55 protein-coding genes and 2 pseudogenes (2 of these 57 cut by a window edge) are annotated in these 57671 nt (G+C 41.5%); 31 read left to right on the forward strand and 26 right to left on the reverse strand.

What is annotated here, in order from left to right; genetic code table 11:
• The 9 genes and pseudogenes from PSI22_RS01590 to trmL all read left to right on the forward strand — a co-directional run.
• Positions 1-792, forward strand: partial view of a glycosyltransferase gene (locus PSI22_RS01590; protein ID WP_273578106.1) — the 3' portion only. 30 nt of this gene lie to the left of the window's left edge; only the last 792 of its 822 coding nucleotides appear in the window; the start codon falls outside the window, past its left edge; it ends in the stop codon at positions 790-792.
• A gap of 40 nt (positions 793-832) precedes the next feature.
• Positions 833-1987 carry a glucosamine inositolphosphorylceramide transferase family protein gene (locus tag PSI22_RS01595; protein WP_273578108.1) on the forward strand — a complete coding sequence of 385 codons (1155 nt, stop codon included), beginning with the start codon at positions 833-835 and terminating at the stop codon, positions 1985-1987.
• Positions 1988-1992: 5 nt separating this feature from the next.
• Complete coding sequence (locus tag PSI22_RS01600) at positions 1993-3444, forward strand: oligosaccharide flippase family protein (RefSeq protein WP_273578110.1); 1452 nt, start codon at positions 1993-1995, stop codon at positions 3442-3444.
• Positions 3445-3609: 165 nt separating this feature from the next.
• The gene (locus PSI22_RS01605; RefSeq protein ID WP_273578112.1) at positions 3610-4563 is read left to right on the forward strand and encodes an NAD-dependent epimerase/dehydratase family protein; all 954 of its coding nucleotides are present in this window, start codon (positions 3610-3612) and stop codon (positions 4561-4563) included.
• Between the two features lie 768 nt (positions 4564-5331).
• Entirely contained in the window at positions 5332-6285 is a 954-nt protein-coding gene (locus PSI22_RS01610; RefSeq protein WP_273578114.1) for a DMT family transporter, read from the forward strand.
• Positions 6282-6521: an NTP transferase domain-containing protein gene (locus tag PSI22_RS01615; protein WP_273578116.1), complete on the forward strand. Its 240-nt coding sequence runs from the start codon at positions 6282-6284 to the stop codon at positions 6519-6521. Before PSI22_RS01610 ends, PSI22_RS01615 begins: the two co-directional genes overlap by 4 nt.
• A 42-nt stretch (positions 6522-6563) precedes the next feature.
• Positions 6564-7381: pseudogene (locus tag PSI22_RS01620) on the forward strand (IS5 family transposase).
• A 193-nt stretch (positions 7382-7574) separates the two neighbouring features.
• Complete coding sequence (locus PSI22_RS01625) at positions 7575-7871, forward strand: glycosyltransferase family protein (RefSeq protein ID WP_273578118.1); 297 nt, start codon at positions 7575-7577, stop codon at positions 7869-7871.
• A complete protein-coding gene (gene trmL / locus PSI22_RS01630) occupies positions 7865-8368 on the forward strand; it encodes a tRNA (uridine(34)/cytosine(34)/5-carboxymethylaminomethyluridine(34)-2'-O)-methyltransferase TrmL (RefSeq protein WP_046337739.1) in 504 nt (167 codons plus the stop codon). The genes PSI22_RS01625 and trmL overlap by 7 nt, the downstream gene beginning before the upstream one ends.
• 69 nt (positions 8369-8437) lie before the next feature.
• Here the strand turns inward: trmL and cysE are convergent, their stop codons facing one another.
• The 4 genes from cysE to PSI22_RS01650 all read right to left on the reverse strand — a co-directional run bounded on the left by cysE (position 8438) and on the right by PSI22_RS01650 (position 11363).
• Positions 8438-9259 carry a serine O-acetyltransferase gene (gene cysE, locus PSI22_RS01635; protein WP_273578120.1) on the reverse strand — a complete coding sequence of 274 codons (822 nt, stop codon included), beginning with the start codon at positions 9257-9259 and terminating at the stop codon, positions 8438-8440.
• 100 nt (positions 9260-9359) lie between these two features.
• Entirely contained in the window at positions 9360-10379 is a 1020-nt protein-coding gene (gene gpsA / locus PSI22_RS01640) for an NAD(P)H-dependent glycerol-3-phosphate dehydrogenase (RefSeq protein WP_273578122.1), read from the reverse strand.
• Entirely contained in the window at positions 10379-10852 is a 474-nt protein-coding gene (secB, locus tag PSI22_RS01645; RefSeq protein ID WP_273578124.1) for a protein-export chaperone SecB, read from the reverse strand. The genes gpsA and secB overlap by 1 nt, the downstream gene beginning before the upstream one ends.
• Positions 10853-10925: 73 nt before the next feature.
• Positions 10926-11363, reverse strand: a complete 438-nt coding sequence (locus tag PSI22_RS01650; protein ID WP_038197805.1) for a rhodanese-like domain-containing protein — start codon at positions 11361-11363, stop codon at positions 10926-10928.
• A 335-nt stretch (positions 11364-11698) separates the two neighbouring features.
• Between PSI22_RS01650 and envC the strand changes: the two genes are divergently transcribed.
• Together envC and PSI22_RS01660 are read left to right on the forward strand one after the other, a co-directional pair.
• Positions 11699-13006 (forward strand): murein hydrolase activator EnvC, encoded by a 1308-nt coding sequence (envC, locus tag PSI22_RS01655; RefSeq protein ID WP_273578126.1) that lies wholly within the window; start codon positions 11699-11701, stop codon positions 13004-13006.
• A gap of 14 nt (positions 13007-13020) precedes the next feature.
• Positions 13021-14067 carry a divergent polysaccharide deacetylase family protein gene (locus PSI22_RS01660; RefSeq protein WP_370688972.1) on the forward strand — a complete coding sequence of 349 codons (1047 nt, stop codon included), beginning with the start codon at positions 13021-13023 and terminating at the stop codon, positions 14065-14067.
• Positions 14068-14087: 20 nt separating this feature from the next.
• Here PSI22_RS01660 and tdh read toward each other — a convergent pair whose 3' ends face one another.
• A complete protein-coding gene (gene tdh, locus PSI22_RS01665; RefSeq protein ID WP_273578128.1) occupies positions 14088-15113 on the reverse strand; it encodes an L-threonine 3-dehydrogenase in 1026 nt (341 codons plus the stop codon).
• Positions 15114-15122: 9 nt separating this feature from the next.
• On the reverse strand, positions 15123-16319 hold the full coding sequence (gene kbl / locus PSI22_RS01670; protein ID WP_273578130.1) for a glycine C-acetyltransferase: 1197 nt from the start codon (positions 16317-16319) through the stop codon (positions 15123-15125).
• 237 nt (positions 16320-16556) lie between these two features.
• Here kbl and rfaD point away from each other — a divergent pair, with 237 nt between their 5' ends.
• Genes rfaD through rfaC form a run of 3 tightly spaced genes read left to right on the forward strand, consistent with a single transcriptional unit; the run spans position 16557 to position 19522 of the window.
• Entirely contained in the window at positions 16557-17495 is a 939-nt protein-coding gene (gene rfaD, locus PSI22_RS01675) for an ADP-glyceromanno-heptose 6-epimerase (RefSeq protein WP_273578132.1), read from the forward strand.
• A gap of 9 nt (positions 17496-17504) precedes the next feature.
• Positions 17505-18557, forward strand: a complete 1053-nt coding sequence (rfaF, locus tag PSI22_RS01680; RefSeq protein ID WP_273578134.1) for an ADP-heptose--LPS heptosyltransferase RfaF — start codon at positions 17505-17507, stop codon at positions 18555-18557.
• Positions 18557-19522, forward strand: a complete 966-nt coding sequence (gene rfaC / locus PSI22_RS01685; protein ID WP_273578136.1) for a lipopolysaccharide heptosyltransferase RfaC — start codon at positions 18557-18559, stop codon at positions 19520-19522. Before rfaF ends, rfaC begins: the two co-directional genes overlap by 1 nt.
• Here the strand turns inward: rfaC and PSI22_RS01690 are convergent.
• From PSI22_RS01690 to PSI22_RS01705, 4 genes are all read right to left on the reverse strand, one after another.
• Positions 19514-20401, reverse strand: coding sequence for a GNAT family N-acetyltransferase (locus PSI22_RS01690; protein WP_273578138.1), 888 nt, complete (start codon positions 20399-20401; stop codon positions 19514-19516). The two genes, rfaC and PSI22_RS01690, sit on opposite strands and share 9 nt — an antisense overlap.
• Positions 20402-20891: 490 nt before the next feature.
• The gene (locus tag PSI22_RS01695; RefSeq protein WP_273578140.1) at positions 20892-21869 is read right to left on the reverse strand and encodes a glycosyltransferase family 2 protein; all 978 of its coding nucleotides are present in this window, start codon (positions 21867-21869) and stop codon (positions 20892-20894) included.
• A 462-nt stretch (positions 21870-22331) separates the two neighbouring features.
• Positions 22332-23594 carry a phosphoethanolamine transferase gene (locus tag PSI22_RS01700; protein ID WP_273578142.1) on the reverse strand — a complete coding sequence of 421 codons (1263 nt, stop codon included), beginning with the start codon at positions 23592-23594 and terminating at the stop codon, positions 22332-22334.
• Positions 23595-23994: 400 nt separating this feature from the next.
• On the reverse strand, positions 23995-24957 hold the full coding sequence (locus PSI22_RS01705) for a polysaccharide deacetylase family protein (protein WP_273578144.1): 963 nt from the start codon (positions 24955-24957) through the stop codon (positions 23995-23997).
• A 203-nt stretch (positions 24958-25160) separates the two neighbouring features.
• On the opposite strand from PSI22_RS01705, the gene rfaQ reads away from it, so the two are divergent.
• The 6 genes from rfaQ (at position 25161) to coaD (ending at position 31091) form a co-directional block, all read left to right on the forward strand.
• Positions 25161-26228, forward strand: coding sequence for a putative lipopolysaccharide heptosyltransferase III (rfaQ, locus tag PSI22_RS01710; RefSeq protein WP_273578146.1), 1068 nt, complete (start codon positions 25161-25163; stop codon positions 26226-26228).
• Positions 26225-27355 carry a glycosyltransferase family 4 protein gene (locus tag PSI22_RS01715; RefSeq protein WP_273578148.1) on the forward strand — a complete coding sequence of 377 codons (1131 nt, stop codon included), beginning with the start codon at positions 26225-26227 and terminating at the stop codon, positions 27353-27355. The genes rfaQ and PSI22_RS01715 overlap by 4 nt, the downstream gene beginning before the upstream one ends.
• Positions 27352-28455 (forward strand): glycosyltransferase, encoded by a 1104-nt coding sequence (locus PSI22_RS01720; RefSeq protein WP_273578150.1) that lies wholly within the window; start codon positions 27352-27354, stop codon positions 28453-28455. The genes PSI22_RS01715 and PSI22_RS01720 overlap by 4 nt, the downstream gene beginning before the upstream one ends.
• 103 nt (positions 28456-28558) lie before the next feature.
• Positions 28559-29836, forward strand: a complete 1278-nt coding sequence (gene waaA / locus PSI22_RS01725) for a lipid IV(A) 3-deoxy-D-manno-octulosonic acid transferase (RefSeq protein WP_273578151.1) — start codon at positions 28559-28561, stop codon at positions 29834-29836.
• Positions 29836-30612 (forward strand): glycosyltransferase family 2 protein, encoded by a 777-nt coding sequence (locus PSI22_RS01730; RefSeq protein WP_273578153.1) that lies wholly within the window; start codon positions 29836-29838, stop codon positions 30610-30612. Before waaA ends, PSI22_RS01730 begins: the two co-directional genes overlap by 1 nt.
• A complete protein-coding gene (coaD, locus tag PSI22_RS01735; protein WP_038197825.1) occupies positions 30609-31091 on the forward strand; it encodes a pantetheine-phosphate adenylyltransferase in 483 nt (160 codons plus the stop codon). The genes PSI22_RS01730 and coaD overlap by 4 nt, the downstream gene beginning before the upstream one ends.
• A gap of 46 nt (positions 31092-31137) precedes the next feature.
• Here the strand turns inward: coaD and mutM are convergent, their stop codons facing one another.
• On the reverse strand, positions 31138-31947 hold the full coding sequence (gene mutM / locus PSI22_RS01740) for a bifunctional DNA-formamidopyrimidine glycosylase/DNA-(apurinic or apyrimidinic site) lyase (protein ID WP_038247835.1): 810 nt from the start codon (positions 31945-31947) through the stop codon (positions 31138-31140).
• A 117-nt stretch (positions 31948-32064) separates the two neighbouring features.
• On the opposite strand from mutM, the gene rfaL reads away from it, so the two are divergent.
• The gene (gene rfaL / locus PSI22_RS01745; RefSeq protein WP_273578156.1) at positions 32065-33300 is read left to right on the forward strand and encodes an O-antigen ligase RfaL; all 1236 of its coding nucleotides are present in this window, start codon (positions 32065-32067) and stop codon (positions 33298-33300) included.
• Positions 33301-33381: 81 nt separating this feature from the next.
• Here rfaL and PSI22_RS01750 read toward each other — a convergent pair whose 3' ends face one another.
• The 7 genes from PSI22_RS01750 to radC all read right to left on the reverse strand — a co-directional run bounded on the left by PSI22_RS01750 (position 33382) and on the right by radC (position 39505).
• Positions 33382-34560, reverse strand: a complete 1179-nt coding sequence (locus PSI22_RS01750; protein WP_273578158.1) for a glycosyltransferase family 4 protein — start codon at positions 34558-34560, stop codon at positions 33382-33384.
• Positions 34560-35663: a glycosyltransferase family 4 protein gene (locus PSI22_RS01755; protein WP_273578160.1), complete on the reverse strand. Its 1104-nt coding sequence runs from the start codon at positions 35661-35663 to the stop codon at positions 34560-34562. The genes PSI22_RS01750 and PSI22_RS01755 overlap by 1 nt, the downstream gene beginning before the upstream one ends.
• A gap of 14 nt (positions 35664-35677) precedes the next feature.
• Entirely contained in the window at positions 35678-36667 is a 990-nt protein-coding gene (locus tag PSI22_RS01760; protein ID WP_273578162.1) for a glycosyltransferase family 9 protein, read from the reverse strand.
• A gap of 204 nt (positions 36668-36871) precedes the next feature.
• Positions 36872-37987, reverse strand: a complete 1116-nt coding sequence (locus PSI22_RS01765) for a glycosyltransferase family 4 protein (RefSeq protein WP_273578164.1) — start codon at positions 37985-37987, stop codon at positions 36872-36874.
• A 162-nt stretch (positions 37988-38149) separates the two neighbouring features.
• Complete coding sequence (gene rpmG / locus PSI22_RS01770) at positions 38150-38317, reverse strand: 50S ribosomal protein L33 (protein WP_012990594.1); 168 nt, start codon at positions 38315-38317, stop codon at positions 38150-38152.
• Between the two features lie 11 nt (positions 38318-38328).
• Positions 38329-38565 (reverse strand): 50S ribosomal protein L28, encoded by a 237-nt coding sequence (gene rpmB / locus PSI22_RS01775; RefSeq protein WP_012990595.1) that lies wholly within the window; start codon positions 38563-38565, stop codon positions 38329-38331.
• A 247-nt stretch (positions 38566-38812) separates the two neighbouring features.
• Positions 38813-39505 (reverse strand): RadC family protein, encoded by a 693-nt coding sequence (gene radC, locus PSI22_RS01780; RefSeq protein ID WP_038197833.1) that lies wholly within the window; start codon positions 39503-39505, stop codon positions 38813-38815.
• A 205-nt stretch (positions 39506-39710) separates the two neighbouring features.
• Here radC and coaBC point away from each other — a divergent pair, with 205 nt between their 5' ends.
• The 3 genes from coaBC to slmA all read left to right on the forward strand — a co-directional run bounded on the left by coaBC (position 39711) and on the right by slmA (position 42088).
• Positions 39711-40940 carry a bifunctional phosphopantothenoylcysteine decarboxylase/phosphopantothenate--cysteine ligase CoaBC gene (gene coaBC / locus PSI22_RS01785; protein WP_273578168.1) on the forward strand — a complete coding sequence of 410 codons (1230 nt, stop codon included), beginning with the start codon at positions 39711-39713 and terminating at the stop codon, positions 40938-40940.
• Positions 40918-41376 carry a dUTP diphosphatase gene (gene dut, locus PSI22_RS01790; RefSeq protein ID WP_273578170.1) on the forward strand — a complete coding sequence of 153 codons (459 nt, stop codon included), beginning with the start codon at positions 40918-40920 and terminating at the stop codon, positions 41374-41376. Before coaBC ends, dut begins: the two co-directional genes overlap by 23 nt.
• 112 nt (positions 41377-41488) lie before the next feature.
• Entirely contained in the window at positions 41489-42088 is a 600-nt protein-coding gene (gene slmA, locus PSI22_RS01795; RefSeq protein WP_038258776.1) for a nucleoid occlusion factor SlmA, read from the forward strand.
• Positions 42089-42312: 224 nt separating this feature from the next.
• Here slmA and pyrE read toward each other — a convergent pair whose 3' ends face one another.
• Positions 42313-42954 (reverse strand): orotate phosphoribosyltransferase, encoded by a 642-nt coding sequence (pyrE, locus tag PSI22_RS01800; protein ID WP_273578292.1) that lies wholly within the window; start codon positions 42952-42954, stop codon positions 42313-42315.
• A gap of 89 nt (positions 42955-43043) precedes the next feature.
• Positions 43044-43772, reverse strand: coding sequence for a ribonuclease PH (rph, locus tag PSI22_RS01805; protein ID WP_273578172.1), 729 nt, complete (start codon positions 43770-43772; stop codon positions 43044-43046).
• A 125-nt stretch (positions 43773-43897) separates the two neighbouring features.
• Between rph and PSI22_RS01810 the strand changes: the two genes are divergently transcribed.
• The 5 genes and pseudogenes from PSI22_RS01810 (at position 43898) to PSI22_RS01830 (ending at position 47594) form a co-directional block, all read left to right on the forward strand.
• Complete coding sequence (locus tag PSI22_RS01810) at positions 43898-44761, forward strand: YicC/YloC family endoribonuclease (RefSeq protein WP_273578174.1); 864 nt, start codon at positions 43898-43900, stop codon at positions 44759-44761.
• A gap of 189 nt (positions 44762-44950) precedes the next feature.
• A pseudogene (locus PSI22_RS01815) lies at positions 44951-45037 on the forward strand (recombinase); the annotation flags it as partial.
• Between the two features lie 198 nt (positions 45038-45235).
• A complete protein-coding gene (locus tag PSI22_RS01820) occupies positions 45236-46585 on the forward strand; it encodes a Fic family protein (RefSeq protein ID WP_273578176.1) in 1350 nt (449 codons plus the stop codon).
• A gap of 398 nt (positions 46586-46983) precedes the next feature.
• A complete protein-coding gene (locus tag PSI22_RS01825; protein ID WP_038197247.1) occupies positions 46984-47205 on the forward strand; it encodes a type II toxin-antitoxin system Phd/YefM family antitoxin in 222 nt (73 codons plus the stop codon).
• Positions 47202-47594: a type II toxin-antitoxin system death-on-curing family toxin gene (locus PSI22_RS01830; RefSeq protein WP_273578178.1), complete on the forward strand. Its 393-nt coding sequence runs from the start codon at positions 47202-47204 to the stop codon at positions 47592-47594. The genes PSI22_RS01825 and PSI22_RS01830 overlap by 4 nt, the downstream gene beginning before the upstream one ends.
• Positions 47595-47692: 98 nt before the next feature.
• On the opposite strand, the gene PSI22_RS01835 is transcribed toward PSI22_RS01830, so the two are convergent.
• Complete coding sequence (locus tag PSI22_RS01835; protein WP_273578180.1) at positions 47693-49105, reverse strand: MFS transporter; 1413 nt, start codon at positions 49103-49105, stop codon at positions 47693-47695.
• Between the two features lie 94 nt (positions 49106-49199).
• Here PSI22_RS01835 and PSI22_RS01840 point away from each other — a divergent pair, with 94 nt between their 5' ends.
• A complete protein-coding gene (locus PSI22_RS01840) occupies positions 49200-49856 on the forward strand; it encodes a helix-turn-helix transcriptional regulator (protein ID WP_273578182.1) in 657 nt (218 codons plus the stop codon).
• 62 nt (positions 49857-49918) lie between these two features.
• On the opposite strand, the gene PSI22_RS01845 is transcribed toward PSI22_RS01840, so the two are convergent.
• Positions 49919-50842 (reverse strand): PfkB family carbohydrate kinase, encoded by a 924-nt coding sequence (locus tag PSI22_RS01845; RefSeq protein WP_273578184.1) that lies wholly within the window; start codon positions 50840-50842, stop codon positions 49919-49921.
• Complete coding sequence (locus PSI22_RS01850; protein WP_273578295.1) at positions 50839-52239, reverse strand: purine-cytosine permease family protein; 1401 nt, start codon at positions 52237-52239, stop codon at positions 50839-50841. The genes PSI22_RS01845 and PSI22_RS01850 overlap by 4 nt, the downstream gene beginning before the upstream one ends.
• A 586-nt stretch (positions 52240-52825) precedes the next feature.
• On the opposite strand from PSI22_RS01850, the gene PSI22_RS01855 reads away from it, so the two are divergent.
• Positions 52826-53608, forward strand: a complete 783-nt coding sequence (locus PSI22_RS01855) for a GntR family transcriptional regulator (protein ID WP_273578186.1) — start codon at positions 52826-52828, stop codon at positions 53606-53608.
• Between the two features lie 107 nt (positions 53609-53715).
• Here PSI22_RS01855 and PSI22_RS01860 read toward each other — a convergent pair whose 3' ends face one another.
• From PSI22_RS01860 to selA, 3 genes are all read right to left on the reverse strand, one after another.
• Positions 53716-55365 (reverse strand): LTA synthase family protein, encoded by a 1650-nt coding sequence (locus PSI22_RS01860; protein ID WP_273578188.1) that lies wholly within the window; start codon positions 55363-55365, stop codon positions 53716-53718.
• Between the two features lie 167 nt (positions 55366-55532).
• Complete coding sequence (gene selB / locus PSI22_RS01865; RefSeq protein ID WP_273578297.1) at positions 55533-57407, reverse strand: selenocysteine-specific translation elongation factor; 1875 nt, start codon at positions 57405-57407, stop codon at positions 55533-55535.
• 45 nt (positions 57408-57452) lie between these two features.
• Positions 57453-57671: the 3' end of an L-seryl-tRNA(Sec) selenium transferase gene (gene selA, locus PSI22_RS01870; protein ID WP_273578190.1), read on the reverse strand. It continues 1173 nt past the right edge of the window; the window shows 219 of its 1392 coding nt (coding positions 1174-1392); its start codon lies beyond the right edge, outside the window; the stop codon is at positions 57453-57455.

The raw sequence follows: 57671 nt of genomic DNA on the forward strand, positions 1-57671 counted from the left end.
TATAATAAAGAACAACCATCATTCTTTGATCACGCACTTCACAGTGTTTACGAACAAACTTATAAATCAAATGAAGTCGTAATTGTACAAGATGGTAAATTAAATCAAGAATTATATCAAATAATTGAAAAGTGGAGAAAAAAATTACCAATAAAAGATGTTATCTTAGAAAAAAACCAAGGTTTAGGTATAGCATTAAATGCAGGTTTAAATTCATGCACCAACGACTTAATTATAAGAGTTGATACTGACGATATAAATAAACCTGATAGATTTGAAATCCAATATACATATATGAAAAACAACCCTAACATAACTGTTTGCGGGTGTCATATTGCCGAATTTGATAAAGATCCTTCAGATATCAAAGGGTACAGATGTGTACCAATCGGCGATGAAATCAATTCAACCATAAACAAACGTAATCCTATAAATCACATGACAAGTTGTTTTAGGAAAGAACACATCCTTAGTGTTGGTGGGTATCAGCATTTAACCTACATGGAAGATTATTATCTTTGGGTTCGGTTATATGTAAAAGGTTTTAAATTAGAAAATTTAGACAAAGTACTTGTATTAGCACGCACAGGGAAAAATATGCTCAAAAGAAGAAGAGGACTAATTTATTTTAGATCAGAAATTAAAATGCTAATAAAATTATTGAAATTAAATATAGAAAATAAGTACAGTACAATAATATATTTTTCTATTAGAGCTTTTATACGGTTGATACCCTCATCAATACTTTCGAAGATATATTCTCTCTTAAGAAAAAAACAAATTCGTCTTTAAATTTATTTAAGAATAAAGCAAAATTTATTAGGGGGATATTTTGATTAGTGTAAAAATTGGTAGTGGTAAATCTATTGATTATGAGGTTGTAAATTCATGTCTATTTTATGACAAGTTGACATTAACGTTTTTATTTTCTGATGGCCGAGTCATTGAATCATCCTTACTACCCAATAGAGTTTCATTTTCAAAAAATAAAAAAATTATTAACGAAAAAATATCTTTATTCGAAAAAAGATTCAACCAAGAAGTTCATATTATTAATTCTAAAAGAACACTATTCATAGAATTTATTCTATACTTTTTATTTTTGATAGTAAAAAACGTAATCATAAAATTATTTATGCCAAATCAATGGATCATTGCATATCGCAGAAACGGTGATGAACATTGGACTCGTATCAAATACAAAAAAAATGAGTTAATGGCAGATCCTTTTATTTATTATAATAATAATAAATATTATGTTTTTTATGAAGCATTAAATTATGACATCAATCGTGGATATATCTCTGTTGGTGAGTTAGATACGAAAGAAAACAAGTTGATAAATGTTAAGACAATTATTGATAAGAATTACCATTTATCATTTCCATATATATTTAAAATCAATGATGAATTATATATGATCCCTGAATCATCAGAAAATAATACGATTGATCTTTATAAGTGTATTGAATTTCCATATCAATGGAATAAAGTCAGAACTCTTATTAATAACATTCAAGCCGTTGATACAATTTTGATTGAGAAAGAAGGTATCTGGTACCTATTTACTAGCGAAAAAGTTTGTGGAGCCCCCTATGGAGATGAGTTAACTATATTTACAAGCGAAGATCCATTAACATTACCATTTCAGCGCATTTCCAATATTCCTTCTGTACATGATATTTCATTAGCGCGTAATGCTGGTTCTATTTATAAAGACAGCACAGGTACTCTGTATAGAGTATCACAAGATTGTTCTCGTCGATATGGATATAAAGTTAATATAATGAGGATAAATCAATTATCTAAAGACGGATATCATGAAGAACTAATATCCAAATTCAACTTACCAAAAAATACAATAGCAATGCACACATATAATATTGCTAATGATATAGAAATTACAGATCTAAAAATAATCAATAAAGATATTTATTCATTAGGAAAAAATTCTCTTCGTATTTTAAAAAAAATCATCAATAAATAATTAACATGTCAAAATCAATCACTATCAATGGTATATATAAGTTGGCATTAAATCTATTCAGATTTACTCTGCCAGCACTAGTTATACCTTACGTATATCGTACATTATCACCAGATAACATTGGTGCTGTTAATTATGCCGAAAGCATCTACGCATATATAAATTCTATAGCTGTATTAGGCCTTTCTTATTATTCTATAAGAGAGCTAGGAAAAATAAGAATAGATAAAAAAAAAGCATCTGAATTATTTTCCAATATATATTTAATAAATATATTTACTGTTTTATTTTCTTTAGTAATTTATTTATTTATAATTTTCTTCTTTATATCAGATCAAAAAATCCATGTCATATCTATTATCCTTGTATTTAAACTATTACTTTTAGCTTTTGATATAGAGTGGGTTAATGAAGCTTATGAAGAATATAAATTCATATCATTAAAAACGATGTTATGTAGAGCAATATCTTTAATTTTAATGTATTTGTTAGTAAATGCTAAAGAAGACTATATAATATATGTTTGGTTAAATATATTATTTGATGCAACTAACGCTTTTATATCATTTTTTTATATTTTATTATATAAAAAAAATATTTCCTTCTCTATAAGTCTTATTAAGACTAGCTTACTGAAAAAACACTTTAAAAAGGTACTCTCGACATTATTTATTATTGACATTGGGTTTTTCTTCTTCAGTTTTGATAAAATAATGCTAGGAGCATATTCATCAATAGAAGAAGTAGCATTTTATAGTCTTGTTGAGAAAATAATATTAATAATCGTTGTATTATCTTCAACTTTGACTCAAGTAACTTTACCCAGATTATCTATACTCGCAAATTCTGATCCAAAAGAGTTTCGTAATTTGATACAACGTATTTTTACCGCGTTAATGATGATAATAATACCATTATTATTCGGGGGATTATCTTTATCCAAGGAAATTCTTTATATATTTGGGGCATCCGAATATATAAATGCCGCACCTGTAATGAAAATATTTATTTTATATATAATAATATTTTCATTATTAAAAATATTAGGCAGCCAAGTTTTATTTGCTTTAAATAAAGAAAAGGTCTTCATTAAACTATTAGTAATATTTAGCCTTATAAACATATTTATAAAGATATATAATAGAAATCATCTAACAGCTGAAAATAGTATACTCATTACAATATCGATATTATCTGTTCTGTGTTTACTTCTCTATGCATATATATATTATAAAGAAGGTATTAAAATTAAGATTTTTAACAAAAGTATCTGTATTTATACTTTCGCCTCTCTACCAATAATTAGCATTAATTTTTTCCGAAATTACATTGATGGGGTTTATATTTTTACACTAATAAGTATAGTGTATACATCTATAATCTATATAATTATTTTATATATTACAAAAGAACAAATATCACAAGATCTAATAAAGAAAGTATTTAGAAGAAAATAACATTTTCACTGAAAAATCCTCCTCTATAAGGTCTTCAGTAACCATATCATTTTTATATATTTAAAATATCACTATCCATAATATAAGCACTTTTTATTATACTTATATCATCATATTATGAAAATCTGTAAATAAATTAGCTTTCCCTCTAAGTAAGGATGTAAAATGATCAAAATAATAGGTGGTTCAGGATTCATCGGAACTCGTCTCTCCATGCAATTGAAAAAAGAGAATATTCCATTTAAAATTATAGACAAAAATAAAAGTGAAGTTTTTCCTGATAATTGGGAGTATGGTGATGTCACTAAACCAGAAACTCTATTAAAATCTTTAGAAAATACCTCTATTATAATTAATCTGGCAGCAGAACATAAAGATAATGTTAGTCCAATAAAACTGTACTATGATGTAAATGTTGAAGGTGCAAAAAACGTCTGTAAAGCAGCCGAAAAATTAAATATAAAATACATTATTTTTACCTCTTCTGTCGCAGTTTATGGCTTTGTAGAAAAAGAAACTGATGAAAATGGTGATTTCAATGCCTTCAATGATTACGGCAAGTCAAAACTAGAAGCTGAACATACATATAATTCTTGGCAAGGAAAGAAATCAGATAGAACATTAGTGACTATTCGACCAACAGTTGTTTTTGGTGAAAATAATAGAGGTAATGTTTATAATTTATTTAAACAGATAGCCTCTGGACGTTTCTTAATGATAGGTTCAGGGAATAATGAAAAATCAATGGCATATGTTGAAAATGTTGCTGCTTTCTTAAAATTTGCAACAACATTCCCGCCAGGACACCACGTTTTCAATTATGTCGACAAACCAGATTTTACTATGAACGAACTAACAGGTGTTATTTGTAAAGCTCTTGGAAAAAATAAATCCAATATTAGCATACCATATCCAGTTGGAATTTTAGGTGGTTATTTTTTCGATGTGCTATCTAAAATCATAGGAAAAGAATTTCCAATAAGTAGCATTCGAGTGAAAAAATTCTGTGCACGTACTCAATTTAAGTCTGATACTATAGCTCAGACAGGATTTGTGCCGCCAGTAACACTTGAGCAAGGTATAGCCAATACCGTTCAAACAGAATTTAACCATTTATAAATACATATTCTTAGTTTATTTCTACCAGGACAGTGCTCAACACTTTTCAATGAATCACATTATGTACTCTAAGTCATATGCACTGTCCGTAATCAAAAAAATTCCCAACAAATATATCCGAAATATATACTATATTTATCTATACCTCATTATAAAAATCCATATATTACTCTTAATTAAATTAAGAGATATATGCACTAACATTATCATCATAGACATGAAAAATGATTATAAATAAAATCAAAAAAAATATTTAAAAAATAATTAGTTGTATTTATACTATTCTATCTATTTTTCAATTCTCAGAAAGAAATCAAAGATACCATAAATATGACCTTTCCGTACTATATACATTCCAATAATACATTAACAGCATTAGAGAAAATTTCCGTCTTGATTGGAAAAAATTCCTTGCTACTATAAGAGATAAAATTTTTTTCTACACGATAAACTTTGGTATGTACCCACTTGATTCATCCAATTGAATTAAAAGCTTTTGAATAAAATTCATTTCACTTAGTAACAAAACCGAATTTTTAATTAATTATTATGGAGTGAGTTTCATGACGACAACAATAGAAATACCATATATTTCAGACAAATATTTTCATACTAATTTAATTGAAAATGTAAACATTGCCGATATTAAAATATAATTCATTTGCTAACATTCTATCTCAGTAGTTATCATAAATAGCTCAGATTAAAACGCAAATAAAATAGTTTATTATCATATTTATAAACCTATAGTGAAACATAATATAAATCATGAAAGTTAATAATAACATCCCCGCAAATTTCTACGGACTACTTTCCGGAATTTTTTGGGGGTTAAGCGGTGTACTCTTGGCTTTATTACTAAAAAACCATACACTTTCCTCTTATTTCATGATCCCTATAATCATTGCTTTTATGAATGATTTAATTTCATTTGGGTACATGACATTTTTTCTAGTATATAAAAAAAAGCATAAAGAAATATTTTCCATTTTTAAAGACAAAAAGAATTTAATCATTGTGCTAGCTGCTATATTTGGTGGCCCGATAGGTATGTCTTTCTATATTTTAGCAATTAAATATATCGGCATCGGATATACAGCAACCATTTCAGCATTATACCCTGCAGTTGGAGCATTAATATCATTTATTATACTTAAAGATAGAATTCACTACATAGGATTGTTTGGATTGCTATTAGCAATAGTATGTACAATGATATTAGGCTATTCAGCATCAACTCAAATTGTATCTGGATGGATAGGCTTTCTGTTTGCTTTTCTATGTGCATTAGGTTGGGGATCTGAAGTAGTTATCAGTTCTTATGGTATGAATAAAAACATCCCTTCAGATATTGCTTATTTTATAAGGCAATTATCATCCTCATTAGGTTACTTTATCCTTATCATAGTATTTATTCACTCTTTTCCCGGGGTAGCATATATTTTCTCAGATGTTAAATTATCTACTTTACTATTTATAACTTCTTTAGCTGCCACAGTATCCTACCTATTTTACTATCGTGCTATAGAAAAACTCCTCCCTATCCGAGCCATGGCTTTAAATATAACTTATTCTGTCTGGGCAGTTATATTCGCCTATCTAATTATAGATGAACCCATTTCTATAAATTTATTACTTACATGTGTTGGCGTTTCTTTAGGTTCATTTTTAACAGCTGTTAATCCTCGTGATATCAAAAAATTAAGATTAGATCTCAAATGAATGCAATAATTTTAGCTGCAGGTTTAGGTTCTCGATTCAAAGAACTGACCATTAATAACCATAAAGCATTACTGCCTATTAATGGCATACCTAACATTGAACGCACTATACAGTATCTAAAAGAATTTGGAATAAATGAAATACATATAGTGACTGGGCATATGTCTCATTTATTCGATTATCTAAAAGAAAAGCATCAATGTAACTTAGAGTGTATCCCAATAGGAAGTATTTGATATTATAGTCAGCCTATTTTTTTACATTTAGGGGATTTTTTCATGAATAAGAAATCAATAGCCCAATGGTTCATTTCTGATGAACTCTGGCAGAAAATTGAACCCTTGCTCCCTCCACATAAAACCCATCACCCTTTGGGCTGCCATCGTCGCCGTGTCGATAATCGGGCCGCTATGAATGCTATCTTTTTTGTGTGACGAACCGGATGCCAGTGGAATGCCCTCAATGCTACAGGGATTTGTTCTTCAAGCAGTGCCCACCGCCGTTTTCAGGAATGGGTGGCGGCAGGCGTCTTTGAGCGACTCTGGCAAAATGGCTTACTCGCCAGTGAAAAAATAGGGGCTATCGACTGGGGCAAATTGGCACTGGATGGCTGTTTGACTAAAGCGCCCCTGGCCGGCTCAAAAAAACAGGCCGCAACCCAACAGACCGGGGAAAACAAGGCGTAAAGCGAAGTTTGCTCACGGATGGACAGGGCTTGCCATTAGCGATTGCCGTTGCGCCCGCTAATATTCATGATATCAGACTTGTTATAGCCACCCTGGACGGTTTACAGACAGGACGCCGGGGTTATGGCACCCAACTCCATCTGGATAAAGCTTATGAGGCGGAATGGCTGGAAAAAGAATTAAAAACTCGTGGATACGTCCCCTGCATACAATCAAGAAAAGAAGAACAAGATGCGCTGGCCGAACAAGATGATTTTAAAGTGAATCGTTGGGTTGTTGAAAGGACACACAGTTGGCTTAATCGTTTTCGTCGTATTCTGGTCCGTTGGGAAAAACGGGTTGAAAATTATGAAGCCATGCTTCATTTGGCTTGTAGTTTAATTGTCTGGAATATAATCCTATTGGGATAGGCTCTAAATTTATAACTCACATTATGTAGATTACAACAGTATATACTCTTTTAATTTAGTCTCTGAATTTTTTAATAATTCCATAGTAATAGATGCTGATGTAGTATTATTAGACAATATTTTCTTCCCATTAGACAGAAGTTCTTATTATGTCATTGAACGGCCAGAAAGCATTGATAAAGAATGGGTACCTATGTTAAACAAAAATGGAATAACTGAAAGCATGCAAATCAGTAATATTAATGCTCCTTCTCTTCTTGGCATATCTTACTGGAATACATTTGCATGTGATATTATAAAAAAAGAACTTCCTAAGTATCTAGATAATGAGACATTAGAAAATAGTAAACTTTATTGGGATAATATACCAATCGCTCTGCTAGATAAAATAGAAGTTAGTATCCACTTGGTAGAAAAAACACACGCCGCTGAAATGGATACTGTAGAAAATTACAACTATATCTGTAACTATCTGATTAAAACATGCTAAACATCGTCTTATTCGAACCAGAAATCCCGCCTAACACGGGAAACATCATTCGCCTTTGTGCCAACACGGGCTGCCAGCTTCACTTAATCCAACCCTTGGGTTTCACGTGGGATGACAAACGCCTGCGTCGCGCAGGGTTGGATTACCACGAGTTCGCCAACATTAAACAACACCATGATTTCCATGCTTTCTTGGAAAGTGAAGGTTTAAGTCCGGTGAACTCACAATCCCCTACTGGGGTGCGGTTGTTTGCCTTAACCACAAAAGGCACGCCAGCGCACAGTAATGTCAGCTATCGGGATGGTGATTACCTGATGTTTGGCCCAGAAACCCGTGGGTTACCCGCTTATGTGTTAGATAATATGCCAACAGAGCAGAAGATCAGGATCCCTATGCTATCAGATAGTCGCAGTATGAATCTTTCCAATTCTGTGGCTGTGGTGGTTTTTGAAGCATGGCGGCAGTTGGGATATTCAGGGGCGTTATTGCGGGATTAATATTAGGCCATTCAGCGCTTGTATCACGCTGAATGGCCTTAATTCTTTATTACAAACAGCGATCGGATCTCAAATCCCATCCCCATACTCAAACCCATTACTGATACCATTAAAATGCTGGTTCATATCCAGTGATGGTTTGTCACTTTCTGGTTTACCCACAATCCGCGCCGGTACGCCCGCCACGGTGGTATGAGGCGGAACAGGACGTAAGACAACAGAACCCGCCCCAATTTTTGCGCCACGGCCAATTTCAATATTGCCGAGGATCTTAGAGCCAGCACCAATCATCACCCCTTCACGCACTTTCGGATGACGATCCCCGCCCGCCTTACCTGTACCGCCAAGTGTGACGGATTGCAGAATGGAGACATCATTCTCAACAACTGCGGTTTCACCAATCACAATACCGGTTGCGTGGTCGAGCATGATACCGCAGCCAATTTTCGCGGCTGGGTGAATATCGACACCAAAAGAGACGGATATCTGATTTTGCATGTAAATCGCCAACGCCTGGCGCTCTTGCTTCCAGAGCCAGTGTGCTATGCGGTATGCCTGTAATGCATGGAAACCTTTAAGGTAGAGTAGCGGTGTTGAGTATTTGTCCACGGCAGGGTCGCGCAGGCGAACAGCTTTGATATCACGGGCTGCCGAGCCAATCATCTCTGGATCGCTGCGATAGGCATCTTCAACAACTTCTCTGACCGCAATCGCAGGCATAATCGGTGTTGCCAGTTTATTTGCCAGCATATAGCTCAGGGCACTACCAAGGTTTTCATGCTTGAGTAATGTCGCGTGAAAAAAACTGGCTAACATGGGTTCACAATCAGCCAGTACTCTCGCTTCATTTTTTATATTTTGCCAGACTTCGTTCAGTTCTTCTCGAGACATAGCAATCATTCTCATTTGACTGTTTCCCGCCCTAATTGGACTTACTTCCCACGGTACACCTTGATACATCGAACGAGGACTTACGGCTATTTTAGCTAACTCAAGAGTTAAGGCTTTCTCCCTCATCTCTTGTCGCTCTGCCCAATAATGTCTGGGCTGCTTCGATAACGTTCTTATTACAATATAGTATCTGATAGATCTGCTCTGTAATCGGCATTTCAACACCGGCTCGTTCTGCCAATGCCCGAGCTTCTTTGGTATTACGATAGCCTTCAACAACTTGCCCGATCTCATGTTGTGCATCGTCAACGCTGATACCTTGTCCCAGCATCATGCCAAAACGACGGTTACGAGATTGGTTATCAGTACAGGTCAAAACTAAATCACCCAATCCGGCCATACCCATAAATGTCGAAGGATCAGCCCCTAATGCGATACCAAGGCGACTCATCTCGGCCAAGCCTCGGGTGATTAATGCTGTGCGAGCATTTGCCCCAAAACCCATACCATCAGATATCCCGGCACCAATTGCAATAACATTTTTTATTGCGCCGCCAAGCTGCACGCCAATGAAATCTGGGTTTTTGTACACACGAAAACTTTTGCCGCAGTGAAAAAGCTGCTGGAGTTGTTCGCCAAATTCAGGTGTCGTCGCAGATACAGCAATCGCGGTCGGCAAACCTGCCGCCAGTTCTTTGGCGAATGTCGGGCCAGATACCACCGCCAATGGGATTTCGTTACCTAATATCTCACGTGCCACATCCTGCAATAAACGCCCGGTTTCGGCTTCAAGGCCTTTCGTTGCCCAGACAATACGGGAGTCCGGTTGTAAATGTGGTTTTATCTGCTGTAACACATCCCCGAAAACATGGCTGGGAACCACGATCAGAATATTACTGCTGGTTGAAACCGCATTCTTCAGGTCTGCTTCAAGCAATAAGTTATCAGGGAAAGAAATATCCGGCAAAAATGCCTGATTGCAACGCGCCTGCTGCAAAGCGTGGATATGCTGAGGGTTATGCCCCCAGAGCACGACTTCATGCCCGTTGCGAGCCAGTGTGATGGCTAAAGCGGTGCCGTATGAACCGGCACCGATGACTGTCATGGAAGCGGTATTCATCAGGCTTCCTGAGTAGTCTCACTAGGCTCAGACTGTTCAGCCTGCTGTTGCAGGTAATTCATGAACAGTGCATCAAAGTTGACTGGCGCCAGGTTCAGTTGTGGGAAAGTACCACGGCCCACTAGGCTGGTGATGCACTCACGGGCATATGGGAACAGAATGTTCGGGCAATAAGCGCCTAAACAATGTGCCAGTTGGGTTCCATCAATACCGTCGATAGAGAAAATACCCGCCTGCTGAACTTCACACAGGAACGCCGTTTCTTCCCCTAATGCTGCCGTGACGGTAACACGCAGAACAACTTCATAGACTCCCTGAACTAATTCATTGGAGGCGGTATCCAAATCCAATTTGACTTCCGGCTGCCACTCCAGCTGGAAAATCTGAGGTGCCTTCGGTGCTTCGAAAGAAACGTCTTTCGTGTAGATACGCTGGATCTGGAAAGCCATTTCGGTGTTGTTTTGTTCTGACATAATGATTTTTACCTTGTTAAGACGTCCTGATTAAACCTTGATGGTGTAAGCATACCGCTTACACCTGTGTTCGTTATTTTTTGCCGCGGGCCAATGGCAGATTTTCACCTGACCACCCAGTAATCCCCTCTTTCAGGGAATAAACCTGTTCAAAACCAGCTCGGATCAGATGCTCAGCCGGCGTTCTGGATTCCAGCCCATTCGCTGAAACCACAATGACAAGCTGTTTTTTATGCTTTTCAAACTCACCCAGATTATTTTCTTTAATCTCAGATGGCGTCAGGTTAACGGAACCAATAATATGCCCTCTGCGGAAATCGTCACGGGAGCGTAAATCCACGACGATAGCATCTTCCTTATTGATGAAATGGATAGCCTGTGCACGAGTGATCTCTTTACTCTTGGAGAACACGCTTTTTGCCGTCATGACAATGACAGCCACCAGCAATGCAATCCAGGCAAGGCTCAGGATCGTGTTCCGGCTAATAAATTGCATGATTTCTTGCAGCATGGGGGGAAACAACTCCCGTTAGTTAATAACAAATATCTAAGGTAGCAGAGTATACCTGTGTGCTGCGTCAATTACAGCCAATTAGCGCCAACCCAGTGCAGATTTTGCGGAGAGTTTCGAGAAAAAGTAAAAATCCTCGGATATCCATTTGATTGCCATGCTTCGCCAAAATATTTTATGTCACACTGAGTCGACACAGGATTTTCACCAATAAATGGGCTAAATTAACTAAAATTTATATTATTTAAAAAGATAAAAAACAGTCTGTTCTCTGGTCAGAGGCAACCCCTCATGAAATAATCGGACACGATATGTTAGGCAAGGTACTCAATAAGATGGCTGATAGTAAGGATCTAAAAAGCCGTAATCATCGGCAGAAGCAGGATCAATGGCAACCCCAAAACAGAAGCTTATTGCTCTGTATATTGCTGTTTGCCTTTTTCAGTACAGATACCTTTGCCAATCAGATTTCAGAGAATAAAGACCAGCTCAAGGATATTCAGCAGGATATTGCCGAGAAAGAGAAAAGTGTAAAACAGCAGCAAAAAAAACGCACTAATCTACTGAGTCAATTAAAGGAACAAGAGAGCACAATCTCAGAAGTGGGGCTTTCTCTACATGGCACCCAAACCCACCTGAATAAACTGGGCAATGAGATTACATCACTGAATGCAAATATCAAACGCCTGCAAACGCAACAAAAAGAACAGCGTCGGCTGCTTGCCAAACAATTGGACTCAGCCTTCCGGCAGGGAAATCACCAAGGGTTAGAACTGCTGTTCAATGGCCAGGAAACTCAACGCAAAGAACGGATACTGGCTTATTACAGCTATCTGAATCAGGCGCGTCAGGAAACGATCAACAAACTGCAAAAAACGACCGAGCAGCTTAACCAGCAAAAAAAGCTGCAACTGGAAAAACAAAATGAGCAGAAAACGATACTGAGCAGCCAAAAGCAACAAAAGCAGAAAATGGAAGTTGCCCATATTGCACGGCAAAAAACGTTAACGGAGCTTGAATCTTCACTGCAAAAAGATCAACAAAGTCTGACCGAACTTCGGCAAAATGAAGCCCAGCTAAGAAACAAGATTGCCAAAGCAGAGCGAGAAGCCAAAGCCCGTGCTGAACGTGAGGCTCGTGAAGCCGCACGCGTCCGCGCACAAGTCGCAGCCAAGCAGAAACAGGCTCAACAGAAAGGCTCCCGCTACAAACCGACGGAAGAAGAACGCTCGCTGATGGCTCGAACGGATGGGCTTGGTCGCCCGGCCGGGCAGGCAATCTGGCCAGTACGCGGTCGAATCATTCATAGTTTTGGTGAGGCAATACAAGGTGAGCTGCGCTGGAAAGGGATCGTCATTGCCGCAGCAGACAATACGGAAGTGAAAGCGATTTCAGATGGACGGGTACTGTTGGCAGACTGGCTCCAAGGCTATGGTTTGGTTGTCGTAGTGCAACACGGCAAAGGAGATATGAGCATTTATGGTTATAACAAAACGACGCTGGTCAGTGTTGGGCAACAGGTACGAGCCGGGCAACCTATAGCGTTGGTTGGCAGCAGCGGCGGGCAGCAGCAGCCTTCACTGTATTTTGAGATCCGCCGCCAAGGTCGGGCGGTTAACCCATTACCGTGGTTAGGAAAATAGGGGAAGAGAAAATAATGGTGAAGTCTCGGTTAATAAGGCGAGTTATCCCGTTCACACTGTTATTTTGGATGCTCCTGTTTTGCCTATCATTACTGTTTACCCTGAATGCTCATGCCACACGTCTGGCCATTGTTATTGATGACTTTGGCTATCGTGTTCAGCATGAAAACAAGATATTACAAATGCCGACGGCGGTTTCTATCGCAATATTGCCAGATTCCCCACACGGCCGGGAAATGGCGCAAAAAGCCCATAAACAAGGCCGGGAGATTTTGATCCATCTGCCAATGGCTCCACTCAGTAAACAACCATTGGAGAAAAATACGCTGCATCCTTCCATGAGCCGAGAAGAAATTGGCCGTATTATTCACGATGCCATACAGAAAGTTCCTCATGCCACGGGCGTGAATAATCATATGGGCAGTGCAATGACATCCAGTCTTAATGGCATGGAGAAAGTGATGCAAGTGTTATCTTCTTACCGCCATCTCTACTTTCTGGATAGCGTGACCATTGGCAAGACACAAGTCACCAAAGCAGCGATGGGAACGCCCGTTCAGGTGCTCCGCCGTCATGTTTTTCTGGATAATGTGCAGACAGAAGCAGAAACTCGGCATCAACTCAATCGAGCCATTGCTCTTGCCCGTAAGCAAGGTTCTGCCATTGCCATTGGGCACCCTTACCCAACCACGGTTCGGGCCTTACAGCAAGCACTCGCAACTTTACCTGGCGATATTGAACTGGTAACACCCAGCAGGCTGTTAAACCCCACTTCAGCGAGCCAAAACGATCACCAGATTGCACGTAAATGTGCAAAACCTCATGAGCCAGAAACCGTACCTGCAACCAAACTGGATTATCTCAAGAGAGTAGGCAACGCATTAACGCACAATGCTATTGTTGAGACGTTGAGTCAGCACATTAATAAACTTTTGGGAAAAACATCAAAACAACAAGAAGTGCTACACCATGCAGGAAAAACAGAGTCTCCGCAAAAAGATAAAACAGTACAAGGCAACACAGGCGCCCGTACAACGACAGACGCCTGTGCTGATTTTTAACGGCTATTCCAGATAGTCAGTTAATCCCAATTCAGGATCACTTTGCCAGATTGCCCTGAACGCATGATATCAAAGCCTTTTTGGAAATCATCAATCGAGAATTGGTGAGTGATAATCGGGGTCAGATCTAAACCAGACTGGATCAATGCCGCCATTTTGTACCATGTTTCGAACATTTCACGGCCATAGATCCCTTTGATAAACAGCCCCTTAAAGATGACCTGATTCCAATCTATCGCCATATCTGAAGGTGGGATCCCCAACAGGGCAATGCGCCCACCGTGGTTCATGGTATTCAATAAGGTGCGGAATGCCTGTGGCGCGCCTGACATTTCCAGCCCTACATCAAAACCTTCTGTCATACCTAATTCTTTCATGACATCGGTCAAATTTTCCTTACTGACATTCACGGCACGGGTGACACCCATTTTACGCGCCAAATCAAGCCGGTATTCATTAACATCTGTAACTACGACATGACGTGCACCGACATGCTTACACACCGCCGCCGCCATAATACCAATCGGGCCGGCACCAGATACCAGTACATCTTCCCCGACCAGATCAAAAGACAGCGCAGTGTGAACAGCATTGCCAAACGGATCAAAAATAGCGGCGAGTTCATCTGGAATATTGTCAGGAATTTTGAAGGCATTAAATGCCGGGATAACCAAATATTCCGCAAATGCACCCGCACGGTTCACGCCAACGCCGGTCGTATTACGGCACAAATGGGTACGCCCACCTCGGCAGTTACGGCAATGACCACAGGTGATGTGGCCTTCACCAGACACACGGTCACCGATGTTGAACCCTTTGACCTCCTGACCAATCGCGACGACTTCACCGACATATTCGTGCCCTACCACCATCGGCACAGGAATCGTTTTCTGAGACCAGTCATCCCAGTTATAGATGTGCACATCCGTACCACAGATGGCGGTCTTACGAATTTTAATCATCACATCATTGTGCCCCAGTTCCGGTGTGGGCACATCCGCCATCCAAATACCTTCTTCTGGCTTTAATTTTGACAATGATTTCATAGTGATACCTTATGCAATAACATTCAACTGTTTACCGATACGGATAAACGCAGCCACCGCATGTTCGATTTGCTCTTCGGTATGGGCAGCAGAGATTTGGGTGCGGATACGTGCCTGATCTTTCGGAACAACGGGATAGAAGAATCCAATCACATAGATACCTTCTTTCAGCAGCTCGGCCGCGAATTCCTGCGCCAGTTTCGCATCGCCTAACATAACAGGGATGATCGCGTGATCTGCACCAGCCAGTGTAAAGCCTGCGGCGGTCATTTTTTCACGGAACAGGTTGGCATTTCTCCACAGACGGTCACGTAATTCGTCGCCATGTTTCAGCATATCCAACACTTTGATGGAGGCTGCGACAATGGAAGGCGCCAGTGAATTGGAGAACAGATAAGGGCGTGAACGCTGACGCAGCCATTCAACAACTTCTTTGCGTGCCGCAGTATAACCGCCAGATGCACCGCCCAGCGCTTTACCGAGTGTGCCAGTGATAATGTCAACGCGACCCATGACATCACAGTATTCATGTGTACCGCGTCCACCTTTGCCAACAAACCCAACGGCGTGGGAATCATCAACCATGACCAGCGCATCAAATTCATCTGCCAGATCACAGACCGATTTCAAGTCAGCAATCACACCGTCCATTGAGAACACCCCATCGGTTGCCACCAGGATATTCTCCGCACCGTCTGCTTTTGCTTTTTCCAACTGTGCTCTTAATTCCTGCATATCATTATTGGCATAGCGATAACGCTTCGCCTTGCACAAACGAATGCCATCAATGATCGAAGCATGGTTCAGAGAATCTGAAATAATGGCATCTTCCGGCCCGAATAATGTTTCGAACAGGCCGCCGTTCGCATCAAAACATGAAGAGTACAGAATGGCATCTTCCATACCCAAAAATTCAGCTATTTTATTTTCCAGTTCTTTATGGGAGTCTTGCGTACCACAGATAAAACGAACAGACGCCATGCCAAAACCATGGCTATCCAGTCCCGCTTTTGCGGCAGCGATCAGGTCAGGGTGATTAGCTAACCCTAAATAATTATTGGCACAGAAATTAATAACTTGGCTACCATCGGCAACGGTAATATCGGCATTTTGCGCAGAAGTGATGATACGTTCATTTTTGAATAACCCTTCCGCACGGGTTTGTTCCAACTGCTCATTCATTTTCTGATAAAAAGACGCTGACATTTTTCTCTCCTGAATACCTGAATAAGTGAAAGGCGTGGTGTATTTTACTTATAGATCCTGCCAGTGACGACACAGTGAGAAAGATAATATCAACTTTGTAAAGCCGATCACGGCCTGGAGGCTGATATGCGGCAAGATCTCAGGATTTTCCCCTGTTTAAGCTGCTGTCGTCAGGAATGTTAAGTGCTATTATACGCATCAAAGATAAAGTGAACTGACTATTTAGAGGTGGGCCAAATGATTATTGTCACTGGCGGCGCAGGGTTTATTGGCAGCAATATCGTCAAGGCACTGAATGACGAAGGCTATAAGGATATTCTGGTTGTTGATAATCTGAAAGACGGCACAAAATTCGTCAATCTGGTCGATTTAGATATCACCGATTATATGGATAAGGAAGATTTCATTGCCAGTATCGTTGCGGGTGATGATTTTGGCGATATTGATGCCATTTTCCACGAAGGCGCGTGCTCATCCACAACGGAATGGGATGGCAAGTATATGATGGACAATAATTATCAGTACTCCAAAGATATATTGCATTACTGTCTTGAGCGCCAGATCCCTTTTCTGTATGCCTCTTCGGCTGCAACCTACGGCGGCCGCAGCGAGAATTTCATTGAAGAGCGTCAGTATGAAAAACCTCTCAATGTTTATGGCTACTCCAAGTTCCTGTTTGACCAGTATATCCGCGACATTTTGCCACAGGCGGAGTCTCAAATTTGTGGCTTCCGTTATTTCAATGTTTATGGGCCACGCGAAGGGCATAAAGGCAGCATGGCTAGTGTCGCCTATCATTTAAACAATCAAATTCACCAAGGTCAGAATCCGAAATTATTCGCCGGTAGTGAACATTTCCGCCGCGATTTCATCTCTGTCGGTGATGTTGCCGCAGTGAATCTGTGGTTCTGGAAAAACAGCGTTTCTGGCATTTTTAATTGTGGTACGGGCCGCGCCGAATCTTTCCAAGCTGTTGCCGATGCCGTTACCGAGTTCCATACAGAAAAATCCCCTGTCGTGGAATATATTGAATTCCCAGAAAAATTAAAGGGACGCTATCAGAGTTTTACTCAAGCTGACCTGACGAAACTTCGTGCTGCAGGTTATGACAAACCATTCAAAACCGTTGCCGAAGGCGTCACTGAATATATGCAATGGCTCAATCAGGATAATTAATCGACCTCTATGAAGATATTGGTGATAGGCCCATCATGGGTGGGTGACATGATGATGTCACAAAGCCTCTACCGAACCTTAAAGGCTTTGTACCCTAATGCAGAAATTGATGTCATGGCACCTGCATGGTGCCGCCCATTACTGGCAAAAATGCCAGAGGTTAACCAAGCTCAGGCAATGCCGTTAGGGCATGGTACTCTCGGTCTGGGTGAACGCCGTCGTCTTGGGATCGCACTGCGCGAAAGTACATACGACCGCGCTTATGTGCTTCCCAACTCGTTCAAATCTGCCTTAGTGCCTTTTTTCGCCAATATCCCCCTGCGCATAGGCTGGCGTGGTGAAATGCGCTATGGCCTGCTGAATGACATCCGTGTCTTGGATAAGAGCGCCTTTCCTCTCATGGTTCAGCGCTATGTGGCTCTTGCGTATGATGGGAAAATGATGAGTGGTGCTGAGGATCTTCCCCAACCGCTGTTATGGCCTCAGTTAGATGTCAGTGATGAAGATATTGCAGAATCAACAGCAGCGTTTAATATCGCTGATCATCGTCCCATTATTGGTTTTTGCCCAGGTGCAGAATTCGGCCCGGCAAAACGCTGGCCACATTATCATTACGCTGCCCTTGCCGAACAATTGATCACCCAAAAAGGCTATCAGATCTTGCTGTTTGGCTCTGCCAAAGATCACGAGGCCGGTGAAGATATTCGAGCACTGTTGAGCGAAGATGCCCGTGAAAATTGCCTCAACCTTGCGGGACAAACTTCTCTTGAACAAGCCGTTAATATCATCGCAGCCTGTGATGCCATCGTCACCAACGATTCAGGTTTGATGCACGTTGCGGCGGCCTTAAATCGTCCTCTCGTCGCGTTATACGGCCCAAGTAGCCCGGATTTTACGCCGCCGTTATCAAACAAAGCAGAAGTGATCCGCCTGATCACGGGTTACCATAAAGTCAGAAAAGGTGACAGTGCGGGTGGCTATCATCAAAGCCTCATTGATATTCAACCAGAGCAGGTCTTGACCTCATTGGAGAAACGGCTACAGGCGGAGAACCAGAATTAATGCGGGTTTTACTGGTAAAAACGTCTTCAATGGGTGATGTGCTACATACCCTGCCTGCATTGACGGATGCAAAACAGCACTTTCCCAATATCCAGTTTGATTGGGTAGTGGAAGAAGGATTCGCCCAGATCCCGACATGGCACAGTGCCGTTGAAAATGTGATTCCCGTTGCTATTCGCCGCTGGCGAAAAAATTGGTTTAGAAAAGATATTCGTGAAGAGCGGGCGCGGTTTAGGGAAACATTACGGCAAAACCATTATGACGCCATTATTGATGCCCAAGGGCTGTTAAAAAGTGCCTTTCTGGTGACACGCTTGGCACATGGCTCAAAACACGGCTATGACAGAAAAAGTATCCGCGAACCACTGGCCAGCTTTTTCTACGATCACCGTCATGCAATCAGTAAACAGCAACATGCGGTAGAGCGTATCCGTGCATTGTTTGCTAATAGTCTGGGTTATCAAAAACCCACAGAGCAAGGTGATTATGCCATTGCCTGCCACTTTCCGAACTCACAGATTAAAAACCAAAGTGACTATCTGGTTTTCTTACACGCGACCACCCGTGATGAAAAACATTGGCCAGAAAACCACTGGCGGCAACTGATTGCAGAGATCCAGCCAACAGGTATACGTATCAGGCTGCCTTGGGGGGCAGAGCATGAACACCAACGGGCATTACGGTTAGCAGAAGGTTTTGCTCATGTCGATGTGTTGCCAAAATTAACACTGGCTGAAGTTGCTCAAGTATTGGCAGGCACAAAAGCCGTGGTTTCTGTTGATACCGGGCTGAGTCATCTCACTGCCGCCCTTGATCGCCCGAATATCACTCTGTTTGGCCCCACCGATCCGGGTTTAATTGGCGGCTATGGAAAAGCACAGTTTCCCCTGAAATCGGGGGAAAATACGATGCAAAGCATTGCACCACCGGAAGTGATGCAGCTGTTACAAAACGTATTAAAATAATACCTTGCCTAGCGGAAGTGTAACGCACCAGCGATTTTTATACTCAAAAGTAGGATTACCCAATGAGTAACGCATAGTTTTATCTGCTTCCTGACACTGTGCTTTTGCTTCTTGGGTATTAACCCACATCAAGATACTGCCAACGCTAAGGTCAGCATATTCGGGATCATACCCGCCATTGATCGCATCAAATGAAATCCATTTAGGGCTATCGGCGCGCAAGACAAAATCGTATGCGCAAGGGTTGCCATTGATCAATAACACATAGCCAAAGATATGCTCACGAAGCTCTGTGTACATTTCAAGCAGATGCTTTCGTTGTTCAGCCGAGTGATTGTAATCCCAGCGCTTTTGGTACAGATCAACATAGATATTCACCAATTCTTCTGCACTGAATTCACTCGAAGGGCGAATTTCTCCTCCCGCTCGCTTGAATTTGTTGATCTCGTTGCTGCGGTTACGGCGGGTTTTGTAAGAAAAGCTGTCTTTGATCAGACAGATTTTTCGTTTGTTGAAAAGAGTGTAGCTGGCATTAATAAAATTACTTTTATGAACAGGTGATAATCTTTTTGATTTTATTGGTAAAAATAATTTAGTATTCGCCGAGATAGGAAAAATTACTTCATCATAAGGTAACGGATATATATCCTGTATTTTCTCTATTAATTTTTTGCTTTTGACGAAAAAATAGGCCCCTTCAATAGCATTTTCTCTTTCTTTGATATAGAAAAAGAAATGAATATCTTCAATATGTTGAGCCAAAAAAGAGACAACATTAGGGTGTGTCAATACCCCTCCACCTAAAAGAGTATGAGCTTCTTTATATCGTTCAAAATCGCATTCTTTCCAACCTAAAAGAAGTGATTTTATTTTTACCATAATTAATCCTATTAAATTCTATTACCACATTAAAATAATTTATTATTTCTATTTTACACAAAAATTACTCTAAGCAGTAGAAATATTTTTTACCGTTTATATCTTATAATAAATATTATATATTAATATAATTAATAATATCCTTCAGGAAAACAGTGTATGCATAAGTGTAGTCTTTTCAGTAAACTATATTCCTATACCTAGATCGGTGATTTAATGACACACTCTTGGATAAAAAATATAGTGTACACTCCAAGCCATAACCAACAGCAGTGATATAAAGATGCGTTTATTTATCTATTCTATGAAAGCAGTAATGGCATACAATACAATAGTATCCGATTTTTTTTGAAAAAATCAGACTAGGGAAACATTTATCTTAAACACCTTAAATTTCTCATAAAAGATAAACTCTATAAATAAAAATTTCATGGTATATTTCTGGGAAAAAGCTAAATATAGGGCCTGTTTATTCAGGCCTTATATATCATTATTGGATTATATTTTTTCTCTTTGTAAAAAATAACCTTATCAAAAACCAAACCATTTTATTTCTTGACATTATTACCTTCAATCTTAACAGTTCCTTTTTTTTCAAAGGAAAAGTACCTTGGTTAGGATATGAAAGAGTAGAAATGAAATTTGATAGCTCATGATTTTTTCCAGAAATAAGTAGCTTCCACATAAAAGATATTTTAAGACTTAAAATTTTTGAAGCTATTTTCCCCATAAAATCCTTGCGATTTTTTTTATGATAATTTATATTCATTTCATAATAAATAGTGTCCCACGCTTGAATTTCATTTATATAGTCCTTCAAAATCCATTTTTTATTCATTATAGAATCACCTCTATAAATATAATTATATAGATATTCAGGGACACATGAAAAACCAGTTTTACATATACACATTAAAATGAATAACACATCTTCACCAACTATTAATTTCTCATTAAAAATGAGATTATTATTTAATAGAAAACTACGTTTTATTAACATGCAACAAATATCAAAATAGTCAAAATTCATATAATTTATTGCTATATCATCCATATTTGTATAATTATTTGAGAAGGTAACTTTGTTATTTTTATTAATTGTTTTATTCAAACAAAAGACAATATTATTATCTTCCGTAGTTTTTTTCAACATACTCTCTATAAAAGTAGGTTCTATAAAATCATCACTATCTAAAAATGCAACATAATCTCCAGTGGCTTTACTTAACCCTAAATTTCTTGCCGAGGAAATACCTTTATTTTCTTGAGATAAAAAGAAGATATTTTTATGCTTCCTTGCTAATTTTGTTATAATATCTAATGTATTATCAGTTGAGCCATCATTAATAATGATTATTTCTATGTTTTTATGCGTTTGCTCTAAAACACTACTGACAGAATTAATTATAAACTTTTCAACATTAAATGCTGGTATTATAATTGAAATCAAACAATTGTTCATATACATAATATCAATACTCTCTCTTTTTCACAAAAAACCAACAATACTATCATAATATATAACCAATTTATCTAGCATAAAGATAGCGAATACCTAAATTATTGATACGTAATCCATAAAAAAATTACTAAGTTAGTCAGATATAGATGCTACTGCTACATAGATATTCACCAAGCTACACAACATATCATACACTGTTAGAAATATTAATATTATCAAAGACTAGAAATTTATCCATAATAGGCTGGCTTCCTTTCTCAATCATATCAATCATTGGCAAAAAAATAAAACTTAAAACCTCAAATCTGACCAATACAAAAGAGAAAAAGGAAGCCAAACGATGATATTTAAAAGATTCATTTCTAATGAAATTTTCTAATAAATCGTTCCTGAAAGTCCCTAATTTTTATTGACATCACAATAAATTTCATCATGTCTCAGGTTTTTCAATTTTTATCTTTAATAAAATTAATCATTTATGACTTCATCTGGCAGTGAATTATAATCTTTAATTTTATTATCAAAATCTATTACTTTAATATCATCACTACAATAATCATTAGACATATAATTACAATTATTTTTTATTCTTGGCTCTCTAACACCGATCCACTCAGAAAAAATAGATAAAAAATCGAAACCACTTCTAAATGAATTAATATAACTCCTCTCGTTGCTATCATAAGATGCAATAAAAAAAGGAACTTGATAATTTTGTTTATATTTATCACCATGAGTCAATTTTTTATCTTTCAATTCTTCATTATAAAAAGAGACCCCATGATCTGAAAAATACATCATAGACCACTTTTTATTTTCCTTATTTGCAATATCAACTATCTTAGATAGTAAGTGATCTGTATTTTTTATACTCTGAATATAACATGACATGTCTTTATTCAAATAAAATTCATCATATTCTCCCTGAGTTCTTTCACAATGATCAGCATGAGAACCTATCAAATGAACAAAAATAATTTTTTTATTTCTCTTTTCATTTAAGGCATTAATAATGCTTGGCATTAAAATATTATCAGATGATTTTATATAATTATACTCCCCTTTATTAGAAAAAAAATAATTATTTGCTTTCTGACCAATAGCACTGATGGCTGTATCATATATTCCTAACATTCCCTGATTTGAAATCCAATAAGTATAATATCCACTTTTTTTTGCTAAAGACACTATATTATTATTCACTTCTAATTTATTATCTTCTCTCAATGAAAAACTATTTGTTAATGACAAAACAGTTGAAGGTGCAGTAGAAATATAATTATTAAATAAAACACCATTGGTTTTACTCATAAAAGGAGTATTTTTCAAAGAAAAACCATAGCTATTCATCATATCTTTTCTTACACTTTCGCCAATAACTACAATGTAAGTATCATATCTACTTGTTCCTATTGATGGTTTCCAATCATCTGATAGACTAAGAAGTTCCTTTTGCTCTTTATATTGTTGTTTTACTTCTAAATTAGATAAATAAATTTCACAAAAAAACCTTATAGGAGGGAAACGTGTTGATAATAGATCAAGATGATTTTCTTTAACATAGATCTTTATAGGATTAGATAATATACTTAAAAATACAAATGAATAAGAAAACCAAATAAATTTTTTATTGGATATTTTTACTGATAATTTAAGAGATAACACACCTATTATAATAACAATAATACTAGAAATAAAATAATAGACAGGAATTGCACTCAAAAATTCCAAGCTCTCACCTTTATTTGTATAGTACAAAGATAATACTGAATTAAAAGATGGAGGCCCATAAATTAATCCCATAGGAAAGTATAATGCTGACAAAATCAATAAAAAAATAACAATAGAACGATATAGAAAATTATATTTATTTAAAATAACAAGAAGAAAAAACAGTGTAAACGTATAAATAGGCCTAATAGTATACCCCAAAGAAAGATTAACTAAAAAACTAAAAATAACTAGTATTATCACTGGCATCGACTTACGTATAATAGAATTAGCACTCTTCATAGAATATGATTTCACTTTTATTGTTAAAAAATTCCAATATATTACAGAATAACTACCTACAAGAGATTTAAATAAGATCCACTATAAATATGTGGATCAATGTTCCTGTATAACTAATTTATTTCCTTGATAATTTTAACTGATAATATTCAGCTAATGTCATCCCGCTAACCAATGGTCGCAAGAAATCAAATAACCCTTCCAAATCTTGATAAAGCTGTTCAATTTGCTCTTCATCCTTAAAGGTAGGACTTCCACCTGGCATAAATTCTGACGAGTGCAACATAAACTCAACATAATCACTACCACCAGCCAAGGTTTGTTGGACAACTTTTTTCATCTGCTCCAGATTTCCACCTTTTGGACGTAGCCAATTAACAGATGGAGAGCGCAGCTTGCCCCGCAAATGATCATACTTTTGCTTAATAAAATTCATGAGCGGAGAGTGTTTATACTGAATACTCATAGGAACTTGCAATAGCGAAGAATCACCTTCTTTAGCGATATCCTGTAAATCCATAAAATAAGCCTGAGTAGGAAAATAGCTATAGTCTGTCCCGCCATTTCCGTTAGGATCGCCCTTGGTAAAACGCCAATTGACTTTTGGCGTGACAGAACAATCCACCTGATAACCATACTCAACCAATAATTGCGCATAATACTCATTAAATGCCCAACGACCAGCACGATGACTCAACATCTTAGTCTGGAGTTTCTCTTCCAGCAGATTAGTCATTAAATCAATTTTTGCTTTGATTTGATCTTTAGAGTATTCAATGAGATAAGGTTTATAGCGCATATCATCAGCGGTTAGAGACACAATGGGTGGATTGTTCCAAGCATGTAAATGCATACCGATTTCACCCGTGTCTCTGGCAATCACATCCTTGGCAAATTCGATATAACTATCATCCATTGCCATCTCATAATTGGTCAGCCAGACGGGTTTAAACCCAAAGCGTTCACAAAGGTTCTGGAACCTTGGCAAATATTGCGTATTTTTAGTAGAAATTTTATCACTGTTTTGCCAAAGATCATCACCTTCAGTGTCGATCGTGATAATAAATGTTGGTAAGGTCATCAATATACACCAAAATGTGATAATAACTGTTTTTAATGGTACTCAGACCAGCTATACAGCGCAATTAGATTATTCAGGATGAACGATTGTATGTATGATTGACACTACATATCGTGTGATTGAAAAGCTTAAAATGTATACTCTGTGGCTACTTGCTGCATTAAAATCATCATATCGTATTGATATTATATAGAACTCGAAAAATGATAATAAACCATAATGGAATCAAAAAAATTCTGGTGATAAGACTACAACATCATGGCGATATGCTACTAATCACACCTGTAATCAGTACATTGAAGTACCACTATCCAGATGCAAAAATCGATGTGCTCCTTTACCAAGAAACCTTGCCTATGCTGGAAAACTCACCTGAAATTTCGAGTATTTTTTCAATAGATCGCAAATGGAAAAATCTTGGAGCAAAAAAACATTTATTACATGAATGGGACTTACTCAAAACATTACGCCAACAACACTATGATTTAACTATCAATCTTGCCGATCAATGGCGAAGTGCCTTTATTACCCGCTTTATTGGAGCCCCTACTCGTCTCGCTCTGGATTACCCCAAACGTCAAAATTGGAAGTGGCGTCTTTGCCATACTGAAGTAGTATCCACAATTGGTCACGATTCTTTGCATACAGTAGAGCAAAACCTTTCGATTCTAAAACCATTACAACTTACTCCTCTCATCAATAAAGTAACGATGAGTTATGGTAAGGATGATTTGCAGTGGGTAAAAGATACGCTTTCCGAGCACAAGTTCGCCGAAAATTACCTCGTCATACAACCTACTTCCAGGTGGTTCTTTAAATGCTGGGATGAAAATAAAATGGCAAAAGTGATAACAGCGCTACAGAAGGAACAGCAAAATATCATCATTACTTCTGGACCTGATAGGTGGGAATTAGAGATGGTTGATACTATCTTGTCATACTGCCCTGATAAGAACAATATACTCTCTCTAGCAGGACAATTAACGTTACCTAAATTAGCAGCATTGATTGATCACTCAAAATTATTTATAGGTGTTGACTCAGTTCCCATGCACATGGCCGCAGCCCTGAAAACACCCTGTATTGCATTATTTGGGTCATCCAAACTGACGTTCTGGAAACCTTGGCAATCTATCGGTGAAGTGATTTGGGCTGGAGATTATGGCAACATCCCACATCCAGATGATATTAAGACCCATACAGATACGCGTTATTTGGATTTGATACCAACAGATGCGGTCATTGCAGCAGCAAGGAAATATATTTCATGAAATCTCTACGGTTAGCCATTGTCCGTCAAAAGTATCGTCCAGATGGCGGGGCTGAGCGTTTTGTCACACGGGCCTTAGAGGCTCTCGATCACCAGCAACTTGAACTTAATATCATTACACGCTCTTGGCAGGGAGAAAGTAATCCTAATTGGAATATTCACCTATGCAATCCTATTAAATTTGGGCGAATCAGCCGTGAGCGTGGTTTTGCAAAAGCAGCGCGAAACTTATGGCAAAAAGAGCAATTTGATTTAGTTCAAAGTCACGAAAGAATTGCTGGCTGTGATATTTACAGAGCTGGAGATGGTGTTCATCAGCGTTGGTTACATCAGCGTACAAGGATTTTGCCAAAATGGAAAGCTCACTGGCTATTAAACAATCCATACCACAGATATGTAATGAATGCAGAAGAGGAAATGTATTCCTCACCATCATTAAAGCAGGTGATCTGTAACGCTGAAATGATAAAAAAAGAAATTATCGAAGAATTTAGTCTCGCTGAAGACAAAATATCCGTTATATATAATGCCATTGATAGCACAAAATTCTTTCCTGCCCATGAGCAAACTCGCCTGCAATTGCGACAACAATATAACATTCCCACTACCGCAAAGTGTCTGATTTATGTAGGCTCTGGTTTTGAACGAAAAGGTTTGTCTGCCGCGATTAAAACTATTGCTAAAACAGGAGACTATCTGTTAGTTGTAGGAAAAGATAAGGAACAGGCAAAGTATGAAGAACTTGCTAATACTTTAGGATGCCAGCATCGTATCCGTTTCATGGGATTACAAAAAAATACATTGTTGCTTTATCAAATGTCTGATGCCTTATTGCTACCGACATTATATGATCCATTTCCCAACGTCATCCTTGAAGCCATGGCGTGTGGTTTGCCTGTCATTACCAGTACGACCTGCGGGGGAGCAGAGTTTATCACCGAAGGTAAAAATGGTTTTATCTGTGACGCACTGGATATCGGAAAACTAGAAGAGGCTGTTTATTGTATTCCTGATAATATATTAGGTACAGATATGTCAACCTCAGCGCGAAATCAGGTGATAAATTCAACGCCTGAAAATTTATCTCAACAATTAATTCAGCTTTATCAGCGAGTTTCAGCACAGTGAAAGAACACATTCTTTTTATTATTGATGGATTACCTGGCGGAGGAGCTGAAAATGTGACGCTTCGTCTTGCTACCGGCTTGCATCAGCTTGGTTACCAAATTTCGTTACTTTCACTCAATACTCAACTGGCTTACAACATACCTGAAGGTATTCACTACATTGTTAGCGCAGACAGCTACCAAGGACCTTTCAGAAAATTAAATGAACTTAAGCGTCGTGCTAAAGCCATGGATAAGGTGTTATCGAAACTTTTCCAACAGAAAGGTAAGCCGATTCTGGTTATTTCTAACCTTCACAAAACTGACCGTATTGTCGTCAAATCAACCATACTGAGTTATTGTAATGTATGGCATTGTATTCACGGTATTTTTTCCCATTCATATCTCAGCAATAAAAAACCTCTTTCCTATTGGATAAAAAAAGAGAAAATAAGAAAAGTTTATAAAAATAAACAAGTTATTTGTGTTTCTGACGCAGTTAGAGATGACTTGATAAAAAATATTGGAATATGCCCAAAACAGATAACAACAATCTATAATCCATTTAATTTCAATGAAATAAAACATAGCGCTTTACAACCAAATCCTTATCACGGAAAAAATTATCTACTGCATATTGGACGCTTTCATGAAGTTAAACGTCATGATAGGTTAATAGAAGCTTTTGCACAGGCTAAACTTCCATGCAAGCTGATCATTGTGGGTAACGGAGCCAAAGACATAGAAAATCATATTAAAGCGAAAATCCATGAGCTAAATTTAGGTGCTCAAGTAATTTTGGCTGGCTTTCATTCTAACCCTCTCCCTATTATTCATGATGCAAAGGCCGTAGTCATCAGTTCTGACAGTGAAGGATTACCCACAGTATTAATTGAAGCATTAATTTGCCATACGCCGATTGTCAGTACTGACTGCCCGGGAGGGGTAAGAGAGATAATGACAGGTAAACTCAAAGAATATCTGAGTGAAATCACAGTTGACGCTTTAGCAGAAAAAATGCAGCTCGTTTACAATGAACCACCGGTAATCACAGACACGATGTATGAAAAATTTGCGATAAATAATATATTAAGACAATACACTGCCTTAATAGAACAATAACTAGCTCTACCTGCTTGTCCATAAAAGGGTATCCGCATTTTACACACTTTCTTCAGGCCAATGTGGTACTATAGCCGCAGTCTATGTCAGTGAATTTGATAGAATGTTGCTTCGCTTATATCAGGTACTTCTTTACCTTATCCAACCGCTTATCTGGTTACGCCTGCTGCTGCGCAGCCGTAAATCCCCTGCGTACCGTAAACGCTGGGGTGAACGCTATGGTTTTTGTGCCAAAAAAGTTGCAAAAGGTGGAATATTACTCCATTCCGTTTCTGTTGGAGAAACATTGGCCGCCATTCCATTAGTAAGAATACTACGGCACCATTATCCTTTCCTGCCGATTACCGTGACAACAATGACACCGACTGGCTCTGAAAGGGTGCTTTCTGCTTTAGGTACTGATGTCAACCACGTTTACCTCCCCTATGATTTGCCTGGCTCCATGAGCCGTTTCCTTGATAACGTCAACCCCAAGCTGGTGATTATTATGGAAACAGAATTATGGCCCAATTTGATTACCCAACTGAACCAACGCGAAATCCCTCTGGTCATTGCCAATGCAAGGTTATCAACCCGTTCAGCCGCGGGATATCAAAAAATCGGCAACTTTATTAAAACTATTTTAAATAAAATAACACTGATTGCCGCACAAAATCAGGAAGATGGTGAGCGCTTCATCGAACTCGGCTTAAAACGTTCCCAACTCGCCGTCACTGGCAGCCTGAAATTCGACATTTCTGTCACGCCAGAATTGGCAGCAAAAGCGGTCACACTGCGCCGCCAATGGGCACCACATCGTCCGGTCTGGATTGCCACCAGCACCCATGATGGAGAAGAAACCATCATATTGGATGCGCACTGCAAATTAATTCAACAATTTCCTGATCTACTGTTAATTCTCGTACCACGCCATCCTGAACGCTTTACCAAGGCCGCAGAGTTAACCCAAAAAGCGGGATTAAATTCGATATTAAGGAGCTCTGACACAATACCTGATGCCAATGTGCAGGTGGTTATCGGAGATACTATGGGCGAATTGATGCTTTTGTATGGTATCGCTGATCTGGCTTTTGTCGGAGGGAGTCTGGTCGAGCGTGGAGGCCATAATCCGCTGGAAGCCGCAGCTCATGCTATCCCTGTCATTATGGGGCCACATACTTTCAACTTTAAAGATATTTGTGCCAAGCTGGATAAAGCCAATGGCCTTATCGCCGTCACGGATAGTCACTCGTTGAGTGCCGCTATCAATAGCCTGCTGACAGATGAGGACTATCGTCTTTATTACGGTCGCCATGCCGCCGAAGTCCTGCACGAAAATCAGGGAGCACTTCAGCGATTGCTAAAACTACTGGAACCTTATCTCCCGCCACGGGGTCATTGATGAGCAAGAGAAAACGCCTGTCCGTTGTGATGATTGCTAAAAATGCCGCCGATTTGATTGCAGATTGTCTGCTATCCGTAGATTGGGCTGATGAAATTATCGTTCTAGACGCCGGCAGTACCGATGCAACTTGTCAAATAGCCAGCGAAATGGGCGCGAAAGTCTACATCAATACGCAATGGCCCGGCTTCGGTCGTCAGCGGCAGCTCGCACAATCCTATGCCAGCGGTGATTACATTTTCATGATTGATACTGATGAGCGTGTAACCCCTGAATTAAGAACATCAATTGAGCAGGTTTTGGCAGATCCCGACGACGATAAAGTCTATGACTGCGCACGCCTCAACCTGTTTATGGATCGTTTCATGAAACACAGCGGCTGGTATCCTGATAAAGTCATTCGTCTCTATTGCCGCGAACGTTATCAATATAACGACAATCAGGTTCATGAATCACTTAACACTCAAGGCGCCCGCATCGTGACATTAAAGGGCGATTTACGTCATCTCACCTGCCGTAATCTGATGGAATTCCAGCAAAAACAATTGAATTACGCCAGAGATTGGGCAAAATATCGCCACGAACAAGGTAAAACAGCCCGTTATTTTTCTATCTTCAGCCATACGTTAGGCGCATTTTTTAAGACATGGCTGTTAAGGGCCGGCTTCCTCGATGGCAAACAAGGGTTGGTATTAGCAATGGTTAATGCCCAGTACACATTTAATAAATATGCTGCCCTCTGGGAACTAACCCAAACAGAGAGTAAAAAACGATGAAAAAAAAAGCAATTTATCCTGGTACTTTTGACCCTATCACCCACGGCCACCTTGATATTGTGACCCGTGCAGCAAACATGTTCGACCATGTTTTACTTGCCATTGCCAATAGTGACAGAAAAAACCCCATGTTCAATCTGGAAGAGCGAATCGCACTGGCAAAAGAAGTCACCACCCATCTGGATAACGTAGAAGTGGTCGGATTTAGTGAACTGATGGCCAATTTTGCCAAAAAACAACAAGCCACCATTTTAATCCGTGGAGTACGTTCCGTTTCTGATTTTGAATATGAGTGGCAGCTTGCCAACATGAACCGACATTTTATGCCAGAACTGGAAAGTGTCTTTTTATTGCCCTCGCAAAACCTGTCCTTCGTATCATCATCCTTGATCAAGGATGTCGCACGCCATGATGGTGATGTTTCATCATTCCTGCCAGAATCCGTTGCACAGGCAATGCTAAAGAAATTCGGCAAATAAGATAGCGTGAAAAGGGGGGTGATCATCGTCAGCCCCCTAGATAGGCTCAATGCTGACACTGACGACAGAAAAACGTACTGCGTTGCCCCAGTTTTATACTCTCAATTTTTTCACCACACTTCGGACAAAGTTCACCTTTTTTGCCATAAACAAATAATTCCTGCGCAAAATATCCCGGCTTACCATCGGATTGCAGAAAATCTTTCAGTGTAGTGCCTCCCTGCTCAATAGAACGATGTAAGATCTGTTTTATCGTATCGGCCAGTAAATAAGCTTCTTCCTGTGTCAATGAATTCACGGGGCGCTCAGGCAGAATATGCGCAACATACAGAGCTTCATTGGCATAGATATTCCCAACTCCAACAACCACCTTGTTATCCATCAACCAAGGTTTGATCACCGTTTTTTTGTTGCGGGAAAGGGTATAAAGATATTCACCATCAAACGCGTCAGAAAGAGGTTCAGGCCCTAAATGAGCCAATACAGAGCACTCATCAAGATTGTCACTCCATAACCACGCCCCAAAACGTCGGGGATCGGTGTACCGGAGGATTTTGCCATCTGCCATAATCAAATCAACGTGATCATGTTTTTCAGGAGGAGATTCATTCAGCAAGATACGTAAACTACCGGACATACCAAGGTGAATAATAATCCAGCCCTCAGGCAGTTCAAGCAATAAGTACTTTGCCCGACGCCGGACACTGAGTACCGGTTGGTCAGCAAGCTTCATGATTTGTTCGGAAACTGGCCAGCGCAAGCGCGAATTTCTGACCTCGGAATATTGGATCACATTACCCGTCAAGTGGGGTTCAATTCCCCGACGACTGGTTTCAACCTCTGGTAACTCCGGCATACTGACTCCTTGAATGGACTGTCTACAACATCATATCTCAGCAGATTACGATACCGTTTTCATGTATCATTTGCAGCCAAATTTGGTTGAGATAGTTGAGAGAATAGATTAATTACTATGCTTGATATAAAAAACAGATTTAACATAGGCAACAACAAGAAATCCTTATGGAATTTATCCATTATAGGTCTGTATATCATTCTTGTTTATCTGCCAGATATTACAAGATATAAAAATCTTATTATGATATTCATCTGTGCAACCGCACTTTGCTATCTCGTAAAAGATTTTCGTCAGGTAGTCAATTCACTACGTAGTTCGCTATTTTTATCCATTTTGTTATTCGTATTGGCAATATTCTATTCTATCGGTATTTCGATTGATCCTGCTCTGAGTTTTAAGGAAATGAACAAACCCATACTCAATGGATTACTGCTGTTCAGCATGGCTTTCCCAATTGTGCTCTATCAGGAAAAGAAACAGCACATCGCGAAGATGATTCTGATTGCGTTTATTATTGGCATGAGCCTTATCTCGCTGACAGATATTGCGAAATACATCATCAATTATTACGCAACTGGCGAAATGCCGTTTATGAATTACAATCATCGGGAATTCTCTTACGGATTTCTTTTCTATTTCCCTGTATTGCTATGTACCTGGGCATTATGGAAAAAACATTCTCTATTGAGTTGGCTACTACTGATTATTGCCTCAGCTATCAGCCTGTTCTTATTACTCGGTACTCTTTCTCGTGGTGCTTGGGTTGCCATTGTTGTAGCCACAGTATTTATTATTGTGATTAATAAAGAGTGGAAACTCACTCTGGCTGCGACAATATGTCTGGGGCTACTGGCCGGAGCCATTCACTGGTCAGCGGTATCTAACCCCGCCACGAAATTACTGCTTCACAAACTCACCCAAACAGACAGCAGTTATCGCTATAGCAACGGAACCCAAGGTTCAGCATGGTCATTAATCATGGAGAATCCCGTAAAAGGTTACGGTTTTGGTAATAAAGTCTACCATCAGGTCTACAATAGCCGTGTTGCTGATTATCCTGATTGGACATTCAGAACTTCGATTGGTCCACATAACGTATTTTTATCGCTTTGGTTTGCTGGCGGTCTATTCGGTTTGATCGCCACCCTTTTGATGACGCTTTCCGCATTATTTACAGGAAGCCAGATCATTCGCCAACATAACGGGATCACCCGACAAGCTGGCCTCATCCTTCTGACGGCCTTTATTGGCCTGTTTATCGTCAGGGGAGCGTTTGAAAATGCCTATATCAATGAAATCGGTATCTTATTGGGTTTAATGATTGCTCTATACAAGCAAAAAGATGATTAGAAACTGAACTCATTGTTGTTAAATGCCAGCCCATACGACACAAATTAAACGGGCTGGCCTTCAAGCTATTTCAGCAATCGCTTATTTAGACAGGTTTTCCGCTATCACTTGCATGATCAGCTTCGCCCGCTGATCCCAGTTAAAACGTTCTGCTACCAATCGTTGTGAGTAACCCACTTTAGCCATCATTTCAGCAGGGTTATCAATCAATGATTGAATCTGTTCTGCAAAGCTCTCCGCATTTTCGCTATCAGCAAAATTGACCGCCTTCTCATCCACAGCATCGCGAATAGAAGGAAAATCAGAAATAACAACGGGTTTGCCCATCGCCATGTATTCAAAAAGTTTGAGGGGGGATGTATAACGACTGCCAATGCTGGTTTTCGTTAATGGTAGAACACAAATATCACTCTCTGCAATAACCTGAAAACGCTTTTTCGGCTGGATAAACCCAAGGAAATTTACCTTATCACTCACGCCAATCTGTTGGGCTGTACACTTCAATCGTTCAATCTGCACGCTATCGCCACCGGCAATGTTCAGTACGGCATTGTCAAGGTAGCACATCGCTTTCATAACAGTAGGAACACCTTTCCAGCGATGCAAACTGCCCAAATACAGTACCTGAGTTGTTTCTCCCAATTTTTTTCTTCTGCCAGAAGACGCTATTTTTGTAGATTCAACCGCCAGCATATCAACACCATCAGGTGCCACTATAATCGGCGTCTTAACGCTATATTCTTTATAAATATCCTCACTCAATAGTGAAGTCAGCACAAACACGACCTTGGAATGATGATAAACCTGTTGTTCCGTGTTTCTGAGCTTATGATATTTACGACGATTTTTACGTTTATCTAAGTTATGGGATTCTTTAAACGATTGGGCAAAAACTTCGTGGCTTTCAAAAAAATGCGGAATATCAGGATGTTTACGCAGGAGATAATTCGCCATTTTAATATTGCGAGTAAAAATAGCGTCAACTTGATGCGCTTTTAGCCAGCGAGAAACCTGAAAATAAAACAATTTCTGCGTATTCAGGGGGAAATACCACTTTCTACGCATATTGCGCAGAGCTATCAGTTCAGCGGAAGACGATAATGCTCTGCCAATAATCTCCTCAACACGCTTTTGACCTTCTGGCGTAATCAGGCAGACGCTGTGCCCCTGCCGGGCAAAAGCATCGACATTCTGCAAAATCTGCAGCGAAGCAACTCGATAATCAGGTACGGGATAAGGGTCAATATACGCAATCTTCATTATTTTTTTATCGCGCCCAATAAACGACTTGCAGAATGTTCCCAAGTATACATCGTTTCAATCCGCTGACGAGCCTGTTTTCCCATTGCTTTCCCCCTGTCCGGTAAGGACAAAAGATGATTGACTGCATCAGCGATAGCCGCTGCATTGCCAGGTGCGACCAGAATACCCGCATGATTCTCATTGCCGACCACCTCAGGAATGCCACCAATATAACTGGCTATCACGGGACGTCCGCATGCCATCGCTTCAGCGATAGTAATACCAAATGCTTCATCACCAATACTGGGAAAGATACCCGCATCTCCCGCAGCATAAAATTCAGGTAATTGATCATGACCAACAGGAGGGTGAAAAATGACTTTTTTTTCTAAATTCAGTTCCGAAACCTTTTTTTTCAACAACTTCAAATCATCACCTGCGCCAATAATCAATAACCTTACATCCTTGTCACGCAGTAAAGCCATCGCATCAATGGCGACTTTCATGCCTTTCCAACCCACCAGCCTGCCAGCGAAAGTCAGCAAAAACGTATTTTCATTGATATCTAGCCGATGCCGGAGATCAGAATTAACAGGTTTAAACTTATCAATATCGACACCATTATAAATCACGTTTGGAAATTGTTTAAAATGGTGCTGGATCTGCCAAGCATTAAAGTGGCTGCATGCAACCCACGCAGATATTTTGTTACTTAATGCCCGATCACCTTTGAAAAAACTGGTTCCGCCACTCATATAGCAAAACTTTGTGCGGGAAGTTTTAGGCATCATTCTGGGCCAGAAAAAATCAAAAGGTTTCGTCAAAATCACCCAATCAAAATTTTCAGCGATGACCCTTTCACGGGCATGACGGGCAAAAGAATAACGCTCAACAATGCGTTGAAAACGCCGTCCAATATTGATGACTCGTTCTCTGGGAGTAAATGGAAATGTGTGAACATGAATATTCCGCTCTCCCAATACTGGCCTAACGTCACCTGTTCCGCCGAAAATATGGATCTCGTGCCCCGCATCTGTCAAAGCCTTCGCCAATTCCCAAACCGCTGTTTGAATACCGCCATAAGACATAGTAACGGTGACATCGATAAATCCTATTTTCATTTATTCATTATCCTTCATGTATTTTTCAACAAGTTCTGAACGGAACTCCAGACTTGTTCAACCGATATTGCTGACATTGCATCTTGGCGAGTCGCCTGTTGATAATCTATCGGATGTTCAATCACCGCCAATTTTGGATGTTGCTGAGGAGCAAGAAAACGGCCAGGATGAAAACTATGGTACATTGCCACCATCGGAATACCCAACGCACCTGCCAGATGAGTTGTGCCAGTATCAACACCGACGTACAAATTAAGTTGACTCATTATTGCCGCATTCTGCCTCATCGTCGTCTTGCCCGCCAATGATGTACATCTTTGTGTTCCCAGCCTTTCAGAGAGTCTCTGCGCACTCGCTTCACCATCTTTACTGCCCAACAGCAAAATATGGGCATGCGGATAGTGACAATAAATACGTTGTGCCAGCTCGTAAAAATGTTCCTGAGGCCAATCACGATAAGATTTTTCTGGAAAACTCTGGAGTTGAAAGCCAATTCGTAATCGTTGTTCTAACCCCTGCTGCCGAAGAAAATCGCTAGCATACTTCTCTTCATTCTGGCTCACGCAATACTGCAAGCGCCAGTCACTGACACCAATATCAAGCGCATTAATCAACAGCGCCCTTTCTTGCTGTGCTTGAATGAACGCCCGTGGCTTTGCTACTGCTAGCTCATTTGATTTATGACAAGAAGTTTCCGAAAAATAAATAGTTAAATTTGATTTACGTTTAGCATATTGTAATAGGGGTTTATCACGACCATATACCAAGGCGAGGTCATAAAGTCGACCGGAAAACCATCCCCTCCATTTAGCCTGCCCTTTTGAAAAAGCGTTTATTGAATGAATTTCATTAATATTCTCAAGGATCTCTTTCGTTTTTTTATGTGCTAATACATCAATATTCGCTTCAGGCCATCGTAATTTCAACGCCCGGATCACTGGCGTTATAAGCAGAGTGTCACCAAAACGGGCAATAATAATAACCAGAATATTTTTAGGCTGCATAATGACAAGTATAAAATTATTAAACCGATAATTGGGATTAGAGCACTATACATCAAAGTTATTCAATACTCTATTAACTGACGGATAGTTTTCATACTCCTAAAAACAATAAAAGAAACACTATTTCAAATGATTAAGCAAAAAATAACTACTTTGTAATCAGATGAAAACAAACACCATTACGAATAGATAGTCAAAATGGAACTATTTACGTTCCATACTACCGTAAAAGATAAACTCCATTTTTTCTAACATATTATCCATACTAAATAAATCGACAGCCCGTTCCAATGAGGCGTTCCCCATCTGCAAACGCAACTCAGCGCTTTTTATTAAAACATCTAACCTTTCAGTTAACTGTTCAACACATCTTGGCTCGATAATATAACCCGTATCACCATCAATAACGGCCTCAGTGATTGCGCCCACCGAAGTAGATACCACGGGCAAACCACAGGCCATTGCCTGCATAATGCCTTGTGGAACACCTTCATTGCCAAACGAAGGTAGTGCAAAAACATCCATCGCATTCAGACAATCAGGCACATCTTGTCGGTTACCGAGGAAAATGACACTCTCCGTCAGCCCTTCCTGTTTAACCCAGGGTTCCAGATTTTTTCGCTGGGGACCATCCCCCACAAACAGCAATTGCCAGTCAGGATAACGCTGGTGCAATATTTTCCAACTATCAAGCAAGTAACGGTGCCCTTTCCAGGTTCTCATCGTAGCGACAATACCCAGAGTCGGTTTATCTGCAATACCAATACGCTGACGACAAAGTTGCTTATTCTCGGGATGAAAACGCGTCAGATCGATTCCCGTCGGTACAGAGGTCATGTGAGGTAATGGATAACCATTATTCGTATGCAGATATTGGCGTAACTTCTCCCCTGTTGTCACAATATGCTGACAGGATTTCAAATACAGCCAGCGAGTCGCCACGGATGTGGATACGTTAGTGGAAACATGGCGGGTTCGGACTATCGGTGGCATACCTTTCAATGTGGCACATGCCGCAGCCACCAACCAAGAATCAGTAGAGCTGTGAGTATTGATGACATCAAATTGACGGCCTTCGGCTTTTAGCCAGCGGCGCATCGCCCGCAAGCAAGGAAGGCGTTTTTTTTCAATCGGCAGAGCAACAACAGGTACACCATACGAATGGGCTTCATGATAAATCGTTGACGCTGAGCAGCAAACAATAACAACCTGATGACCGCGTTGTATCATGCCCTGAGATTCCGTCAGGATGCGGATCTCTTGCCCTCCCCAACCACACGATGATTCAGTGTGTAAGATATTCAAGGTTTTTTTAGTCATTTTTCAGAATCACGCCTGACGGTTCAAACATTAAAAAGGCGTTAGTATAACGGAACGAGATGTTACGTCCATGCATAACCTGTTTTCAACCAGGCTATCCAAGCATTCTTGCAGGTATAAAAAAACCCAGCATACGCTGGGTTTTTTCTCAATCCACTAAAATTATTTAATTTTAGCTTCTTTGTACACCACATACTGGCGAATAACTGGATCAAATTTTCTCAGTTCCAGTTTTTCAGGCATGGTGCGCTTGTTCTTCGTAGTGGTATAGAAGTGACCAGTACCAGCAGAAGAAACCAGCTTAATTTTATCGCGAATACCTTTAGCCATTTTTCAGCTCCTTAGTATTTCTCACCACGGGCACGCAGTTCGGCCAGAACTACATCGATACCCTTTTTGTCAATCACACGCATACCTTTAGCAGTTACACGCAGAGTTACAAAACGTTTCTCAGACTCAACCCAGAAACGGTGAGAATGCAGGTTAGGCAGAAAACGACGCTTAGTCGCATTTAATGCATGGGAGCGGTTGTTACCACTCACCGGGCGCTTGCCAGTAACTTGGCAGACTCGGGACATGTCTATTCTCCAAAAATCAAATCAGCTCGAGCTTTGTATTGGGTATGACCGCCTCGTCAGGCTTAGGAGCCCATCTCAGCACATTTTCATCACTGAAAAGACTCACATTATCTCAATAAAAAAACTTACTGAGATAGGCTCTTCTCGCCAAACCCAAGATCCTCAAAGGTGGCGTAGTATACGCCCTCATTCGCTGATGCTCAAGTCCCGAACAACTAAGATCTGATCTGATCGCAAAAAAACCGGACTAAATCCAACCTCTTTCCACAAATGAGACACAATGTTGCTTACCAATCACGATATGATCCAAAACTTTAACCCCAACCAACTCACAAGCATCAATAATTTTTTCGGTCACCAATTTGTCTGCCAGACTGGGTTCTGGATTACCGGAGGGGTGGTTATGAGCAAGAATAATCGATGCAGCATTAACTTTAACCGCCTGTTTCACGATTTCACGCGGGTGCACTTCAACTTTGTTTATCGTTCCCTTAAACATTTCATCATGACAGATGACTTTATTCTGGTTCGTCAAAAACAGCACCACAAAGACTTCACGATCCTGCCAAGATAATAAATCCTGCAAATAATTTTGCGTCGCGACTGGGCTACTCATCACATCTTCATGGATAAATTGACTGGAGAAAAAACGTTTTGCCAGTTCAGAGACCGCCTGCAACTGAACATATTTGCATAGCCCCATCCCTTTATGTGAACAAAAATCGGCATAATCCGCAGAGAGTAGGTGATAAAGTGAACCAAATGACTTTAGTAGATGTTCCGCCATTTGCACGACAGGAACCCCTCGGGTTCCCGTACGCAAAAATATAGCCAACAACTCGGCATCCGTCAGGGAAACGGCGCCATAAGCCAGCAACTTCTCCCGAGGAGCAAGATTTGAATGCAATTCATCGCTTATTTCCATCACAGTAACATCCATATACTCCCCCTCATTCCCTTTCGCCCAGTGGCTTCACGCCGCCAATATCCCATGATGAAAAAAGCACCGCCAGCCCCATTTTCATGGCTTGCGTAGCACTTCGCAAACTTGTCATTTTTTGGCACCTGAATAAGGCAGGTTCTCAACTCAATATTTTCTTATGGTAGAATCTTAGGTAATTGTAACTTACATGTGGATAATCAGAATGGCAGGATTTTCCAGCAAACAGCTTTCTGGTAAACATATCGTGCTCGGCATCAGCGGGGGAATCGCCGCTTATAAGACAGCTGAGCTGGTACGCCGTTTACGTGATCGCGGTGCCGAAGTACGCGTCGCCATGACGCCAGCAGCAGAAGCTTTTATTACACCACTGACCTTGCAGGCCGTATCGGGTCATCCGGTCTCCGATGACCTTTTGGACCCCGCCGCTGAAGCGGCAATGGGGCACATTGAACTGGCTAAGTGGGCTGATTTGATTATTCTCGCGCCGGCCACAGCTGATCTGCTCGCTCGTTTAACCGCAGGCATGGCAAATGATTTGGTTACCACGATTTGTTTGGCGTCAGCAGCCCCCATTGCTGTCGCTCCAGCGATGAATCAGCAGATGTACCGGGCGCAGGCAACCCAACATAACCTGAGTGTACTCAAAGAGCGTGGCGTGCTGATTTGGGGTCCTGATGAGGGAAGCCAGGCATGTGGTGACGTCGGCCCGGGAAGAATGCTTGAACCCATGGCGATGGTCGAACTAGCAACACAACATTTCAACACCAATCAAGATTTCGCCGGTCTTTGCATCACCATTACCGCAGGGCCAACTCATGAAGCTTTAGATCCTGTCCGCTTTATTACCAATCACAGTTCCGGCAAAATGGGATTTTCCATCGCACAGGCAGCAGCGGAACGCGGTGCTGACGTCACATTGATTGCAGGCCCCGTCAATTTGCCGACACCACCGGGTGTCAAACGTATCGACGTAACCAGTGCGCTGGAAATGCATGAACACGTTCAGGTAACCGCAGCTTCACAGCATATTTTCATCGGCTGTGCCGCCGTAGCAGACTACCGTTTCAAACAAATAGCGACTGAGAAAATCAAGAAACAGGGTGATGAAGTCACATTTACACTGGTGAAAAATCCTGACATTGTAGCGAGTGTTGCCGCGATGGCAGAAAATCGTCCATTTGTCGTTGGATTTGCAGCCGAAACCCAGAATGTGGAAGAATACGCCCGCGGAAAACTCAAGCAGAAGCATCTGGACTTGATTTGCGCAAATAATGTATCTCTGGCCGAACATGGCTTCAACAGTGATACCAACGCATTACATCTATTCTGGCATGATGGCAGCGTTAATTTACCTCACAGTAGTAAATTACAGCTCGGCCACTGTTTATTAGACGAGATACTCAAACGCTATGACGAAAAAAATCGACGTTAAAATCCTTGATCCCCGCATTGGGCAAGAATTTCCCCTACCGACTTATGCTACACCTGGCTCTGCGGGTTTAGATTTACGTGCTTGTCTGGATAATGCAGTAGAACTGGCTCCCGGCCAGACTGAACTCCTGCCAACAGGGATCGCCATCCATATCGCAGATGAACAATTGGCGGCAGTTATTCTTCCCCGCTCCGGTCTGGGTCACAAACACGGTGTGGTTCTGGGGAATCTGGTGGGGCTTATCGATTCTGATTATCAGGGACAGCTGATGGTTTCAGTTTGGAACCGTAGTGATAAAATGTTCATCATTGAACCCGGTGAGCGCATTGCCCAAATGGTTTTTGTGCCTGTTGTACAGGCCGAATTTAACTTGGTTGAAGATTTTGAAACCAGCGAACGCGGCAGTGGTGGTTTTGGTCATTCCGGTCGTCAATAACTTTCCGTAAAGCCTGATACCGTCAACCGATTTTCATATTTTTTGCCCATGATCGTGGTGGGCAAAAAATAGCTGGATTTGTTTTGCTGTTTTAGCAGGGGTCTTATCAGACATGGCAGAAAAAGAACGTACAAAAAAGAAAAATAGACGTGAGGAAATCTTGCAGGCACTGGCACATATGCTTGAATCCAGTGATGGTAGTCAGCGCATTACTACAGCAAAGCTCGCCGCAAACGTTGGGGTTTCTGAAGCAGCACTTTATCGTCATTTTCCAAGCAAAACCCGGATGTTTGACAGCCTGATTGAATTTATTGAAGATACTTTGATTTCACGCATCAATCTGATCCTGCAAGATGAAAAAGACACCATTACCCGCATTCGGTTAATCCTCACCCTGCTTTTGGGCTTTGCAGAAAAGAACCCCGGATTGACCCGTATCATGACAGGTCATGCCCTGATGTTCGAACAAGACAGACTACAAAACCGCATTAACCAGCTATTTGAACGTATTGAAGCGCAGCTCCGCCAAATTTTAAAAGAGAAGAAAATACGTGATGGACAGGGATTCAATTATGACGAAACCGTACTAGCATCGCAATTACTAGCGTTTTGTGAAGGAATGCTTTCTCGTTTTGTTCGTTCTGAATTCCGCTATCGCCCGACCCAAGAGTTTGAAATACGCTGGCCATTGATATTGACCCAGCTGCAATAACTGAGCCTGCACCGTAAAATTCCCTCTTTCATGCTGAGAATGATAACGTGCGGTTTTTTCGTTGAATTGTGTTAACATGCATCTTCTAGTTGAGTTCACTATAAAGTAACTCAGTAATGGCATCATTACCGTATTACATGCGGGATGTCATTTCTACTACTCACCCCGCCCGGCCATTGGGCGAGGGATTTTTTTTGTCTCAGCTGTTTTTACCTAGCTGGCAATCAGATACCGTATTCTCTGCGATAGGCTTCCACTGCCGCCAAATGAGGCTGCATATCCGGATTTTCACGTAGATAGCTAATCAAGTCATTCAAAGTAATGATGGAAAAAACCTTGCAGTGATAGTCTCGCTCAACTTCCTGAATGGCTGAAAGCGTCTCCCGCCCGCGCTCTTGACGATCCAAACACAAGATAACACCAGACAACGTTGCACCGTGTTGTTTGATGATTTCCATCGACTCGCGGATAGCCGTTCCTGCTGTAATCACATCATCAACAACGACAACATTACCTTGCAGTGGGCTACCGACCAGCGATCCACCTTCGCCATGATCTTTAGCTTCCTTACGGTTAAAACAATAAGGCATATCGATATCATGATGTTCTGCCAACGCGACTGCCGTTGTGGTTGCAATCGGAATACCTTTATAAGCGGGTCCGAACAGCAGATCACACGAGATACCACTATCCAACAGTGCTGCCGCATAGAAACGACCAATCAATGCCAAATCACGCCCAGTATTAAACAGCCCCGCATTAAAAAAATAGGGGCTCTGGCGGCCGGACTTCAGTGTAAATTCACCAAATTTCAGCACCTGCTTCTTCAGTGCCAGCTCAATAAATTCGCGCTGATAGGCTTTCATTGGAGTTTCTCCTCTTTGATTTCTTGTCATACTTATCGCCATTTTGCAGGCATAAAAAAGGCGACTATTCAGCCGCCTGATCAATTTATTTATTTCAACGCATCTCGCTGCGCTGCAAAAATCGTTTCCAACCCCTCTTTGGCGAGGGAAAGCAATGAGAGCAATTCATCATGGCTGAACGGTTCACCTTCTGCCGTGCCTTGCACTTCAATCATCCGGCCGTCATCCATCATGACGATATTCATATCAGTTTCAGCCGCTGAGTCTTCGACATATTCCAGATCACAAAGACCTTCACCCTTAACAATCCCGACAGACACTGCCGCTACCATTGATTTCATTGGGCTTTTTTTCAGCTTGCCATCAGCAACCAGCTTGTTCAGCGCATCCACCAGTGCCACACACGCGCCAGAGATGGCAGCAGTCCGCGTACCACCATCAGCCTGAATCACATCGCAATCCAGCGTAATAGTATATTCACCCAATTTTTTCAAATCTACTGCGGCACGCAGTGAACGTGCAATCAGGCGCTGGATTTCCATTGTACGGCCAGTCTGCTTGCCTCTGGCGGCTTCGCGGGCATTACGGCTATTGGTTGCCCGTGGCAACATACCATATTCAGCCGTGATCCAACCTTGCCCCTGGCCTTTCAGGAAACGAGGAATTCCTTCTTCAACGGAGGCATTACATAACACTTTGGTATCCCCGAACTCCACCAGAACCGAGCCTTCCGCGTGTTTGGTGTAATGACGGGTCATTTTAATAGGACGCACCTGTCCTGCCGCTCTTCCTGCTGGACGCTTTCCTACTGGACTCATAGTGTTCTCTCCGCTGTTAAAACATTATTGGGGGCGCATTATACGGCCTAACACGGCGAATGCCTATCCTGCATCTACGCAGGGCGTTATAATCCGCCCATCATTCTATAAATTGGAAACGAATTATGATCCGTAGTATGACCGCTTTTGCGCGGCGAGATATCAAGAGCGATTGGGGAAACGCAGCATGGGAACTGCGTTCCGTCAATCAACGTTACCTGGAGACTTACATTCGCCTGCCTGAGCAATTCAGAAGCCTTGAGCCAGTCATCCGCGAACGCATTCGTTCCCGCCTGACTCGCGGCAAAGTGGAGTGTAACCTGCGTTTTGATCTGGATACCCGTGCTCAGGGAACCTTGATGCTGAATGAAAATCTGGCAAAACAGCTGGTTGAGGCAGCAAACTGGATTAAACAGCAAAGCAATCAAGGTGAAATCAATCCAGTAGATATCCTGCGCTGGCCGGGCGTGATGTCCGCCGAAGAACAAGATTTAGACGCCATCAGCACACAATTGCTGGCAGAGCTTGATCTAGCTCTTGATGCCTTTATCCAAAGCCGTGAAACAGAAGGACAGGCACTTAAAACGCTGATTGAGCAGCGTTTGGATGCAGTAACAGAAGAAGCCAGCAAAATCCGCCAGCAAATGCCAGAAATCTTGCAATGGCAGCGTGAACGCTTACAGACCAAACTGGAAGAAGCACAGATTCAGTTGGAAAATAACCGTCTTGAGCAGGAGCTGATTCTAATGGCACAACGCATTGATGTGGCAGAAGAGCTGGATCGTCTGGATGCTCATGTAAAAGAGACACGTAATATTCTGAAAAAGAAAGAAGCCGTTGGCCGCCGGCTGGATTTTATGATGCAGGAATTTAACCGCGAGTCGAATACACTGGCGTCGAAATCGATTAATGCAGATGTGACAAATTCAGCGATTGAATTAAAGGTGCTGATTGAGCAGATGCGCGAGCAAATCCAAAATATTGAATAGCGTTTTATAGCATATCAGAACAAATCATAAAGCCAGTATATACTTTGTTATAACTGGCTTTTTTACTATCAGAGCATTGCAGAGCGAATCACAGTAGCTCATGATTAGCGTGTACCCCTAGGGTGTACCCTTAACGATCACAGAACCTATTTAGGGGTATACAGCTATTTTTTTATTGGAGATTGCGCAATGCCTAAACTCACAGATAAAGAGATCAGGGCATGGATAAAGTCAGGCGAAAGGTTCGAAGGGAAAGCGGACGGCAACGGGCTATACTCGCCGATCGTAACCCGTCCACCAATGATGGATGGGCATAAGGAATATCAATGGGTTAAACTTCCATTTTTCTAATTAATTGATTTTACGCAATTCTGTCACAGAACCAGAGTTTATGAAGCTGATTTATTCATATTGATCTCCTTAAAGGTTTACACCATACTTATTTTTACATCAAATTTTAAAATCTGAGGTAATATGGCTAAACACCCTGTAGAACAATCACCTAAGCTTGATTTTACAAATCTGGATTTTGTTAAATTCGGGATATACCTCAATGAATACAGTATTGTTGATAAGCAAGGAAGATACCTCCATTGGAGTCAGCTTAAATGGCGAGTTCCCAGCAAAGAAGCTGAAAACATCTGGTATGCGGTAAAGTTCCGTAGAGATCAGGCAAAAAAAAGCATGGGCTTGTTTGATAAAAACGGGAATGAGTTTCATTTTTGCATACATGATTCGCTGGAACCGAAGTTACATAAAATTGTACAACTTGGTGCAGGTAAGGTTGCCGCAATCGCAGGATCTCAAGCATCTGGTCATGTTCAACAAAATTATTTAGTTTCATCTTTACTGATGGAAGAAGCTATCACCAGCGCTCAATTGGAAGGTGCAGCAACTACCCGGGCTGATGCAAAGAAAATGCTAGAGGAGGAATTAGCGCCTAGCACTCCTGATGAGAAAATGATTCTGAATAATTATATGCTATTAAGGCTAGCGGATAAAAGAAAACAAGAACCCCTTACAAGGGATCTGATGCTTGAATTTCACAGAATAGCTACTCATGGTGTATCTGAAAATGAAAATATACCGGGGGAATTTAGATGCAGTAATGATATCTATATTGGAAATGATGATAACCCATTATTTTACCCGCCAAACTATGAAGAGTTAGAAAACAGGTTAGAAGAATTATGTGTTTTTGCTAACGAAAATCATAATGGAGAGGATGGTAGAAAATTTATACCGCCAGTAATAAAAGCGATTATTCTTCATTTTATGATGGGGTATGAACACGCATTTAGAGACGGGAATGGCAGAACTGCAAGGGCAATATTCTATTGGTATATGCTAAAAAATAGTTATGATATTTTTGAATATATTTCAATAAGCAAGGTTATCAAGGAACACGCTAAAGACTATGGTATGTCATATCTTTATGTTCAAAAAGATTATGGGGATTTAACTTATTTTATCGATTTTAATGTGAATATTATTCTAAGCGCATTTGATGAATTACAAGAATATTTAAAAGTAAAAACAAAAGAATTTTATGAAATTGTTAATGTGTTGGAAAATTCAAAGTATAAAAGTAAGCTAAACTTTATTCAGAAAGATTTAATCAAAAAAGGTATAAAAGAACCCGGAAGATTGTTTAAAGTGAAATCGGTTCAAAATGTCTATGATATCAGTGAAAATACAGCCAGAAAATTACTTAGAGAGCTTGAGGCAATAAATATATTTCTTCCTATAAAAATAAGACGAACAACTCATTATATTGCCCCCGCAGATCTACGCAGTAGGCTAAATAAGATATCAAAATCGTAGGACGCTTTTTCTCACTCCTCACGAAGCGAGGCATCACGCTGTCAAAGCACTGAAAAAGATGGAAGAGCCGAAGACGGAAGCTGAAATACAGGCCTTGATAGAGCGCACACAGCAGACCATGAACGAAAGCAACCCTCTATAGCTCGGAACGTTAAACGTACCAACCCACTTACTGAATTTGCAGAGCGTAATTTTACGCTTTGCCATGAAAACAATGAGTAACAGGATGGTCAGCCCCAGTTCCTCTATCCACTGAATACGATATTCGTCGTCAGTCGTTACCCGTTATGAGGCGCTGTCTGATAAAGAGCCTAGGTAGCACAGCGAACGCTCCTCTGCTGATTGAATAATCTGCAATTAAAGTGTACATTTAATATGTACATTAAAGGAGGTACAACATGCGTACATACACCTCAACCCAAGCCCGGGCCAATATTTCAGAAGTGCTGGATGCCGCCACTCACGGCGAACCGGTTGAAATCACCCGCAGAGACGGCAGTGCCGCAGTGGTGATCAGCAAGACTGAGTTCGAGGCTTACCAGAATGCCAAATTGGATGCAGAGTTTGATCTGATGATGCAGCGCCATGGTCACACTATAAAAGCGCTGACTGACCGATGATTTTGGTAAGCGCACAGGAAGTTATCGCTTTCCATGACCATCTATTACGACGCTTTCCCGGCGTTGCTGGAATGCCCGATCCCAGCAGAGCAGAAGCGCTAATTTATCGGGTGCAAAATCGTACACACTATGAAGGTGTAACAGACGTTTTTGAACTCGCCGCTACTTACTGGGTTGCTATCGCTCGTGGTCATATCTTTAATGATGGCAACAAGCGCACAGCGTTTTTCGTCACCATGACCTTTCTCTACCGTAACGGTATCAAGATCCGTGATAACGACAATACGTTGGAAAACTTAACGGTGGAGGCCGCTACTGGTGAGAAAACCGTTAATCAGCTAGCACAGCACTTGCGAGAGTTAGTGGATAATATCGCCTCAATTAGTTAAGCACTTCTGATAACCTCACTCAAGATGAAAAAAAGCGGCATTATTTTTTAAAATAATGCCGTTGATAATATTACAGGATAGAGAAACCCTGATTATCATTATTTCCCAGCAGGAATTTTTGCTGATTTCCATGCAGTAAATAATGCCAATAGTGGGGTAATGGCGAAGAGTAAAAATAACCAATAAGAAGAGGAGGAAGCACCACTGACGCCACCGGGTTGGTAAAACCCAAACACATTAACGGTCATACCCGCCAACGCAGAACCAAATGCGCTCGCAGATAGCTGAACGATGGTAATAGATGCTCCCGCGATATCTTTATCAGAATCGGCAGAAACCTGTAAGATGCGGGTCACAATATGCGGCCAGCCAAAACCGACCCCAAAACCAAATAGCCCCAGCCCAAGAATAAGCGGCAATATGGTTTGCCACTGACCTGACGATGAGCGCGGCAGCATAACAATCAGCAACACCATGCCAAGCAACATAAAAATAGGGCCACTCACAATAGAGAACCGCATCTTTGCTCCCTGCCAACCTGCGCTGAGTATTTCTGCAATCGTCCAGCCTACCGCTGCTGCTGCAATCATATATCCAGAAGCCAGTGGAGATTGCCCATGCAGAACTTGCAGAAAATAAGGAACAAAAACGTCACTCGACAGGCCAATCACTAATAACAACATGGTTGTGAACAATACCAGATGAGGGGAACGTAAACTCAACGCATTCTGGGGCAATAATTTCACTAGGGTACGGCGCTCATGGATAATCAATAACGCGATCAATACCACAGCTGCAATGATACCACTAATATTGGCCTTCACATCTTGTGACAAGCTACCTGCGGAAACCGCCATAACCGCAGCCGACAACAGAAACAGCTGTACAATCGGCAATGCTGCTTTGGCTTCACTCTGTACATTTTTTTTCGGTAAAATCAGGTAGGTGAATAAGGCGTACAACAGCGTGATTGGCAACATGATGCCAAAAGCATAACGCCATGTGTCCATTTCAGCAAAAATGCCGCCGATGGCAGGCCCGGCTAAAGTCGCTACGCCCCACATACCAGAAATCAACGCCATAGCACGAGGCCAGAGTGATTGGGGGAAAACCAGATTTACCATGGAATATGAAAGTGCGAACAGCAACCCACCGCCAAATCCTTGAATAGTTCTCCCAATCAACATCACTTCCATCGTCGGTGCCAACGTACAGAATAAACTTCCTACAAAAAAGACCAGTGCCGCAATCAGATAGGATTTTCTCGCTCCCGAGGCTCTCAATAATCGTGCGGAAAGTATCGCCCCAATGATTGATGTCACAACAAACAGCGTTGTATTCCAAGCATAGAGATTCAACCCTCCAATATCGTTGACGACAGAAGGCAAGATGGTAATCGCGATTAAAGAGTTGATAGCAACTAATGCTACACCCAGTGAAAGCGCCATTGCATTCGCCGCATTTTTGCTGGAGAAAAGATCACTCCAGCTATTTTCCTCAGTTACTATCATGATTATTGTCCTGAACACCAGTTGAGTTGTGAAAAGTCTTACGATAAATTAAACAAGATAAATCTTGGAATAAATTAATGTCGGGCTCAACAATATGTCAAGCATTTACTTGGAAAACAATATCATAACTGCTCAAACTGTGAGCGAACGGTTATTGATGCTACTGAAAACACGAGGCGCCATGCAAGCCTCTGATGCAGGCAAAATATTGGGAACCTCTGGAGAAGCTGCTCGTCAACAATTTGTGAAACTGGCTAAAGAAGGTCTGGTTGAAGCAGAATCAGAAACGAGGGGAGTAGGTCGCCCTATTCAGCTTTGGCATTTAACGGACAAAGGCCACGCCCGATTCCCAAATACTCACGCAGAGTTAACGGTTCAACTGTTGACAATCATTCGCAGTCAACTCGGCGAAACTGCCATGGATTTAATCATCAACACTCGCGAACAAAAAACTTCTGCCAGCTATAAAATCGCGATGGAAGGCGCTGCGGAGTTGCAGGAAAAAATTGAGCGTCTGGTCGCAATACGCAATCAAGAAGGTTATATGGCGCAATATTCGGTTCAGGAAGATGGTGCGATTCTGTTTATTGAAAACCACTGTCCAATCTGTGCAGCCGCCACAATGTGCCAAGGATTTTGTCGGGCAGAGCTGAAACTGTTTCGGGAAATTCTGCAAGCCGAAGTGGAGAGAACGGAATATATCTTGAACGGAGACCGACGCTGCGCCTACCGTATCATCCCATTGAAATAGACTGGATAAAACCTACACGACGGTAAACGCGTAGGTTTTATTCGCCTTAATGTCCATTAGATTCAACCAAATACAAAATCCATCAGTTCATCCTTGGTTGGTGCGCCATCAGGGCCAGAACGGCTGACAGTCACGGCCGCAACACGGTTACCCAGTTCCACCGCATCAGGCAGCGACATCCCCTGAGACAGCCCAGCCAACATACCGCCACAATGCGCATCACCCGCACCAATGGTATCCTCAACGCTGACCTGATAAGCAGGAATATATTCCGGTTCGCAGCCCGGCTGACATATCCACGCTCCCTCTGCACCAAGACGAACAATGGCAGTGAATCCCCGCTCATTAACATAACGGCGAGCCTGTATCACAGGATCGCCGGCACCACACAGCATCGCCGTTTCATCAAGATTCAAGCTCAATATCGTTCTTTCAGCAGGCAATGCTTGAATAAATTCCCTATCTATATCAGGCAAGCGAGGACCAAAATCCAATACCAATGTCAGCCCTGTGGGAGAAGCCAGCAACCATTCACGCAAAGCGTCTGCTTTGGGATTTGCCAATTCATAGCCGCTGAAATAGATATACCCCTGCTCCGGAAGCGGAATAGTCGCCAGAATATCGGTATTCCAACTATCGTCACAACCGGGGACAGAAACGTATATGCGCTCATCATCAGGCGTCATCATGGCAATGCACCAGCTATTGTCACGTTTTGGATGACGTAATGTCACCGTTAATCCGAGCATTTCCATCTCTTCTGTGACACGTTCTCCCCAAACACCATTACCCACAAATACGCCATTGATGACCGGAATTTGAAGACGGCACAAGGCTCGCACAACGTTGAAGGCACAGCCGCCTACTTGCCGATCAACTTCTTCAGCTTCCCAATATTCACCGCTGTGGGGTAATTCAGATAACCTGAGAACAATATCTCCTGTAGCCGAACCCATAACCACAACAGGCAGTAAAGGCACCTTCATCTTGTATACCTACCCAGCATCAAATACAGACCATAACAAATAAAACTGACAAAAAATGACAGGAACAGGCCAAAACTGGAATTCGCAAAAACTCCAACTGCCCATGGCCCACTGATAAAGTCATTTTTCGTCACCAAAAAACCGACAAATGCGCCCAGTAACCAACACAATACGGGGATCCATTTAATGCCACCATTTGGACCAATATCATTGTACAAACTATCGGTACAATAACCCTGCTTACGGCGGACGATAATGTAATCAAGTAAGAATACCGCCTCCCACGGAGCCAGAAACACACCGCAGAATAACAGGAATGAGACAAATGGCCCCATGAAGTCGCCAGTAACAAAAAGAAGATAAATCGCAAGAGTCAGAACAATAATGGAATCAATGGTGACAGCATGGATCTGTTTGACTTTTATCCCTAATGTCAAAAAGTTCAAGCTAGCAGAATAGAGGCTCAAAACTGCCATTGTCACTATCCCTGCCGTTGCCGTCATTAAGTAAGGGATCACCATCCAATCCGGCAAAATAGAGCCAATTTGGGCGATAGGGTTCTCTGATGTGGGAAGATGAGGTAATTGAACAGAGAGCAGAATGCCCGCAAACAATAGCAGAACCAAAGGAATCATTCCTCCCGCAGTTACCGCTGTGAAAATTTTTAATTTGGAAGAACTTTCGCTCTGATAGCGGCTGTAATCCGCTCCCGTCGCCGCCCATGCGATGCCAGTCCCCGCCGCAACCACCGAAACCGCAGGCAGGAAGCCCGTTAACCAACTGCCGGATGGCATAGCCAGCACCGCTTCCCACTCTGTCGTAAACAGAATATAGAACACGACAGCCAGTGTCATCGCGCCAAAAACGTGGATAATCCAGCGCTGCATGGCAATGAGCATCTCTTTTCCCAGCAGAGTGACGCCAATTGACAGCCCTGCAAATAATATCATGCTGATCACGGTCAAAAGTGTACTTTCAGCGAGCCCGCAAGCCTGAAATAACGCGGAGAGTGTTAAAGTTCCAGTAACGATATTAATGGACTCCCACCCAAGGGAGATGCCCCAGAAAATCATGGTCGGCGCAATATTTCCCCTGATGCCAAAAATGTTACGAGAAAGCGTCAGGGTTGAAGTTCTTCCCAGTTTACCGCTGAAACTGAGATAACCCACTAAGGCAAAACTGGATAGCCCTATCAATACCGCAAGTGCAGATTGTAGAAAAGAGAGTTTAAAGGAAACAATAATGGCACCGTAAATAATGCCGAGAATACCAATGTTGGCGGCCGACCAGATCCAGAACAAATCCATCGGTGTACCTGTGCGTTCTGAAGGAGGGACAATATCAATACCTGTGTGTTCTACCTTCCAGAATCCCTGATTATTCTGCTGTGTACCCATTACGTTTTCCATCATTGTCTCAAGGGAAGATGCTTAAGACACAAGGAATAAAGCCCTACCTGAGTTGATTTGACTAATCTGTAACATTTCCTTGGCAGGAAACACGATTATATTGAATAACGTCCTGAAAACGGCTCTGGTCACGGTTTGAAGGGTACTCACTCCCCTAGGTTGGCACAAACAATCGCGCACATTATCGGAGTACCATCAAAAATCTCACCATGACCAGAGCACTACGTACCGACTCGATTAACCCTTGACGAAGCCAACAAAGCCTCTGATTCTTCAAGTGCCCCATAGCAACTCGACGGTCGCTATGTTATTCCAGAGCCGGCATGATGCTCAGACTTTGAATTTGAAGAATACATAACACACCTATTTCTCGCATCAGATCAGGTAGTTTCAAAGTGATACTGACAAACTCCCGACTTCTTATATAAGCAAGATTTATACTTTACATCAATTATTAAGGCCAATGAAAGTCCAATATTGTCATTATGTGATGCCAATCTAATTCCAATACACTCTTACCTTAGTGTAAATGCTAATGTACACTTACCCTGCCAAATAACCGGGGTTAAAAAGAATGCCAAATCACTTTGTTGACTGGGTACGCGAAGAACTGAAAAAGAAAAGTAGTAGTCCTCGTTACATACAATTACAACAAGTCATTGAAATTGCGATTAAAAAACAGTTAATAAACGAGGATGATTTTTTACCGCCTGAGCGTCGGTTAGCTGAATTACTCAATATATCGCGAGTAACAGTCAGTAAGGCTATGCAGCTCTTGGAAGAAAAAGAGGTGATCATACGCCAGCAAGGTGTTGGTACGCAGGTTGCCAAGCCCGGTGGAGGCTCACTCAATCAGGCCGTGGGTTTCACTTCCCAGATCGTGAAGGAGGGTGGAACGGTATCCAATTATTGGTTATCGCGGCGTATCATTCCTGCACCGGAAGATATTGCCAAGAAATTATCCATTAACATCGGTGAAAAAATTGCTGAACTGCGTCGTATCCGTCTTGCCAACGGTACACCGGTTTCCCTTGAAAATACCTATATTCCCCGTGAATATCTGCCCAATCCTGAATTATTGGAAGGTTCCCTGTATGCGCATTGGGAAGAGCAAGGTATTCATCTCACCAACGTAAATCACAAAATTAAGGCTATTGCCTGCTCTATGGAACTTGCCATATTGCTCAATATCGCTGAAAAATCGCCATTGCTGCAAATTCATCAAATAAGCCAGAACAATCAAAACGAGATTATTGAGTTCAGTGAAATATTATGCCGTGGTGATATTTATGGGTTGGATTTCAATGCACCACAGAATATCGACATTAAATATAATAAAAAAAGCCGTCATCAATAGACAATAAATTCAAAAAATATTCTCTCTTCCTCATTTACCTATGATGGTTTTTCACTCTCTGATTTATCCCCTTCTGCCAGACATCTGGCAGAAGGAGATAGGAATAGCTACTCTTTCCCTGCTGAACTCAATTGCTGGTAAATATAGTGTTTATAACTATTGACCAGCGCTTTGTCCTGACAGTCATTCAACGCACCATCACATAAATGACGCATCGTCATGTTGGCCTGATAGAATGGCGGTGCCGTTAATCGAGCGCGTTCCAGAATCATACCACCGAGGAAGGAGATATCCGTCAGCTTGCCTGTTGTAATGGCGGTTCCCTGCGCCAGATTATCCCGCATAGTAAATTGAGTTATGTGTGCCGGATCAGCTAACGGAGAATCATATTGCCCAAAATGAATACTCGGCTGATGATCACCAAAATAGAGGAAAAGCGTTGGTTTATCGCGTGTGGCAACAAATTCACTGAAATCCTTGATAGCAGGATCAGATGCCTTGATTTTCTCCATATAATGACTGAACTTACCTACTGCTGATGAACTCTCCAGTTTGTCCGTCAAACCGTAATCATCGCTATGCCCTTCATCATAAGGGCCGTGTTCATACATCGTCAGAGAGAATATAAAGATCGGTTTGTCCGTCTCCTTGGCCAGAATCGTTTTCACATAAGACAGCATATCCTGTGTTGGGATCGTCCATAAATTTTCCTCCAGACTGGCTGGATAACCCAGTTCCTGTGGCTGGATAATGCGATCAACACCCATTGTCTTGTAAGCGTGTCCAGCATGGTAGGCCGATTTATTGAATGGCGTCAGTACAACGGTGTAATAACCATTATCTTTCATGGCGCGAAACAGGCTGTTTTGCAGGTGATCAACGACAAAATAAAATACTGCATTTTTGCGGGAGCCGAAATCATCCGTGTTCAATCCCGTCAAAACAGAGAATTCAGATAGCCATGTTCCACCCCCAAAGGTTTGTACCCTGAGCGGACTTTGGGCGCTGACACCTGCATCACGCTGGAACATATAAAGATCCGGCAGCTGAACATTGGCAGGCAATTGGTAAATATGGGGATTAACGGTGGATTCCTGTAATAGCAGAACCACATCAGGTTTCACATCTGACTGAGGTTCAGGCAAGGTAACGCTTTTTGCCTGTTGCAGAAAATAGTCCGCAGACTCACCAAATTGGGGCGGCTGGTATTCAGTATCCTTAGCTGACATCATCATGTTAGTCATGGTTCCACGCCCTTTCGGCAATTCCCCCTGCCATGTTATGTAGTAAGCATTGGTGGTCAGATTGACGACACAGGCACCGGCGGCAACCAGCACTGCACTGGCAACGCGCCATTTTATCCCACGCGCAGGACCTGCTTTTCGCCAACTCAACACCATATTGAAGATCAACCAGACCAACATCGCAACCATCGCAACACCTGCCAGCCAATAATGACGCAGGGTTTCCTGATTTGACGGGTCTAGCATGACATTCAAATCGGAAAACATCAGGTGTTCTTTGTAGTAATGGACTTTTATCTGGTTGATGAATTTGATGATAATGAATACGGTTCCGGTAAACGCCGCCGAAAATAGCCAGCGGGCTGAAACCAAAAACGTCAGACCAAAAATGACACCGAATACGCCGACAGAAACTAATGCTGGATAGATATCACTGCTTTTTTCAAACACTATTATCCAGGACGCGATCAGCAGCACCCCCAAATAGATCCCCGAGATTATCTTTTTTTTCATACGCCATTCAGTTCCACAATTGAGTTCAGTTTTGCACCGACCGATGAAAATAGCATGGTTGCCCGATATACCGTGCATAAAATAAGGCAGCCTTTTTCGTTAAAACCATTCATCTGAAACCATTTCGCGAAAAAAGTTCACGAAATTAATTCGGCTAGAGCAATTTTTTAGAGCATTCCCTCATCCCGCAGAATATGCCAATCAGCTTTTCTGCGGGTAAATCCCGTGCGGTCAAAAAACTCCAGTATTTGGATCGCCAGTTTTCGCCCAACACCCAATGCATTGCGAAAGTCCACTGCGGATATTCCGCCGTTATCCTGATTATATTTGCGGATCACATCAGCGAATTGCTGAATGCGCCTGCGATGATAATAACGATCAGACACGATGGCAGTAACCAATCCCAGTTGTGCCGCTTTCCGTAGCAAATAGCGAATGGTTTCCTCTTCTTTCCCCATTTCGGCTGCCAAATCACGTACCCACCACGCTTCATCCTTGAAATAAGGCTCTGCGGTTGACCAGAGGCTGGCTTGTTCTTCCGTAAACGCCAGCCCATGTTCCGGCAGATGCAGCCAGCCATGAGTCTGTTTTAGCGCTTTTCGCTCAAGCAGAAGATGAATCAGTGCATAAACCAGCGCGTCATCCAGTGCAGGCAACGCCATTCGTTTTAAACGCGCTTTTCCCAATCCCAGCTGATCAGGGTGTTTCTCGTGATATTCAGTCAAAATCTGTAATAACTTTTGTTCCTCCAACATTGCGTTAGGTTGTGACAGCATCATGCCGTCAGCAATAATGACTTCAACATCGGCCAGCAGACGGTTCAGTGTCTTTTCTGTCAGTTGACGCGCCCATGCAAAATGGCTGAGTGACAGCGCCCCACGCGGTAAATGCAGGGCAAGATTTTCCGTATGGCTAGAAGATTGAGCCAGTTGAGCTAACCAATTCAGAAATTCAGGCTGACGTTTGCCTCTACGCGGAGAGTTCAGGTTAATCACTCGCGCCCCCGCCAGCGTTCTTCTGGCACTGATATCCCGCAGGATCAGACGATCATTCTCCGCCAGCCACAATGGGCGATCCAACACCAGTTCAGCTAATACCGGCGTTTCTGAAAGCGAGGTCAATAGCGAAATACGGCCGGTTATATGACTGGCAGCATGGTGAATATGGAGAGATTGCCAGTTTTGCAGCGGTTCATCGGTTTCGACTTCCACCAACACTTTTTCCGTCGCAAACAACGGTTTTTGTGACAGCAACCAATCGCCACGGGAAATCTGTACCTTGCTGATATCACCCGCGATATTCAGTGCGATACGTTGCCCCGCCTGCGCAGATTGCGTTGTTTGATTCTGAGCATGTAAGCCACGTACTCGGACTGTCTGCTCTCTGTCTATTTGATCATGATTGGTCAGCCACAATATATCCCCTACATTGACGCTACCAGCGAGTGCCGTTCCCGTTACCACCAATCCAGCCCCTTTGACAGTAAAAGCACGATCGATTGCCAAACGAAAACGTTGATTCAATTTTTCATGCTGCTGATGTTGTTGGTGAATCGCGATCAAATGCTGCCTGAACTCGGCAATACCATCCCCCGTTGCCGCCGCTGTCACAAACAGGGGCGCCGATTGCCAACCTTGTGTCATCAGCAATTGTCGGGTCTGCTGCTGGATTTCATCAATCCGCGCCTGTTCGACACAATCGGCTTTAGTCAGTACAACGGTAACGGCAGGGCATCCGATTAACCGCAGGATCGCCAAATGTTCACGCGTCTGCGCCATCACGCCATCATCACAGGCGACGACGAGCAGGATATGATCAATGCCACCCACACCCGCCAGCATATTGGACAAAAATTTTTCATGTCCGGGTACATCGACAAACCCCACGGAAGTGCCGTCCCGTTGCGGCCAGTAGGCATAGCCGAGATCGATAGTCATGCCCCGTTTTTTTTCTTCCGGTAAATGAGTGGTATCGACACCCGTAATCGCCTGAATTAACGTGGTTTTACCGTGATCAACATGGCCTGCTGTAGCAAAAATCATAGTCACCGAACCTGTCTCTCTGATTAGCTATTTCTGTAACTATTCCTATAACAACAACATCTGCAACAAAGCATTCCCATCTTCAAGGCAGCGTAAATCCAGCCATAACCGCCCATCATGCAAGCGTCCAATCACGGGTTTTTCTAAATTGCGCCATTGGTGAGCCAGTTTTTCCAGCGTACTGCCCCGTCCATCAATGGCAGCAAAAGTCAGCGCCCAACTGGGCAGGCGATCGACAGGCAATGAACCACTGCCAATCTGGGA

It is taken from the genome of Xenorhabdus aichiensis, assembly GCF_028598775.1.
Lineage (GTDB): Bacteria > Pseudomonadota > Gammaproteobacteria > Enterobacterales > Enterobacteriaceae > Xenorhabdus > Xenorhabdus bovienii.

What these genes read in the sequence shown, in the direction of transcription:
- PSI22_RS01610 (WP_273578114.1), top strand. Translation starts at nt 5,332, where the DNA reads ATGAAAGTTAATAATAACATCCCCGCAAATTTCTACGGACTACTTTCC.
- PSI22_RS01750 (WP_273578158.1), bottom strand. Translation starts at nt 34,560, where the DNA reads ATGAAGATTGCGTATATTGACCCTTATCCCGTACCTGATTATCGAGTT.
- trmL (WP_046337739.1), top strand. Translation starts at nt 7,865, where the DNA reads ATGCTAAACATCGTCTTATTCGAACCAGAAATCCCGCCTAACACGGGA.
- PSI22_RS01825 (WP_038197247.1), top strand. Translation starts at nt 46,984, where the DNA reads ATGCGTACATACACCTCAACCCAAGCCCGGGCCAATATTTCAGAAGTG.
- coaD (WP_038197825.1), top strand. Translation starts at nt 30,609, where the DNA reads ATGAAAAAAAAAGCAATTTATCCTGGTACTTTTGACCCTATCACCCAC.
- rfaC (WP_273578136.1), top strand. Translation starts at nt 18,557, where the DNA reads ATGCGGGTTTTACTGGTAAAAACGTCTTCAATGGGTGATGTGCTACAT.
- rpmB (WP_012990595.1), bottom strand. Translation starts at nt 38,565, where the DNA reads ATGTCCCGAGTCTGCCAAGTTACTGGCAAGCGCCCGGTGAGTGGTAAC.
- PSI22_RS01715 (WP_273578148.1), top strand. Translation starts at nt 26,225, where the DNA reads ATGAAATCTCTACGGTTAGCCATTGTCCGTCAAAAGTATCGTCCAGAT.
- radC (WP_038197833.1), bottom strand. Translation starts at nt 39,505, where the DNA reads ATGGATGTTACTGTGATGGAAATAAGCGATGAATTGCATTCAAATCTT.
- cysE (WP_273578120.1), bottom strand. Translation starts at nt 9,259, where the DNA reads ATGTCTCGAGAAGAACTGAACGAAGTCTGGCAAAATATAAAAAATGAA.
- pyrE (WP_273578292.1), bottom strand. Translation starts at nt 42,954, where the DNA reads ATGAAAGCCTATCAGCGCGAATTTATTGAGCTGGCACTGAAGAAGCAG.
- mutM (WP_038247835.1), bottom strand. Translation starts at nt 31,947, where the DNA reads ATGCCGGAGTTACCAGAGGTTGAAACCAGTCGTCGGGGAATTGAACCC.
- PSI22_RS01625 (WP_273578118.1), top strand. Translation starts at nt 7,575, where the DNA reads ATGTTAAACAAAAATGGAATAACTGAAAGCATGCAAATCAGTAATATT.
- rfaF (WP_273578134.1), top strand. Translation starts at nt 17,505, where the DNA reads ATGAAGATATTGGTGATAGGCCCATCATGGGTGGGTGACATGATGATG.
- kbl (WP_273578130.1), bottom strand. Translation starts at nt 16,319, where the DNA reads ATGTCAGCGTCTTTTTATCAGAAAATGAATGAGCAGTTGGAACAAACC.
- secB (WP_273578124.1), bottom strand. Translation starts at nt 10,852, where the DNA reads ATGTCAGAACAAAACAACACCGAAATGGCTTTCCAGATCCAGCGTATC.
- PSI22_RS01615 (WP_273578116.1), top strand. Translation starts at nt 6,282, where the DNA reads ATGAATGCAATAATTTTAGCTGCAGGTTTAGGTTCTCGATTCAAAGAA.
- PSI22_RS01605 (WP_273578112.1), top strand. Translation starts at nt 3,610, where the DNA reads ATGATCAAAATAATAGGTGGTTCAGGATTCATCGGAACTCGTCTCTCC.
- rfaD (WP_273578132.1), top strand. Translation starts at nt 16,557, where the DNA reads ATGATTATTGTCACTGGCGGCGCAGGGTTTATTGGCAGCAATATCGTC.
- PSI22_RS01830 (WP_273578178.1), top strand. Translation starts at nt 47,202, where the DNA reads ATGATTTTGGTAAGCGCACAGGAAGTTATCGCTTTCCATGACCATCTA.
- PSI22_RS01820 (WP_273578176.1), top strand. Translation starts at nt 45,236, where the DNA reads ATGGCTAAACACCCTGTAGAACAATCACCTAAGCTTGATTTTACAAAT.
- PSI22_RS01855 (WP_273578186.1), top strand. Translation starts at nt 52,826, where the DNA reads ATGCCAAATCACTTTGTTGACTGGGTACGCGAAGAACTGAAAAAGAAA.
- PSI22_RS01840 (WP_273578182.1), top strand. Translation starts at nt 49,200, where the DNA reads ATGTCAAGCATTTACTTGGAAAACAATATCATAACTGCTCAAACTGTG.
- tdh (WP_273578128.1), bottom strand. Translation starts at nt 15,113, where the DNA reads ATGAAATCATTGTCAAAATTAAAGCCAGAAGAAGGTATTTGGATGGCG.
- PSI22_RS01695 (WP_273578140.1), bottom strand. Translation starts at nt 21,869, where the DNA reads ATGTATATGAACAATTGTTTGATTTCAATTATAATACCAGCATTTAAT.
- slmA (WP_038258776.1), top strand. Translation starts at nt 41,489, where the DNA reads ATGGCAGAAAAAGAACGTACAAAAAAGAAAAATAGACGTGAGGAAATC.
- PSI22_RS01835 (WP_273578180.1), bottom strand. Translation starts at nt 49,105, where the DNA reads ATGATAGTAACTGAGGAAAATAGCTGGAGTGATCTTTTCTCCAGCAAA.
- dut (WP_273578170.1), top strand. Translation starts at nt 40,918, where the DNA reads ATGACGAAAAAAATCGACGTTAAAATCCTTGATCCCCGCATTGGGCAA.
- coaBC (WP_273578168.1), top strand. Translation starts at nt 39,711, where the DNA reads ATGGCAGGATTTTCCAGCAAACAGCTTTCTGGTAAACATATCGTGCTC.
- envC (WP_273578126.1), top strand. Translation starts at nt 11,699, where the DNA reads ATGGCTGATAGTAAGGATCTAAAAAGCCGTAATCATCGGCAGAAGCAG.
- PSI22_RS01845 (WP_273578184.1), bottom strand. Translation starts at nt 50,842, where the DNA reads ATGAAGGTGCCTTTACTGCCTGTTGTGGTTATGGGTTCGGCTACAGGA.
- PSI22_RS01810 (WP_273578174.1), top strand. Translation starts at nt 43,898, where the DNA reads ATGATCCGTAGTATGACCGCTTTTGCGCGGCGAGATATCAAGAGCGAT.
- PSI22_RS01850 (WP_273578295.1), bottom strand. Translation starts at nt 52,239, where the DNA reads ATGGGTACACAGCAGAATAATCAGGGATTCTGGAAGGTAGAACACACA.
- rph (WP_273578172.1), bottom strand. Translation starts at nt 43,772, where the DNA reads ATGAGTCCAGTAGGAAAGCGTCCAGCAGGAAGAGCGGCAGGACAGGTG.
- PSI22_RS01760 (WP_273578162.1), bottom strand. Translation starts at nt 36,667, where the DNA reads ATGCAGCCTAAAAATATTCTGGTTATTATTATTGCCCGTTTTGGTGAC.
- PSI22_RS01600 (WP_273578110.1), top strand. Translation starts at nt 1,993, where the DNA reads ATGTCAAAATCAATCACTATCAATGGTATATATAAGTTGGCATTAAAT.
- PSI22_RS01860 (WP_273578188.1), bottom strand. Translation starts at nt 55,365, where the DNA reads ATGAAAAAAAAGATAATCTCGGGGATCTATTTGGGGGTGCTGCTGATC.
- PSI22_RS01705 (WP_273578144.1), bottom strand. Translation starts at nt 24,957, where the DNA reads ATGACCTTACCAACATTTATTATCACGATCGACACTGAAGGTGATGAT.
- PSI22_RS01690 (WP_273578138.1), bottom strand. Translation starts at nt 20,401, where the DNA reads ATGGTAAAAATAAAATCACTTCTTTTAGGTTGGAAAGAATGCGATTTT.
- PSI22_RS01650 (WP_038197805.1), bottom strand. Translation starts at nt 11,363, where the DNA reads ATGCTGCAAGAAATCATGCAATTTATTAGCCGGAACACGATCCTGAGC.
- PSI22_RS01730 (WP_273578153.1), top strand. Translation starts at nt 29,836, where the DNA reads ATGAGCAAGAGAAAACGCCTGTCCGTTGTGATGATTGCTAAAAATGCC.
- rfaL (WP_273578156.1), top strand. Translation starts at nt 32,065, where the DNA reads ATGCTTGATATAAAAAACAGATTTAACATAGGCAACAACAAGAAATCC.
- gpsA (WP_273578122.1), bottom strand. Translation starts at nt 10,379, where the DNA reads ATGAATACCGCTTCCATGACAGTCATCGGTGCCGGTTCATACGGCACC.
- PSI22_RS01765 (WP_273578164.1), bottom strand. Translation starts at nt 37,987, where the DNA reads ATGACTAAAAAAACCTTGAATATCTTACACACTGAATCATCGTGTGGT.
- PSI22_RS01660 (WP_370688972.1), top strand. Translation starts at nt 13,021, where the DNA reads ATGGTGAAGTCTCGGTTAATAAGGCGAGTTATCCCGTTCACACTGTTA.
- rpmG (WP_012990594.1), bottom strand. Translation starts at nt 38,317, where the DNA reads ATGGCTAAAGGTATTCGCGATAAAATTAAGCTGGTTTCTTCTGCTGGT.
- waaA (WP_273578151.1), top strand. Translation starts at nt 28,559, where the DNA reads ATGTTGCTTCGCTTATATCAGGTACTTCTTTACCTTATCCAACCGCTT.
- rfaQ (WP_273578146.1), top strand. Translation starts at nt 25,161, where the DNA reads ATGATAATAAACCATAATGGAATCAAAAAAATTCTGGTGATAAGACTA.
- PSI22_RS01755 (WP_273578160.1), bottom strand. Translation starts at nt 35,663, where the DNA reads ATGAAAATAGGATTTATCGATGTCACCGTTACTATGTCTTATGGCGGT.
- selB (WP_273578297.1), bottom strand. Translation starts at nt 57,407, where the DNA reads ATGATTTTTGCTACAGCAGGCCATGTTGATCACGGTAAAACCACGTTA.